Genomic DNA, 54,934 nt, shown 5'->3' with positions numbered 1-54,934 from the left:
GCAAGCGCCTGAAACCCGAGGCTCTGGCGGTCAAGGTCGGGGGCGAGGACATCGCCGACATCTCCAATCTGTCCATCTCCAAGGCCTTCCTGTGGTTCTCAACCCTGGAAGACGGCCTGACCGAGAAGCAGATCGAGATCGCCCGACGCATCCTGAAGGAGATCACCGACCGGCTACGTTTCCTGAACAACGTCGGGCTGGACTATCTGAACCTGTCGCGTTCGTCCGGCACCCTGTCGGGCGGCGAAAGCCAGCGCATCCGGCTGGCTTCGCAGATCGGCTCGGGCCTGACCGGCGTCCTCTATGTGCTGGACGAGCCGTCCATCGGCCTGCACCAGCGCGACAACACCCGTCTGCTGGACAGCCTGAAGGGGCTGCGTGACCTCGGCAACTCCGTCCTGGTGGTCGAGCATGACGAGGAGGCCATCCTGACGGCCGACTATGTCATCGACATGGGCCCCGCCGCCGGGGTCCATGGCGGCACGGTCTGCGCCGAGGGCACCCCCGCCGAGGTCATGGCCAACCCCAACTCCCTGACCGGCCAGTACCTGACCGGCGCGCGAGAGATCGAGCTGCCACCCGAAGGCCGCCGCCCCATCGACCGCAAGCGGATGCTGAAAGTCTCGGGCGCCACGGGCAACAACCTGAAGAACGTCACGGGCGAGATCCCGGTCGGCGTCTTCACCTGCATCACCGGCGTCTCTGGCGGCGGGAAGTCGACCTTCACCATCGAGACGCTCTACAAGGCCGCTGCACGGCGTCTGAACAATGCGTCTGACGCCCCCGCCCCTTTCGACCGGATCGAGGGGCTGGAGCATTTCGACAAGGTCATCGACATCGACCAGTCGCCCATCGGCCGCACCCCGCGCTCGAACCCCGCCACCTACACCGGCGCCTTCGGCCCGATCCGCGACTGGTATGCGGGCCTGCCCGAGGCCAAGGCGCGCGGCTACGGCCCCGGCCGCTTCAGCTTCAACGTCAAGGGCGGCCGCTGCGAGGCCTGCCAGGGCGACGGCGTCATCAAGATCGAGATGCACTTCCTGCCCGACGTCTACGTCACCTGCGACGTCTGCAAGGGCAAGCGCTACAACCGCGAAACGCTGGAAATCGTCTTCAAAGGCAAGAGCATATCCGACGTTCTGGACATGACGGTTGAAGAGGCGGCGCGCTTCTTCACCGCTGTGCCCTCGATCCGCGACAAGATGCTGACGCTGGAGCGCGTGGGTCTGGGCTACGTCAAGGTCGGCCAGCCGGCCACCACCCTGTCCGGCGGCGAGGCCCAGCGAGTCAAGCTGTCGAAGGAGCTGTCGAAGCGGGCGACCGGCAAGACGCTCTACATCCTGGACGAACCTACGACCGGCCTGCACTTCGAGGACACGCGCAAGCTGCTGGAGGTGCTGCAGGAACTGGTCGAGAACGGCAACACTATCGTCGTGATCGAGCACAACCTCGACGTCATCAAGGTGGCCGACCACCTGCTGGACTTCGGCCCCGAGGGCGGCGACGGCGGGGGCGAGATCGTCGCCGTCGGTACGCCGGAACAGGTAGCCGACAACCCCGCCAGCTGGACCGGCCGCTACCTCAAGGAAGTGCTGGACCGGCACGAGGAACGCCGCAAGGGCCGCATCGCCGCCCTGACCGCCGAACCCGCGCCCGCCAAGCGCGCCAAAGCCCGCAAGAGCGCCTGACCCAAAAAGAACGCCGCGCCCCTATCGGAGCGCGGCGTTTTCATTTCCGCCGACGCCGTCGGATCAGACACGCGGCACGCCCTTGATGCCCAGATAGGCGGCCGAGAACGGCGCATAGATGATGGCCGCCTGGGCCGCCGACAGCAGGGCGTTGACCACGCCCCACACCAGCAGGGCCGGCCAGAACTTCACGAGCAGCGTGGCGATATTGGTCGTCTCCGCCCCCGCCAGGCTCTCCAGACCGCCGAAGATCAGGTTTAACGGCGCAATGACGATGGAGCCCAAAAGCCCCACCAGCATGGACATGACACCCGCCAGCACCGCCATGCCGAGCAGCGGCCAGAAGCGGCCCTTGGTCATAGCCCAGCTTTCCTTAATGGCGATCTTCTGCTCCGCAAAGGTCATCGGCGCGACCAGGCTGAGGCGCACGGCCAGCCAGACGGCGACCGCCGCGCCCCCGAGCCCCGCCAGCACCGCCGGCAGGATCAGGAAGGGCGCGCCCATGCTGGCCGCCAGCCCCACGAAAATGCTGACCAACGCCGTTCCTCCCATCACGACACCGAACATCAACAGCGCCACAAGCAGCGTAGCCCCCAGGATACGCAACTCATCGCGGCCCAGGCGCAGATAGCCGAACCGCTTTTCCTCAGGCCGGATGACGGAACGCGCCACCGCCGCCGTCAGCACGGCGCTGAACAGAAGCGACAGCGGCAGAGCCAGCCCCATCATGGCGCCATAGGCCTGCCCCAGGCTGGTCAGGTCGCTCATCGACGGTTCGGCGCTCCGCTCAATCTGCTCGGCCAGGTTGATGATGTTGATCAGGCTGCCGCCCGCCACCGCGAAGAAGACCGCGAAGAAGACAATATAGGCCGCGGCCCAGGCCAGAAGGGCCATCGGCGCCCGACGGGCCAGACGGAAGCCCTCAAAGGCGGATTCGGTGGCGTTGAAACTCATGCTGGCTCCTCGATTCTCGCTCAGCTTAACGCAGCTGCGCCGGTTTCGTCCTGTTTCTGCGTCGCCAGAATCTGCCGGCAGGCCGACACGCCGGGCGCGATCCAGATGGCGACGATGATTCCGTAGTAGATCGCGATCATCACAAAGGCCGCAACGCCCACAGCCACGGCCACGCCGAGGTTGAAGTCAGGAACCCCGCCCTGTGCGCTCTCGACCCATGCCGCCAACTGGGGCCAGAAGGGAATGCTGACGCCCAGCGCGATCAATCCGGCTACGACCAGAAACAGCACATGGATTACGAGGGTGATGGCGATGGTCGCCGCGAACAGGCCCAGCAGAACGCCGACTCGTCCCTTCGTCATCTTCCACCCCGACACGAAGGCGAAGTCCTGCGAAGCGATGCTCAGCGGCATGATCATGGATGTCCGAAGAGCCGCCCAGACAATGCCCACGATCCCCGCCAGTCCCACCGCCACGCCCATGATCACGGCCGCCGTTTCAGACACCATCCAGAAGGCCGCCCCAAAGGCGAAAGCCAGCAGAACAACGACCAGCATCACGCCATAGCAGCCCGCCATGACGGCCAGGCCGGCCACGGCCACCCTCGCCTCATCCATGCCGACGCGAAGATCGAAGAAGCGACCCGGCGCGCGCTCGGGCCACAGCACGGCGCGGCCAATGGCGGCGATGATCAGCACATAGCCGATCAGTTGCACCACATTGATCAGCATGGACCAGGCCTGCATCCGCATCATGGCTGCGAGCGCCTGCGGGCTGGGGTCCGCATCCTCGGCGATCGCTTCGGGACCGATCGTCATGAACAGGTCGATCATGACAATGACGGACAACATGACGGGCAAGGCCAGGATGACGCCCCAGGCCAGTACATCGCCAGGGCGACGCCGGATCAGGCGAAAACCGTCCGACAGCGCCTCATCAATCTGGAATCCATGGGTCATGAACAGCCTCCGTCGCTGCTTATAAGGACCAACGCCGCCCTCCGACAGCCTTGACCGCACGCCGCTGCATGACAGGCGACGTCCACGAGGCTATTAGGCCGCCATGTCGAACGCGTCTTCCACTCCCCGCCCCATCCACGTCATCGGCGGAGGCCTCGCCGGATCCGAAGCGACCTGGCAGATCGCCCAGGCGGGCGTGCCCGTCATCCTGCACGAAATGCGCCGGGACGAGCCGGAGCAGGTGCGGACCGACGCCCACCACACCACGGGCCTGGCCGAGCTGGTCTGCTCCAACTCCTTCCGGTCGGACGACTGGGAGTTCAACGCCGTCGGCCTGTTGCATGCCGAGATGCGGGCGCTGGACAGCCTGATCATGGCGTCCGGCGACGCCAATCAGGTGCCTGCGGGCGGCGCCCTGGCGGTTGACCGCATCGGCTTTTCGGATGCTGTCACGGCCAAGCTGGAAGCCCATCCCCTCGTGACCATCGTGCGAGAAGAGATCGCGGGCATTCCGCCGGAAGACTGGGACAACGTCATCGTCGCCACCGGCCCGCTGACCTCGCCCGCCCTGGCCGACGCCATCCTGAAGGCCACGGGCGAAGAATCGCTCAGCTTCTTCGACGCCATCGCGCCGATCCTGCATGCCGACAGCATCGACTTCGACGTCGCCTGGCGCCAGTCGCGCTATGACAAGGAAGGCCCCGGCGGCGACAAGGCGGCCTACGTCAACTGCCCGATGGACAAGGCCCAGTACGAAGCCTTCATCGACGCCCTGCTGGACGGCCCCAAGGCCGACTTCAAGGAATGGGAAAACGTCCCCTATTTTGATGGCTGCCTGCCGATCGAGGTCATGGCCGAGCGCGGCCGCGAGACCCTGCGCCACGGCCCGATGAAGCCGGTCGGCCTGACCAATCAGCACAATCCGACGGTCAAGCCCTACGCCATCGTCCAGCTGCGACAGGACAATGCGCTGGGCACCCTGTTCAACATGGTCGGCTTCCAGACCAAGCTGAAGTACGGCGCCCAGACCGACGTCTTCCGCATGATCCCCGGTCTGGAGAACGCCCAGTTCGCGCGCCTGGGGGGGCTGCACCGCAACACCTTCCTGAACAGTCCCAAGCTGCTGGACAAGCAGATGCGGCTGAAGGCCATTCCGCGCCTGCGCTTCGCCGGCCAGGTGACCGGGGTCGAGGGCTATGTCGAGAGCGCGGCCATGGGCCTGCTGACCGGCCGTCTGGCCGCCGCCCAGGCGCTGGGCCGCGATCTGACGCCGCCGCCGCCGGAAACCGCCATGGGCGCCCTGGTCGAACATATCACCGGCGGGCATCTGGAAGGCTCCAAGTTCCAGCCGATGAACATCAACTACGGCCTGCTGCCGCCGCTGGAGGCGCCCAAGGTCGATGAGGACGGCAAGCGCATTCACCCCAAGGAGCGCGGCCGCGCCAAGAAGCGGCTGCAGAGCATCCGCGCGCTGGACGCTCTGAAAGCCTGGCGGGATGCGGCGGCTTAACGCAGCTTCGCGCCGCCGGGCCTGAAGGCCAAGGTCATCAGGGCCATGACGACGAGCCCCAGCCCCATCAGCATCCAGGCCTGGCTTAGGTCCGACAGGCGGTCGCGCAGCAGCCCGGCCGCCAGCGGCGACAGGCTGGCGATGATGTACCCTCCGCCCTGGACGAAGGCGAGAAGATCGCCCGATCGCACCGGGTCGTCGATCTGATCCATGGCCAGGATCAGGGTCAGCGGAAACACCGCCCCGATACCCAGCCCCAGCAGCAGCATGACCGGAACCGCCAGGCTGACCGGCGTCAGCACCAGTCCGGCCAGCCCAACCAGCGCCAGAGCCACCGCCATCAGCATCGGCCCGCGCCGGTCAGGAAAACGGGCGATGAACAGAGACACCAGCACGCCGGCCAACACCTCAGCGCCCGTCATGCCGCTGAGCAGAAAGCCCGCCGTCGCGCGCGTCTGCCCCATGTCGACGTAGTAGGGCGGCAACCAGGCCAGTACGAGCGTATAAGCCGAGGTGCCCAGCCCCAGGATCGGGACCAACGCCCAGGCCCTGGGCTGCTTCCAGAACGGAACCTCGGGGTGGGTTCCTTCGGCTATGGCCGCGCGGTTCGGCTCTTCAGCCGCCGGGACGCGCGAGGCGACGATCCAGACAACGGCCGCCAGAAAGGCCGGGACCGCCCACAACGCCAGGGCTCCAGCCCAGCCGACCGCCTCGGCCAGTCCCGCCGCCGTCGCCGCCGCCACGGCGGCGCCGCCCATGATGCCGGTCGTATAGACGCCCATGACCGTGCCGAAACGCGTCGGAAAAGCCCGTTTGACGACCACGGGCGCCAGGGCCTGAATCAGGGCCACCCCGATGCCGACCACCACGGCGCTGGCGATCAGACCAGCTGTCCCGTCAAAGACCGCACGCGCCAGGCAGGCCAAGCCGATCAGGACGGCGCCCAACAGGACGCCCTTGCGCTCGCCCAGCCGTCGCCGCAGCGGACGGATCGACAAGGCGCCGACGCCGATCATCGCCACCGGCAAGGTGGTCAGCAGGCTGGCCGTGGTCGAACCCATGCCGGTCGCCGCTTCGATCAGATCCAGCAGAGGCCCGACCGCCGCCATCGCCGGGCGCAGGTTCAGCGCCAGGGCGAAGATGGCCGCGATCAACACCAGACCCGCGCCGCGCGAAGGTTGCGGGGCGTTCGACTGATCCATCCGAGGTGACTCCGGCTGCGGAAGACGATAATGTCTCGCCATCAAGTATCTTGATGTCAAGACAATGACCGATCGCGCTTCCCGCGCCGCCGCCCAATGGGCGGTCGCGCGTCCCGACCTCGACCTGCTGGCCATGGAGACGCTTGGGCGTCTGCACGAGGCCTCCATTCTGGTGACGCGTGAGCGGCAGGCGCCGCTCTACGCTCGCCACGGGCTTCAGCATGGCGAATTCGATGTTCTGGCCACCCTGCGGCGCGCGCCCTCGCCGGATGGCCTGACGCCGACGGCGCTTTATGAGGCGACGATGATGTCGTCGGGCGGCATGACGGCGCGGCTGGACCGGCTGCAGAAGTCAGGCCTGATCGAGCGCATGCCCCACCCCAGCGACCGCCGCGCCTCCCTGGTCAGGCTGACAGCCAAGGGGTTCGACCTGATCGACACGCTGATGCCGCTGCACATGGCCGAAAGCCAGGCCATGCTGGCCGACCTGTCGCGAGATGAGCAAGCCGCGTTGAGCGCCCTGCTCGCCCGATTGATCGGCGCGCTGGAGCCTTAGGCTCGCTTCATCCGGCGGTTCCAGGGCATCACCGCCAGCAAGCGCGCCATGCCGCAGAAGCCGGTCGCGCCCGCCACGAACAGGCCCGCGCCGACGAAGGCGCTGATCCCCCAGAAACCAGGGTGGACCATAACGCCCAGCGCCCCGCCCAACAGGATCAGGCCGCCCGCCGCCATCTGCACCTGACGCATCAGCTCCAGCGGCTGCTTGCGGTCGGCGACGACCGGCAGGCCCGCCTTCTTCCATCCATCCAGACCGCCCGCCAGAACGTGCGCCGGGCCGTCGATGCGGGCAGCCAGCCGGTCGCAGTTCCCCGCCGTGCGGTTGCCGCTGCGGCACATGAAGATCACGTCGCCGCCGGGCTTGAGGCCCAGATCGGCGCTCTCAAAAGCCGACAGCGGCGCGGCGACGGCGCCGGCAATATGTTCGCGTGCGTGCTCGTCCGGCTCACGAACATCGATCAGAACGGCCTGACCGGCCTTCAGACGGGCGGCGACATCGGCGGGCGTCAGAGAGATCAGCGTATTCATCGTTTTTCCTTAGGAGAGAGGCGGCGCTCAACGCGCCTCGGGCGGGCAGAAAATCTCGGCCAACACCCCGATCACCTTCAGGGCGGCGGGATCGGCTATGCGGTAAAAGACGGCGGTGCCGCTCTTGCGCGTGCTGACCAGACCATCTTCGCGCAGACGCGCCAGATGCTGCGACAGCGCCGATTGCGACAGACCGACCTGTAGATCGGACACTTGCCGTTCGCCCTCGCCGATCTGGCACAGGATCATCAGGCGATGTTCGTTTGACAGGGCCTTCAGCAGGCGGGACGCATCGCCCGCGCTGGCTTGAAAGCGCTCCAGTCCCATACGTTCGAGATCAACCATGGCGCCAATATATGCCATGCTTCTAAATTAGCAATAACTAATATATTGAGATCTAGCGCAATGCGTCAGACACGCCCGCGCAAGACGGCCCAGAACAGGCGCAACCGCTTGAAGGCTTCGGGTTCATCCGCGCGCATCAACGTCGCGGCGGCCACGGCAGGGAAAGCCGCGACGGGCAACGCCCTGAGCATTTGGTTGGCCTCAGCACGCGCGGCTTGGGCCTCATCTGTTCGTCCGGTCTGGGCCAGGCCCCGTAGTCGTCCGGCGACGGTTGCCGACGCCTCATGCCCCTCGCCTGCCAGAATACGCACCGCCGCCTGCATGGGGCCGACATAGAAGGCGTCCAGATCATGTGGCTCGCCATGCACGCGGCCGATATGCGCCTCGATCAGAGCGTCGAACGGCGCCCGCTCCAGGCCATGACGCGTCACCGTCGCCGTCAGGGCCTCCAGCACCGGATGGCCTACGCGGGGCGTGTCGGTGAAGACGCCCTCCATCTGCTCGCCCCACCAGGCGTAGCGCATCTCGGCCAGCAGCGGCTGGGTCACGCGCGTCGGAATGGCCAACAGCTCCGCCTCGAAGGCGTAGAGGGCGATCAGATCGGCCCGCGCCTGTTCGTCTGCGACGAAGCGGCTGGCCAGCCAGCGGTCGAGGTCGGCGGCGCGCACCTGGGCATCAAGATCAACAGTCATGGCGACAGGCCCTTCGACCATTGACGCGCCCGCATCAAGCCCCAGAACGCACACGGCCCGCCTCCCTTGCGGAAGACGGGCCGTGGTTCAGTTTCCGGCGACGCCCTTACGGACGGCTGGCCATGCCCAGCTTGACCGGAGTCGTATCGGCCTTGCCGCCGCCGCTGCGATCCACGCCCCACAGCAGGATGATCGGCGCGCCCACATAGATGGACGAGAAGGTGCCGATCACGACGCCGAAGGCCAGGGTGATCGAGAAGCCGCGCAGGGCCTCGCCGCCGAAGACGGCCAGGACGATCAGCACGATCACGGTCGTCAGGCCGGTGATGATGGTTCGCGACAGGGTCTCGTTGATCGACAGGTCGATCACCTCACGCAGAGGCATGACCTTGTACTTGCGCAGGTTCTCCCGCAGGCGGTCGAACACGACGACGGTGTCGTTCATCGAATAGCCGATGACCGTCAGCAGGGCCGCGACCAGGTTCAGGCTGAACTCCATCCGCAAGGCGACGATCAGGCCGAAGGTCAACGCCACGTCGTGCAGCAGGCCTGCCACGGCGCCGATGCCGAACTGCCAGGGGAAGCGGAAGGCGATGTAGAGGAACATCAGCACCACGGCCACCAGCAGGGCCATCACCCCATTGCCCAGCAGTTCGCCCGAAACCTTGGAGCCCACGACGCTGACGCCCGAATAGGCGACGTCGCCGACCGCTTCGCTGATCGCGCCCTCGACCTTCTGAACGACGGCCGTCTGGTCTTCGTTATCGGGCACCTGGAAGCGGACGATGGCGGTCGAACCGTCGTCCAGGTTGTTGTCGCGTCGCGCAATGCCCTGCACCTGGACATCGCCCAGATCCAGACCACTGACGGCGCCGCGAAGCTTGTCCAGCTCCAGCGTCTGACCTGCGGGCTTGGCGACTTCCATCGAGGCGCCGCCCCGGAAGTCGATGCCCAGGTTCAGGCCAGGATAGAAGCAGCCGATGATCGCCGCCACCGTCAGGATCGCCGACAGAACGGCGAAGCCCTTGGCGTATTTTACGAACTGGAAGTTCGTCTTGTGCGGCAGCAGTTTGATAAGAGGCCAACCCTTCATCGACATCACTCCGCGATCGGCAGTTTCTTCGGCTTGGCGATCTTGAGCCAATAGCCGAGCAGGACTTGGGCCGTCAGCACCGAAGAGAAGACGGAGGTGAAGACGCCGATGGTCAGGGTCCAGGCGAAGCCGCGCACGGGACCGGCACCGAACATGAACATGATCAACGCGGCCACCAGGGTGGTCAGGTTGGCGTCGATGATGGTGCCCATGGCGCGGTTGAAGCCCGCGTCCATCGACGCCACCACGGAACGTCCCTGACGCGCCTCGTCGCGCATCCGCTCATAGATCAGCACGTTGGCGTCAACGGCCACGGCGAAGGTCAGGATCAGACCGGCGATCCCCGGCAGCGTCAGCGTGGCCTGGGTCAGCGACATGGCCGCGACGATCAGGATGCCGTTCAGGATCAGGCCGATCACGGAAATGCCGCCGAACAGGAAGCCGTAGGCCAGGATCATGAAGATCACGATGACCGCGAAGCCCAGGGCGGTCGACAACGCGCCCGCAGCCACGGCGTCGGCGCCCAGCTCGGCGGTGACGACACGACGTTCCTCGACCTTCAGCGGCGCCGGAAGGGCGCCCCCGTTCAGCAGATTCACCAGCTCAGACGCCGAAGCGATGGTGAAGTTGCCAGTGATCTGACCTCGCCCGCCGGTGATCGGCGACTGGATGGTCGGGGCCGAAATGACCTTGCCGTCCAGGATGATGGCGAAGGGCTTGCCGAGGTTCTGGGCCGTCGCCTCGCCGAAACGACGCGAGCCCTGGCTGTCGAACTGGAAGTCGATGGCCGGGCGGTTGTTCTGATCGGCGCCGACGCCGGCGCGGGTCAGGTTCTCGCCCGAGACCAGGATGCGGCGCTTGACCAGATAGGGAGTGCCAAGATCGTCGACCAACAATTCTGCGTCGGGCGGCACGCGGCCGGCCAGGGCGTCGTTCAGCCCCGTCGGCGAGGTGTCGACCATCTGGAAGGTCAGTTGAGCCGTACGACCCACCAGACGCTCCAGCTCCGCCGGATCGCTCTGGCCCGGCGCCTGGATGACGATGCGGTCCGCACCCTGGCGGGTGATGGCAATTTCCTTGGTCCCCGAGCTGTCCAGACGACGGCGCACGACTTCAATCGATTGATCGACGGCGGTCGCGCCCATGCTGGCCAGAGCCGCGTCGGTGAAGGCGTAGCGGATACGGCCGCCGCCCAGCTTGGTCGCCACGCGGTCCGGCTGACCGGTCGGGCCGACGCCCTGCTGGGCCATGGTGCGCAGGGTGTTGAAGGCCGTGTCATAGGCCGCGCCCTCGGCGACGGTCACGACGACGCCGCCTGCTTCGCGCTGCATGCCCATGATGTTGACCTGGTCTTCCCGCAGGGAAACCCGAACGTCTTCCATCAGGTTGGAGATGCGCTTGGTGCGCATCTCGGGCACATCGACCTCGAGCAGGAGGTAGGAGCCCCCCTGAAGGTCCAGGCCCAAGTTCAAGCCATTGCTGGGCAGCCAGCTCGGCAGAGCTTCGCGCTGCGCCGGCGACAGCACGCTCGGATAGGCCAGGAACAACCCGAGGACGAGCGACAGCGCGACCAGGGTGATTTTCCAGCGTGAAAGCTGAATCATGTCTCGGTTCTCTTCAGGGCCGGCGCGCGCCGCGCCGAGGCGAGGCTATCAGCCCTTGTCGTTGGCGGCGATGGCGGTGCGGTTGCGCACCTCGGCGATCATCGCCTTGACCACGCGGACGTTCACGCCCTGCGAGATCTCGACCATGGCCTCGGCGTCCTCGACGCGGGTGACCTTGCCGACCATGCCGTTCGACAAGACGACTTCGTCGCCGCGCTTGACGCTGGCGATCAGAGCCTGATGCGCCTTCATCCGCTTTTGCTGCGGGCGGATCATCAGGAAGTAGAACAGGATGAAGATCGCGACGATCGGCGCGATCTGGATGACAAGGGCCATCAGGCCGCCGTCTTGGGTTGCAGTCATTGGAAACTCCCCGACGCGGGCCGCGCCTTCATCGGGGGCCCTTCGAAAAACAAGGCGCGGAACCTAGGGCGCGCCGGGCCGATTTGCAACGCGACGCAATGACAAGAGCATCCGGGCGTCGCCGCCCGGACACGTCTTTTCACACAATCAGCGCGGAAGAACCGTCAGCGGATCCAGAGCGACCGGATCATCGCCGCGCATCTGACGCACTTCATAATGGATCGACGGACGCCCCATCGCCCGCCGTCAGACCCACCGTGCCGATGGCTTGACCGGCCCGAACCTGAGCCCCGTCGCGCACCGTGGCCGAGCCCAGATGCCCGTAAACCGTGCGCCATCCGTCGCGGTGGACGATCAGGACCGTCAGCCCCTGCCCCACGATATCGTCGCCGACGTAGGCCACCGTGCCGTCGGCCGAGGCCTTGACCTCGGTTCCGGCCGAAGCGCCGATGTTGATGCCGTTGTTACGCTCGCCCATGCCCACCGGGCCGAAACGGCGTAGAATATCCCCCCGCACCGGCCATTGCAGGGCCAGCGGTTGACCGACCGCCGTCGACGGCGGGCGCGACGGCGCAGCCGCGGCAGGCGGCGTGGCGGGCGTGCGCGACGGCGGCGGCAGGGGCGCATTGCCGCTGGGCGGCGGCGGCGGCGGCGGCGCGACGCCGTTGTTCGGCGTCCTCACCCCGACGGGCGACGGCCCCGTGGCGTAAGGATCGGCGCCCGCGTCCACCGCGCTGTCCGGCAGGATGATCCGTTGTCCCGCAGAGATCGCGCCGCGCGGCCCCAGGCCGTTCAGGTCGATCAAGATCTGCACAGGCGTACGGAAACGACGCCCCACGCCCGAGATGGTGTCGCCCGTTTGAATCACATAGGTCGCGCCCGGCATAGCCGGATTACCCGCAGCGGGCGGCGGCGTCACCGTGATCGGCGTTCCGGTCGAGGGATAGGCAGGACCGCCCGCAGGGGGCAGGCCGCCGCCTTCGATATTGCCGGCCGGCGCGCGCGGTCCTTCCTGGATCGGCGGTTGAGCTGGCTGCTGCGGCTGCGTCGCCGGCCCTTGGTAATAGGGATTGTTCGGATAGGCGCCGGGCTGCTGGCCCTGGGGTTGCCCCGACTGTTGCGGATAACCCCCCGCCCCCATCGGCCGGGTCGAGTAGCGCGGCTCGTTCGGATAGGTCGAACACGCCGTCACCGCCAGCGCCCCGCCGACGACCGCCGCCGCCCTGATCCAGCCTGTGAAGCCGCTCATGCGTCTCTCCGTATTAACCTTGTTCAGCATTCAGAAGCCGGTTTGCCCCGACCCGTGGCCGAATCCAACCCGGCAACCCGCGCGAAAGTGGGGCGGAAAAGGTTAATGGAGCGGTGAGATTTCGCCCCTCACCCTTCTTTCGCCGTCCCTTCGACCAGGGGAACGAAGCGGACCTCGCACAGGCTTTCCCGCTGGAAACTGCCGTCGGGCTGGCCGGTGTAGCGGTTCAGCATCTGCACCGAGGTGCGTCCCACCGGCGCGACCAGGACGCCGCCCGGCTTCAGTTGCTTCAGCAGTTCCGTCGGCTCATGCGGCGAGGCCGCCGTGACCATGATCCGGTCGAACGGCGCCTGCTCCGGCCAACCCTGTCCGCCGTCGCCGTGGCGAGTGAAGACATTATCGATCCCAAGGATTTTCCAATCGGTTCTCAGCCTCATTTAAGAGGCTCTTGTAACGCTCGACCGAATAGACGAAGCGCGCCATGCGGCTGAGAACCGCGCACTGATAGCCGCTGCCGGTGCCGATCTCTAGCACGCGATGGCGCGGCTGAACGTCCAGCGCCTGGGTCATCAGGCCGACGATGAAGGGCTGGCTGATCGTCTGGGCGCAGTCGATCGGCAGGGCCTGATCCTCCCACGCCTGATCGAGGAATTTCTCATGGACGAAGACGGCGCGGTCGATGGACTCCATCGCCTTCAGAACCCGCGCGTCCGTCACCCCCTGACGCCGCAGCGACAGGATCAATCGGCCCGCGCGGTCGTCCTTGAGACTCATTTTTCCTGCGGCCCCTTGGGCGGGGCGCCGCCCAGCACCTTCTTCAGATCGTTGACCGACGGCATGTGCGTCAGATCGATGTGCAGCGGCGTGACCGAGATGCGGCCCTCGTCCATCGCGCGCAGGTCGGTGCCGTCGGCGTGCTCCTGCGGCGCGCCGCGGAAGGCCATCCAGTAGTAGTCGCGGCCGCGCAGGTCCGTGCGGCGGATGGCGTGCATCTCGCCGATGTCGCGGAAGCCCTGTCGCGTCACCTCGACCGTCTTGACCAGTTCCGGCGGCAGGCGCGGGAAGTTGACGTTCATGACCACGCCCTCCCCCCATTTCTGCTCCAGCAGGCGTGCGACGATGCCGGGACCGAAGGCCTCGGCCGTTTCCCAATGAGCGATCGCTTCGTCGTGGAACCGCTCCAGCGACTGCGACAAGGCGATGGAGCGGATGCCGAAGGCCATGCCCTGAAGAGCGCCCCGCCACCGTGCCGGAATAGCTGACGTCCTCGCCCACGTTGTGGCCGCGATTGACGCCCGACAGCACCAGATCAGGCTTCTCGGGCATGATGTCGTTGACGGCCAGGATGACGCAGTCGGTCGGGGTGCCGGTCACAGCGAACCGCTTGTCGCCCAGTTGATTGACGCGCAGCGGCTCGGTCAGGGTGATGCCCCGCCCCTTGGCCGACTGCTCGGTCTGCGGCGCGACGACCCAGACGTCGTCCGACAGGGCGCGGGCGATCTTTTCCAGACAGGCCAGGCCCTCGGCCTCGATGCCGTCGTCGTTGGTGAGGAGGATACGCATCAGGCTTCCTTCCCCCCTTGCGGGAGAAGGTGGCTGGCGAAGCCAGACGGATGAGGGGTCGAACCCCGGCCGGTAATCATGTCGTCTGAACTCGCCACTAGCATCTTCTGTCTGAGCAACCCCTCATCCGAGCCGCTGCGCGGCCCACCTTCTCCCACAAGGGGAGAAGGATCAGCCCACCTGTTTCAATCCGCCCATATAGGGCTGCAGGGCGGCCGGAACCGCGATGGTCCCGTCCTCCTGCTGATAGTTTTCCATCACCGCGACCAGGGTGCGGCCGACCGCCAGACCCGAACCGTTCAGAGTGTGCAGGAACTCGGTCTTCTTCTCGCCCGCGCGCTTGAACCGGGCGTCCATGCGCCGGGCCTGGAAGTCGCCGCAGTTCGAGCAGGAGCTGATCTCGCGATAGGTGTTCTGCGACGGCAGCCAGACCTCGAGGTCATAGGTCTTCTGCGCCGCAAAGCCCATGTCGCCCTTGCACAGCAACACCTTGCGATAGGGCAGCTCCAGCGCTTGAAGAACCGCCTCGGCGCAGCCGGTCATGCGTTCATGCTCGGCCTCGGAATCCTCCGGGCGGCAGATGGAGACCATCTCGACCTTGGAGAACTGATGCTGGCGGATCAGGCCGCGCGTATCGCGCCCCGCCGAACCGGCCTCGGCTCGGAAACAGGGCGTCAGGGCGGTCAAGCGCATGGGCTCCGCCACCTCGTCCTCGGACAGGATCTGCTCGCGCACGAGGTTGGTCAGGGAGACTTCGGCGGTGGGGATGAGCAGATGCTCGCCCGCGCGGAATAGGTCTTCCTCAAACTTCGGCAACTGGCCGGTGCCGAACATGGCGTCGTCCTTGACCATGTAGGGCGGCGCGACTTCCTGATACCCGTGCTTGTCCGTCTGCAGGTCCAGCATGAACTGACCGATGGCGCGTTCCAGACGCGCCAGATGGCCCTTCAGCACGGCGAAGCGCGAACCGGACATCTTGGCGGCAGCCTCGAAGTCCAGCAGGCCCAGCGCCTCGCCCAGATCGGCGTGGCCCTTGGCCGGCCCCGTCGTGCGCGGCACGCCCCACTTCACGACTTCGACGTTGTCGTTTTCATCCTCGCCGTCCGGCACATTGGCAGCGGCTAGGTTCTTCAATCCGGCCAGCAGGTCGCGCAGTTCAGCGCCTTTAGCGGTCTCGGCGTCGCCCGCATCGGCGATTTCGCCCTTGAGGGCCTCGACCTCGGCCTTCAGGCGGTCGGCCTCGGCCATGTCCTTCTTGCCCATGGCGGCGCCGATAGCCTTGGAGGCGGCGTTGCGCTTGGCCAGGGCGTCCTGACCGCGCGTCTGGGCGGCGCGCAGGTCGACATCCAGCGCCAGAATGCGCGCGACCACATCGGCGGCGTCATCCACGCCGCGCGACGACCAGCCTGCGACGAAGGCTTCGGGATTGTCGCGAATGGCTCGGATATCGTGCATGGCGTCGCTCTTTCGGCGCTCAAGGAAGGGAGAGCCGAAGGCTGTAGCGCCCCGCGCGGAGTCGGGCAAACCCCGCGCCCGATTTCTTAACCCTGACGCGTCGCCTTGACCTTGATCTCGACGCCGATGGCCTTGGACACCCAGTCGCCGCCCGCGTCGGACATCATGCCCATGTTCAGCGCCGTGCGGTCCAGCTCCAGCTTGCCCTCGACCGTCGCCCGTCCCGTTCGCCTCGTCGAAGGTGAAGGGCAGGACGACCGGGACCGTCGTCGCCTTGATCCGCAGGGTTCCCGTCGCCTCATAACGGTTCCCGCCCAGCGCCTTGAACGCCGTCGCCTCGAAGCGGGCGGTCGGATAGGTCGCCGTGTCGAACCATTCGGCGCCCGGCAGGCTGCCTTCCTGGGTGGCGTCGCCGGTCTTGGCCGTGCCGGTCTGGACCGTCACCACGGCTTTCGATCCCGCCAGATCAGCCGGGTCGAACCAGACTTGCGCGTCCCACTGCTCGAACCGGCCGGTGAAGGCCTTGCCGTGTGGGTTCCGGTGAACTGGATGGTCGAGGCGGCCTTGTCCACTGTCCAGGCGGCGGCCGCGCCCGGCGTCACGGCCGCGTCAGCCGCAGGGGCGGCGGCAGGAGCCGAGGCGACCGCCTGCCCTTCCGTCTTGGGCGCAGGCTTGGCGGCAAGGCCGAAGGCGGCGCCGATCACGACCACGAAGGCCACGCCCGCCAGCCGCTCGGCCCAGCGCACGGCCGGCGTCGGTTCGGGCGCTACGCCATGGGCGTCATCGCCATGCGACAGGACCGGGATCATGTGCGACAGCACGCCGTCGCGATCCAGGAACTGGTGTTTCAGCGCCGCGGCGACGTGCAGGACGACCAGGACGATCACGCCCCAGGCCAGCTTGCTGTGCGCGCCCATGGCCATCCACGCCGTCGTGCGGCGAACGGCTTCGGAAGCGTGTTCGATGAAGGGCAGATGCGGAATGGTGAACAGGCCGAACCAGCTGGTCGCCACGGCCAGCGGCGTGTCCGTGACCACGGCCCATCCGGTCGAGACATAGGCCCACCCTGTCAGCGGCAGGGCCAGCATCAGGGCGTAGAAGGCGGCATGCGTCACCCGCGCGGCGAACTGCTCCCACCCCTTCATGGCGCCGGGCAGAGCCGGAACCGGGTGCGTCAGCCGCCACACGATCCGCAGCACCGTCAGCGCCAGGATCAGGAAGCCGATCGACTTGTGAAGCTGGAAGACGCGATAGGCCAGCGCCTGGCTGTCCGGCTCGACAATGGCGTCGCTCATCCACCAGCCCATCGGGATCATCGACAGAATGGCGATGGCGATCAGCCAGTGCAGGGCGATGGCGACGGCGCTGTAGCGGCTGGGGCGGCGGCGGGTCATGAGAGCTCTCGCGTCAGTCTGAACATAAAGAGGGCGGGACCGAACGGCCCCGCCCCTTCGTCGTGTCGCAGCCTATCAGACGGCGGGAGCCGCCGGGGCGACTTCTTTGATGAACTCGGCGTCGAAGCGGATCGTCACTTCATCCCCGACCGGGCCCAGCGCCATGCCGAAGTCGGTGCGCTTGAACTTGCCCTCAGCCGAGAAGCCGATGGCCGGCGCCGGCACGAACGGGTGCTTCTCCAGGTCGCCGTTGAACGTGGCGTCCAGGGTCACCGGCTTGGTCACGCCCAGGAAGGTCAGATCGCCCGTCACCTTGGCCGTGCGCGCGCCGGTCAGCTCGACCTTGGTCGACTTGAAGGTGATCTGCGGGAAGGCGGTCGCGTTCAGGAAGTTCTTGTTCTTGGCGATGTCCTCGCTCCAGCTCTTGAAGCCGGTGGCGGCGTGGGTGCCGACGTAGTCGCCCTGATAGTTGGCGTCGACCGAAGCCGGATCGATGGTCGCCTCGACCGTGCTGTTGGCCAGGTTGGCGGTGTCCAGCGTGATCTTGGCGTCGAACTTGTTGAAGCGCGCCGTGTAGTTCGAGATCGAGTTGTGCGGCAGCGACCACTGCAGCGAGGCGTGGGTCGGATCCATCACATAGACGCCCGAGGTGGCCTTGAGCGCGACCGGAGCGGTCGAGGCGGCGTCGGTCGTCGGGGCGCCGGCGGTGTCAGCGGGCTGGCTGCAGGCGGCCAACAGGGCGGCGGTCGAAACGGCGATCAGGGCGGCTTTGATCTTCATGGGAGAGGAAACCTCAATCAGGCGGTTGAAACGAAAACTGGACAGACAGTCCGGAAACAGGTCGAGTGTCCGTCCGGCCGCGCCGTCGGACTGCAACAGTATAAGTTGCCATTCACACGCTTCAAGCCCCCCGATCACGAAAAACCGCCTTCGACCTCACGAAAAAAGGATTGAGGTGCGTCTGCGGGCGACGGCGCCTATCCTCGCGACTCACATGACCATCCGTCGCCTTCCCCCCGAAACCGTCAACCGCATCGCCGCCGGCGAGGTGGTCGAACGCCCGGCCAGCGCCATCAAGGAACTGGTCGAGAACGCCATCGACGCCGACGCCCGCAGCATCGAGATTCAGGCGGACGGCGGCGGTCTGACCCGCATCCTGATCGCCGACGACGGCAAGGGCATCCCGCGCGACGAATTGCCCGTCGCCATCGAGCGCCACGCCACGTCGAAGCTGGAGCCGGACGATGCGGGCGACGTGGACCTGCTGCGCATCTTCACCCTGGGCTTCCGAGGCGAGGCCCTGCCTTCCATCGGCTCGGTCGCTCGCCTGAACATCACGACCCGTGCGCGCGCCGAAACCGGCCAGCCTCAGAACGACGCCTGGGCCATCTCCGTCGAGGGCGGCGCCCAGCGGCCCCTGTCGCCCGCCGCCTTCCCCGGCCCGCACGGGGCGCGGGTCGAGGTGCGCGACCTGTTCTACGCCACCCCTGCTCGGCTGAAGTTCATGAAGTCCGAGCGGGCCGAGGCCATGGCCATCTCCGAGGAGATCAAGCGACAAGCCATGGCGCACGAGGCGGTGGCCTTCACCCTCAGCCTGGATGGCAAGACGACCCTGCGCCTGCCCGCCGAACATCTTGGCGACGAGGGGCGGCTGAAACGTCTCGGCGCCCTGCTAGGCCGCGACTTCGAGGCCAACGCCCTGCTGATCGATCAGGAGCGGGACGGCGTGCGCCTGTCCGGCTATGCGGGGCCTGCCGACCTATTCGCGCGGCAATGCGGCGCACCAGTTCCTATTCGTCAACGGCCGTCCGGTGCGCGACCGCCTGTTGCAGGGCGCCCTGCGCGGGGCCTACGCCGACTTCCTGGCGCGCGACCGGCACCCGGCGGCGGCCCTCTTCATCGACATCGACCCGCTCTATGTCGACGTGAACGTCCACCCGGCCAAGGCGGAGGTCCGTTTCCGCGATCCGGCGCTGGTGCGCGGCCTGATCGTCGGCGCCCTGCGCCACGCCCTGCACGCGGCGGGACACCGCGCCTCGACCACGGTCGCAGCCGACGCACTGTCCGGATTCCGGCCGCATACGGGCGAGGCGCTCTACAACCCGGTCGCGCCGCAGACGTTCAGCAACGCCGCGCCGGGCTGGAGCGGCTGGCAGGGCTGGTCGCAACCGGCCGCCGCCGCCCAGAACCTGCCGGGTCTCAACGAACGCTCCGCCCGCGTCGAACACACATGGAGCGGGGAAGCAGCCGCCCCAAGTTTCCGCACCCTGAGCGAGATCCAGGCCGAACACGCGGGCCAGATCGCGCCCGGCGCTTCGGCTCCAGTCGATCTGATCGACTACCCGCTGGGCGCCGCGCGGGCGCAGTTGCACGCTAACTACATCGTGGCCCAGACCCCGCGACGGCTTGGTGATCGTCGATCAGCACGCCGCCCACGAACGGCTGGTCTATGAGCGGATGAAGGCCCAGATGGCCGACGGCGCCGTCACCCGTCAGGCCCTGCTGACGCCCGAAGTCGTCGAACTGGATCCCGCCGAGGCCGAGCGAGTCGCCGCCAAGGCCGAGGAACTGGCCGAGATGGGTCTGATCGTCGAAGCGTTCGGCGCGGGCGCCGTGCTGGTGCGCGAGACCCCAGCCCTGCTGGGCGACACCGACGTTCAGGGCCTGATCCGCGACATCGCCGACGACCTGTCCGAACACGGCGCCGCCCTGTCGCTGAAGGAGCGCCTGGCCGAGGTCTGCGGCACCATGGCCTGCCACGGCTCGGTGCGCTCGGGCCGCGTCCTGTCGGCGCCAGAGATGAACGCCCTGCTGCGCCAGATGGAGGCCACGCCCCACTCCGGCCAGTGCAATCACGGCCGCCCGACCTATGTGGAGCTGAAGCTGCACGACCTGGAAAAGCTGTTCGGACGGCGATGATCTTTTCGTCACCCTACCGCTTCGCGACTTGAGGGGATGGCTCCTTCCGTCCTCTTCGTCTGCCTGGGCAACATCTGTCGCTCGCCGCTGGCCGAAGCGGCCTTTCGCGAAGAAGCGCGTCGCATACATCTGGACGCCATCACTGATTCCGCAGGCACGGGCGGCTGGCACGTCGACTCTCCGCCCGACCCGCGCGCCCAGGCGGTCGCGTTGAAAAACGGCGTCGACATCTCGGCCCTGCGCGGCCGTCAGGTGCAGCCCGCCGACTACCGCCGCTTCACCCATCTGGTGGCGATGGATCACGACAATCTGGCCAACCTGCGCCGCCTCGCCCCGCCTGACGCCACGGCCGAACTGTCCCTGCTGCTGGATCACGTCGAGGGCCGCGCCGGTCAGGCCGTGGCCGATCCCTATTTCGGCGAAGACGACGGTTTCGACGTCACCTGGGCCGACGTCACGGCTGGCGCCCGCGCCCTGGCCGCCGAGCTTCAGCGCCGCAGAGGTTGAAGCGCCTAGCCGCCGACCACGCCTCGCGCTATAAGCCGCGCCTTCCCCCAATGGGATGGAACCATGTTTGAGATTGTAGCCACGGCATAGGCCCGGACGCTGATCGTCCCGAGGCCTCCTGAGCCCGCCCCGCGCCCCGTTGCGCCGGGCGCGTGTCTTCTCATGCCTTGGAAATCTCAATCCCATGAATCTGTCACGTGCGGAGCAACGCACGCTCCACGCCCTCGCCCAGGGCGGTCGCATCCTGCTGGAACGCGACGAACAGGGCCGTATCCTGGCCGCCCGCTGCTTCACCCGCGAAGGCTGGGTGCTGGACGGCTGCAACCTGGATCAATGGCGCAGCCTGAAGCGCAAGGGCGTCATCAAGTCCCGAAACGGCGGCCCCTACGTCGTCAACCGCGACGGCCTCAGCCGCCTGCGCAGCCGGGCCGACAACCGGACCTCAGGCCGAAGTTTCTGACGCCCTGAGGAACAGGACGCGCGCGGCGCCGTAGTCGCGCGCGTCCAACCGCTCATAGCCGGGGGTGTCGATCTCGGGCTCGTCCGAGCCGCGCTCGAAGACCACGATAGCGCCGGCGCCAGCCAACCGCCCTCCAGCAGCCGCGCCAGCGTCTGCTCTCCTAAGCCTTTGGCGTAGGGCGGATCCAGAAACGCCAGGGTGAAGGCCTCGCCCGCCGAACCGGGGCGCGGCCCCAGATCGGTCGCGCTGCGCCGATGCACCCGACAACGGCCGAACAGGCCATAGGCGTCCATGTTCTCGCGGATGGCGCCGCGCGCGCCGTCGTCCGTGTCCACGAACAGGCAGAAAGCCGCTCCGCGCGACAGCGCCTCAAACCCCAGCGCGCCCGAACCGGCGTAGAGGTCGATCACCCGCGCCTCATGCAGACCTTCAGCCCACGGCGCATGCTCCAGCACGTTGAAGATCGCCTGACGCGCCCGATCCGACGTCGGCCGCGTGTTCTGTCCCTCGGGCGTGACGATGGCCCGACCGCGATATTGTCCAGCGACGATTCTCATGGCCCCGCCTCTGGACCGGCCACGCGCGCAATGCAACGTTCAGCCCATGTCTCGCGTTGAATTCCCGGCTTTATTCAGTTTGAATTTCGCGTCGCCATCGAACAGGCGCGCAACAGTCCCCTGATCGCCGAGGTTCAACCCGCTGCGCCCTGGAAGCGCCTGATCGCCTTCATCGCACTGTCCGCACTTCTCATGGCCACGGCCATGGTGGCCGCCATCCTGCTGACTCTTCCTTTTGAGTCAGCGGGCCTGCTTCCCTCCGATCTTTTCGCCGTCGCACCTGAAGGCCCGAACCGTCTGTGGGACGAAAACGTCTCGGTTCTAGCGCTAGGCTTGATGCTGGGCTTCATGGGCGGAGCCATCCTGCTCGCCGCGAAGATTGTTTATCGAGCACCGGTCGCCGCCTTCCTCTGGCCCGGCCGCCGTCTCTCCTGGCGACAACTGGGAATTGGTTTCGCCGTCATGAGCGTCGTCGGCGGCGTCAGCGTCCTAGTCTACAACCTGATCGATCCGATCGGCCCTCCGCCGATCTTCAATCCCGCCTATTCGATCGAAAGCCGCCTGACCTACATCCTTGCGGCGAGCGTCGGCCTGTTGATCGCGGCGGCGGCTGAAGAAGTCGCCTTTCGAGGCGTTCTTCTCAGGGTCACTGGAGGGCTTACCCGCAGCCTGATCCTGTTGTGCCTGATCAATGCGTTGATCTTCTCCGCCGTCCACCTGGATCCCGATCCAGTGGCGTTCATCGCCCGCGCTCTGTCGGGCCTGGTCTGGACCTGGGCCGCGCTGAGACTAGGCGGCATTGAATTCGCCATCGGCACCCACTGGGCCAACAACCTCGCCATAGCCTTGTTGGGCGAACCGCTGTCGGGCGCCGGACTGTCCGCCGAAGCGATCCCTGTGTCCGCCTTGGCGCTGGAGTTCGTCAGCCTCGTCATCGTCCTTGCGGCCGCAGAACGCCTAGCCCGCAACCGCCAGGCTCAGTCCCCGGCGTAGAGAGCCTCGACCTCGGCGCCGGTCATACGGGTGTGGTCGCCGGCGAAGGCGTAGTTGGCGGGCTTGGCGTCGATATAGATCTCGCTGTCGAAGGCGAAGGCCGACGGGTCGTCGAACGCCTGGACCGAGACCATGGCCATGCCGCCCGCCTTCAATCGCCAGAACAGGTTGGAGCCGCAAGCGGAACAGAACTGCCGCTCCGCCCAATCGGACGAATCATAGGTCGTCAGCGGTCCCTCGACTTCAACGGTGTCGCCGCAGTCGACGCTGAGCGACACCCCGCCCGAGGTCCGGCGGCACCATTCGCAATGACAGGCGTGCATTCCGCCCTTGGGCGTGGCGCTGAAGCGCACCGCCCCGCACAGACAGCGGCCGTTCAACTGGGTTTCAACGTCCGCCATGCCTTTCGTCTCTGCTCAATAATCAGCCGCGTCCGCGCGGGCCGCCACGACCGCCTGCACCGCCCGAAGGCTTGCCGCCGAAAGGTTTGCCTCCGAACGGTTTGCCGCCGCCGCGAGGACCGCCTGGTCGGTCGCCCGAACGAGAGTCCGAACGCGCATCAGGACGCCCACCGGCTCCACCGGGACGGCCGAACGGCTTGCCGCCGGGGCTTTCCGCCGGGACGGCCGCCCTTGGGCGGACCGCGACGGTCGTCGATGAACTGGTCGGCGCGCGGTTCGCGCGGCGTGAACGGACGGCGCGGACGATCGCCGCCTTCCGTCCCTTCGTCATCGCCTGGACGGGCGCGCGGCTTGAAGGTCTTCTTGTGTTCGAACTTCGGCTTGGCCTTGGCCAGCCTTCCTTGCGAGCGGGCTTGCCAAACTCGGCGCCGTCTTCAGCCGCCGTCTCGGCGGCGCGAACGCGGCTGGGCTTGCGCGACGGATCCGACATGGCCGAGCCGGATTTGCCGCGCACGATCGGCGTACCGGTGCGACGCCCCGGAATCGGCGCCGGAGTCGCAACCGTATTGCCGGTCGGCAGGTTCTCGGGACGGATATGCTCGGCCAGCATTTCGCGGATCACGCGCGGGCCGACTTCCTCGACCGATCCGACCGGCAGGGTGCCGAGTTGGAACGGACCATAGGCCAGGCGGATCAGGCGATTGACCGTCAGGCCGATGCTCTCCAGCACCTTGCGGACTTCGCGGTTCTTGCCCTCGGTGATCGAGACGCTGAGCCACAGGTTGGCCGACGACTTTTCACCCTCAGCCTTTTCCTTGGCCTTGTCGATGGTGGCTTCCACGGGGCCGTAGCGCACGCCGTCGACGACCACGCCGTCCTTCAGCTTGTCCAACTGCTCCTGGGTGATGCGGCCGCGCGCACGGGCGCGATACTGGCGCACCAGGGCCGTTTCCGGCAGTTCCAGCGCCCGGCTGAGTTCGCCGTCGTTGGTCAACAGCAGCAGGCCTTCAGTCGCCAGATCGAGGCGGCCGACCGAAATCACGCGCGGAAGGCCGCTGGGCAGGGCGTCGAACACGGTGGGGCGGCCCGCCGGGTCGTTGTGGCTGGTGATCAGGCCTGCAGGCTTGTGATAACGCCAGACACGCGTCGCCTGGGCCGCGCCGATCGGCTTGCCGTCGACGGTGATCTTGTCGTCGCGCGTCACCAGTACGGCGGGCGTGGCCAGGATGCGGCCGTTCACCGCCACCTTGCCCAGACCGATCAGCCGTTCGACCTCACGACGCGAGGCGATGCCCGCGCGGGCCATGGCCTTGGCGATTCGTTCGGTGCGCTCCGGGCCCTTGGCCTCGGACGCAGACTTGTCGCCCGGCTTGCCCCCGACGCGGTCGCGAGGCTTGCCGCCCGGCTTTCCGTCCTTGTCGAAGGGCTTTCGCGGGCCTTTATCGGCGAAATTGCGGGGACCGCGCGCGCCGTCGTCTTGACGGGAGCGGGGCTTCTTGTCGTTGTCTTTGGGATGGCGATCCATGATGAGCGGTTCATGAGCATGGCGCTCGATCTGGCGCAAGCGGCGGCTGAAGCTGGCGAGGTGCCGGTCGGGGCCGTGATCGTGGACGAAAACACCGGCGAAGTGCTTGGGCGCGGGCAAAACGGGCCCATCACGGCCCATGATCCGACTGCTCATGCCGAGATCGTCGCCCTGCGCGATGCTGCGGCCAAGTTGCAGAATTATCGCCTTACCGACCTGACCCTCTATGTCACGCTAGAGCCGTGCGCCATGTGCGCGGGCGCCATCAGCCACGCCCGCATCGGCCGCGTGGTCTGGGGGGCGGATGACCCCAAGGGGGGCGCCGTGCTGCACGGCGGGCGTTTCTTCGACCAGCCGACCTGTCACTGGCGGCCCCAAACCGAGAGCGGCGTCATGGCTGATCCGGCCGCTGAAATGCTGCGCAGCTTCTTCCGTTCACGCCGGAAATCACGATCAGGAACGCCGGGCGACGCCGAGCGTTGAGCCTCCAAGCTTGACCTTGAGAGGACTTCATTTTGCCGACCCGTATCCTCTGGCCGACCGTCGCCGTCTCCGTCGTGGTTCTTCTGTCCGCCTGTGGTCAGGAACCGCGCAAGGCTCCGACCGACGGCGACGAGGTGCGTGAACGCGCCGTCGAGGCCCAAACCGCCCGTCGCCGCACCGGCGCCGAGCTTCAGGACCGCGCCCTGAACCGTGTCGTCCACGCTGTCTATCTGTGCAACAACTCCGAGCGCCTGTCGGTCGACTTCGACAACCCGCGCCAGATGGCGACCGTGCGCAACTCTAGCGGCGAGGCGGTGGATCTGTTTCAGGAACGCGCCGCCGACGGCATCTGGTATCGCGCCTCGGGCTATGAGCTGCGCGGCAAGGGCGTCATGGCGACATGGACCGCCGCCGACCGCGAACCCACCGAATGCCGGGCCGTCGACTAGGCGAAGGCCGCCAACCGTTCGTCCAGCCGTCGCCGCACCTCGGGCCAGTCCTCGTCCAGGATGGCGAACTGCGCCGTATCCCGCGCCCGGCCGGTCCAGGTCGTCTTGTGCTTGCGCAAGACGCCCTCATGGGTCGCGCCCAGCTTACGGATGGCGGCCTGGCTGGCGGCGTTCAGGGCGTCGGTGATGATCTCGACCCGGATCGCCCCGTTCGAAAAGGCGTAGTCCAGCAACAGGCGCTTGCACGCCGGGTTGATCGGCCCGCCCCGCGCCTCGGGCCGATAAAAGGTCGAACCGATCTCGCAGCGCCGATGCTCGGGCTTGATCTCATAGAGGCTGGTCGTGCCGACGACCGTGTTGTCGTTGCGACGCCGCACGGCATAGGCGATGCGAGGCCCCGCCGCCATCGCCTTCAGCGCCGCATCCCACCAGCCGTCGAAATGCGCGCCATAGGCGGCGGCGACCATGCCGTTCCAGGCGTCCGGGTCGCAGTCCAGCGCCGCCCGAACCTCATCCTTCAGCGCCTCGGTGAACGGCTCCAGCCGGACGAAGGCGTCTTCAAGGACGACGGGCGACAGTTTCACGCCGCGCCTTCCTCGATCAGGAAGGCGCGCACCGCCTCGGCGTCCACGTCCTTGTCGGTGAAGGCGTCGCCGACGGCCCGCGCGAGGATCAGGGTCAGGCGTCCGCCCTCGGCCTTCTTGTCCCCCGCCATGCGCGCGATCAGGGCGTCGGCCGCAAAGGCGTGGGCCACATCCGAAAGTCGCGTCGGCAGGCCCGCCGCGCGGATGCCCGCCTCGGCCCGCTCGGCCTCGACCGCCGGGCAAAGCCCCTGCCGCGCCGAATAACGGAAGGCCATGGCGCAGCCCAACGCCACCGCCTCGCCGTGGGTCAGGGTCTCGTCGAACGCCAGCTCTGCCTCCAGGGCGTGACCGAAGGTGTGGCCCAGGTTCAGCAGGGCGCGACGGCCCGCCTCCTTCTCATCCTCGCCGACGATCTGGGCCTTGATCTCGACCGAGCGGATCACCGCCCGTTCCAGCGCATCGGGATCGCCCTGCGCCCCAGCAGCCCCCTCGCCGCCCAGCCAGTCGAAGAAGGCCGCGTCGCAGATCAACCCGTGCTTCAACACCTCGGCCCAGCCCGAGCGCACCTGCCGCGCCGGCAGGGTGGCCAGGGCTTCGATGTCCGCCAGCACCCGACGCGGCTGATGGAAGGCGCCGATCAGGTTCTTGCCGCGCGGGGTGTCAATGGCCGTCTTGCCGCCGACCGAGGAATCCACCTGAGCCAGCAACGTCGTTGGAATCTGCACAAAGTCGATCCCGCGCATGAACAGGGCCGCCGCCAGGCCGGCCAGGTCGCCGACCACGCCGCCGCCCAGGGCGACGACCAGGCTCTTGCGATCCAGTCCTTCGGCCAGCAATCGATCCAGCACCGCCTCAAGCTGTTCAAACGACTTGGACGCCTCGCCTGCGGGCACCGTGACGATTCCGGTCGCCAGGCCCGCGCCTTCCAGCGAGGCGCGCACCGTCTCGCCGTGGATAGCCGCCACCGTCTCGTCGCTGACGATGAAGGCTCGCGTGGGCTTCAACGCGGCGACCTCGGCTCCCGCCATCTTCAGCAGACCGCGCCCGACGACGACCTCATAGGGGGCGAAGGCGCCGCCTGCGACCGGGATCGTCGTGGTCATGACTGGGTCTCCTGCCGTCCGAAGCGGCGCAATTGTTTCAAGATGGCCTCAACGGCCTGGGCGTGCGATCCGCCGCCCACATCGACCGTCAGATCGGCCTCGCCGTAGATCGGATAGCGCGCCTTGGCCAAATCGTTCAGGGCTGTCAGAGGATCGCGATTGCGCAACAGCGGCCGGGTGTCGCGTCGCCCTACCCGCTCGGCGATGACCTTCAGGTCCGCACGCATCCAGACGCTGACGGCATGCTGCTTCATCAGGGCGCGGGTGTCGGGATTGAGCACCGCCCCGCCTCCGGTCGCCAGCACGATCGGCGGCCCTTCCAGCAGGCGCTTCATGACCCGCGCTTCGCCCGCCCGGAACTCGACCTCGCCGCGCGTGGCGAAGATTTCGCTGACGGTCATGCCCGCCGCTTCCTCGATCACATGATCGCCGTCGGCGAACGGCAGGCCCAGCCGCGCCGCCAGGCGCCGCCCCACGGTCGATTTCCCGACGCCCATCAGCCCCACCAGGGCTATGGTGCGGACCGAAGACAGCGGGAAGGAATCAGGCGAGGCGTCAGAAGGCATGGTCCGTACACCCTCTACACCAGACGCCGCCCCGCTCCACACCCAGAAGCGATGACCAGACGCGCCGCATGACCCCGCAGATCGAAGCCTTTCTGGAGATGATGGCGGTGGAGCGCGACGCCTCGCCCCACACCCTGGCCGCCTATGGCCGCGATCTGGCGGACGCAGAGACCTGGCTGAACGACGCCGGGGGCCTGGTGAACGCGCCGCAGGAGACGCTGGAGGCCTGGTTCGCCGACCTGTCGCGGCGCGGCCTGTCCGCCGCCACAGCCGCCCGCCGCCGCGCCTCCGTGCGCCAGTTCTATCGCTTCGCCCTGGGCGAGGGCTGGCGAGCCGATGATCCTTCGCGCCGGCTGGACGCGCCCAAGCAGGGCCGGAGCCTGCCCAAGACCCTCAGCCGCGACGAAATTGAGGCCCTGCTGATCGCCGCCGGCGCCGTCGACAGTACGGCGGGCCTGCGCCTGATCGCCCTGGTCGAAATGGCCTACGCCTCGGGCCTGCGTGTATCCGAGCTGCTGGCGCTCAAAGTCGAGGCCGTGCGCCGCGACCCCGCTTATCTGATCGTGCGCGGCAAGGGCGGCAAGGAGCGGCTGGCCCCGCTGAACATGCCCGCGCGCGAGGCGATCAAGGCCTGGCTGAACGCCCGCGACGCCGCCCGAAAGCCGAACACGCCCGACAGCGCCTGGCTGTTCCCCTCGCATGGCAAGAGCGGCCATCTGACGCCGCGCCGCTTCGCCCAGCTTCTGGATCAGGCGGCGATCACGGCCGGTATCGACCCGGCCCGCGTCAGCCCCCACGTCCTGCGCCACGCCTTCGCCACCCACCTGCTGGAAGGCGGCGCTGACCTGCGCGTGGTGCAGACCCTGCTGGGCCATGCCGACATCTCGACCACCCAGATCTACACCCACGTCGCTGTCGACCGCCTTTCCCAGGTGGTCCACGCCAACCACCCCTTGGCGAAGGACGACTGAACCCGCGCTTGCTCCGAGGCGTTCCGCGCTCTAGGTTCCGCCGCCTTCCGTAGCGCCAAGCGCGCTTCTTCCTCACGGACGCCTTATGGCCACGCACTATCTCGAATTCGAAAAGCCGATCGCCGAACTGGACGCCAAGATCGCCGAGCTGTCGCTTCTGGCGCCGACCAGCGGGTCGTTCGAGACCGAGATCGCCGCCCTGCGCAAGAAGGCCGACGCCATGCGCACCAAGGCCTACGCCAACCTCGATCCGTGGATGCGAACCCAGGTCGCGCGCCACCCCCAGCGTCCGCACTTCGTCGATTACGTCGACGGCCTGTTCACCGACTTCGTTGAGCTGCACGGCGACCGTCAGTTCGGCGACGACCAGGCCATCCTGGGCGGTCTGGCCCGATTCCGCGGCCAGCCGGTCGTGATCATGGGTCACGAAAAGGGTCACGACACCCAGACCCGCATCACCCACAACTTCGGCATGGCCCGCCCCGAGGGCTATCGCAAGGCCGTCCGCCTGATGGACATGGCCGAGCAGTTCGGCCTGCCGGTCCTGACCTTCGTCGACACCGCCGGCGCCTATCCGGGTCTGGGCGCTGAAGAGCGCGGACAGGCCGAGGCCATCGCCCGCTCGACCGAGCGCGGCCTGACCCTGGGCGTGCCCTCCATCGCCACGGTGACAGGCGAAGGCGGCTCGGGCGGCGCCATCGCCATCGCCGCCGCCAGCCGCGTGCTGATGCTGGAGCACTCGATCTATTCGGTCATCTCGCCGGAAGGCGCGGCGGGCATCCTGTGGCGCGACGGCGCGCGGGCCAAGGACGCGGCCAACGCCATGAAGATCACCGCGCCCGACCTGATAGAGCTGAAGATCGTCGATCGCGTGATCCCCGAGCCCCTGGGCGGCGCCCACGCCGACCGTGAAAAAGCGATCCGCAATGTCGGCCAGGTTCTGGAAGAAGAGCTGAAGGCCATGTCCGGCCTGTCCGCTGAGCAGCTCAAGAAACAGCGCGCCGACCGCTTCTACGCCATCGGCCGTCTGGGTTGATCAAGGGCTGATCGCGATTGCGCGGCGTCGCAACGCCGCCGAAGCTGACATCATGCGATTCGTTCTGTTTCCCCCCGCTCGCATCGGCAGGCTCCCATGCGCGGCATGAACGGGGTCGGCGAATCCCTGCGCGAAAGCGCGGTATTCAACTTCGACGGCGCGGTGACGATGGTCATCGACGATTCTCCCTTTTCACTGGAGCTGACCGCCCAGGCCCTGCTCGGTTTCGGCATGAAGGTGCGTCACGCCTGCGAGAGCGCGGCCGAGGCCATCTCCATCCTACAGACTCATCCAGTCGATCTGATCCTGGTCGACTGCGAAATGCCGGGCATGAGCGGATACGAATTCGTGCGCTGGCTGCGCCGTTCCGGTCTGGAGCCGAACGCCTATACGCCCGTCATCATGACCGCCGCCCACGTGCGCCGCTCCAAGGTGTCGGATGCGCGCGATTGCGGCGCCAACTTCCTGATCACCAAGCCGTTCAGCGCGGGCGTCCTGCTGGAGCGCATCGTCTGGGTGTCGCGGGATAACCGCCCCTTCCTGGAGGTCGGCGACTATTTCGGCCCCGACCGCCGCTTCCGCAGCGAGCCCTGGCCCGGCCCTGAGCGTCGCGCCGAAGAGCGCCGCAAGACAGCCTTTGAAAAAGAACGCAGGGCGGCGGTGGAGCTATGACAGTCATCACGCACAATCGCCGCCGCAGTCGCCTATCGACCCTGGTCGACCAGCCCGGCGGCGTCAGCGTCGGCGTCGCCCTGAACCAGGCCCGCGCCAATCTGGCCGGGCTGGAAGCCCGCAGCCGAGAGATCATTCAGGAACAGGTCACGGCCCTGGCGGCCCTGCCCGCTCCCGTCGGCATCGACGAAACCGCCCTGGATCAAGCCTACAGCCACGCCAGCGCCGTGATCGACGCGGCCGGGCCGTTTGAACTCAACGACCTGTGCGCAGCCGCGGCCAATCTGTGCGACCTGATCGACGCCGCGCCCGAGGGCCGAGCCTTTGACTGGCGCGTCGTCACGGTCCACGCTCAAGCCCTGCGCCTGCTGCTGACGCTGCCTTCCGAAGCCTCCGACGCCCGCGCCAAGGTGCTGGACAGCCTCAAGGACGTGCTCAAGGCCAAGGTTCCCGGCGCCGGAGAGCCTGAAGCCTAACCGGCCTGGGCCTTCGCGCCGCGCGTCTGCTTGCGCCACAGGGCCGCATACTCTCCCCCCTGACGCGCCACCAACTCGTGATGGGCGCCGCGTTCGACGATGCGGCCCGCCTTCAGCACCAGAATCTGATCGGCGTCGGCCACGGTCGACAGGCGATGCGCCACGACCAGGGTCGTGCGGCCGGTCCGCGCCTTGCGCAGCGTCTTCTGGATCGCCGCCTCGGTCCGACTGTCCAGCGCGCTGGTCGCCTCGTCCAAGATCAGGATGCAGGGATCGGCCAGCAGGGCGCGGGCGATGCCGACCCGCTGACGCTCGCCGCCCGACAGCTTCAGACCCCGCTCGCCGACGCGCGTGTCCATGCCTTCGGGCAGGTTGCGGATGAAGTCGGCCAGTTCCGCCGCTTCCGCCGCCGCCCAGATCGCCGCCTCGTCCGCATCGGGCCGGGCGAAGGCGATGTTGGCGGCGATAGTGTCGTTGAACAGGGCCACGTCCTGCGGCACCAGCGCCACGGCGGCCCGCAGCGACGCCTGTGTCACGCTGCGCGCGTCCCAGCCGTCGATCAGCACCGCGCCTTCCTGCGGGTCGAGCAGCCGCAAGGCCAGCTTGACGATGGTGGACTTGCCCGCCCCCGACGGCCCGACCAGGGCGGTCGTGGTGCCCGCGGGCGTGACGAAGCTGACGTCGTCCAGCCCCGCCGCCCGCGCGTCATGCCGGAAACCGACATGGTCAAACACGATTTCGGCGCCTCGCCCGCTTTCAGGACGCGGCAGATCAATGGCGTCGGGCGCGTCCGCCACCTGCGGCGCCTGACGCGTCACCTTAAGCATCTCCTCCATGTCGATGAAGGATTGGCGGATTTCTCGATACGCAAAGCCCAGAATGTTCAGCGGCGCATAGAGGGAGATCATGATCAGCACCGCCGCCGTCACATCGCCCGGCCCCATGCGCCCGGCCGCGGCCTCGAACCCGGCCATGACCGCCATGACGCCAAGGCCGACGTTCATGATCAGACCCTGGATCAGGTTCAGAGTCGCCAGCGAAGTGTTCGCCTTCAGCGACGCCTTCGCATAGGTCGCAAGGGACGCATCATAGGCCTGCGCCGCACGGCCCTCGGCGCCGAACGACTTGACGGTTTCGTAGTTCAGCAGGGCGTCGACCGACAGGCCCGCCGCCTCGCTGTCGGCGGCGTTCATGGCGCGCCGGTGCTCCAGCCGCCAGTTGGCCATGGAGAAGGTCGCGACCGCATAGATCAGCACCACGGCCACCGCCACGGCGCCGAAGCGCCAGTCGTATTTGCCGCCCAGAACCGCCGCCGCCAGCACCAGCTCCAGCACCGTCGGGCCCAGGTTGAACATCAGGATCCGCAGCAGGAAATCGACCGCGCGCGAGCCCCGGTCCATCACCCGCGACAGAGCGCCGGACCGCTTGGTCTGGTGGAAGTCCAGCGACAGGCTGAGGGCGTGGGCGAAGGTTTCGGCCGCCGTCTTGCGCTGCGCCGCCGCACGCACCGGCGCGAACACCACGTCTGACAACTGCGGCGTCGCCGCCGACAAAAAGCGCACCAGGGCCCAGCCCACGGCGAAGGCGGCGAAGCCCAGCCCCACTGACGCCGCCGGCCCCTGATCCGCTGCAAGATGATTGACCGCCGCGCCCAGGACCAACGGCGCCAGCACGCCCAGCCCCTTGCCCGCCAGGGTCAGCAGGATAGCCCCCGTCACGCGCCACGGCAGTTGCGGCGCGCCCGAACGGGCCACCACGCCGATCAAATTCTTCAGCGCCTCCAGCGTAGGCGGCGCCTCCTGTTGCGCAGGATCCGTCCCGGCGTTCACGGCCTTGCTTGCGAGGTCGCCGCGCCGTCCTGAGCGTTCACCGCGCATCGTCACGTCCCGCCGCCATCATGCCTCCGAGGCGGAACGCGCCCGCCACGTCAATCCAGGCTCGCCACGACGGCGATCAACTCATCCACCGACGCTTCATCCGTCGCCCAGGAGCAGACGAACCGCACAGAACCATCGTCGAATTGATAGCAGGCCCAACCCGCAGCGTTCAGCGCCTGATGCGCCTCGTCCGGCATCCGCACGAAGACAGTGTTCGATTCCACCGGGTGGGCCAGTACGAAGGGCGTCCGCCCCTCGATGCCGTCGGCCAGGCGCTGCGCCATCAGATTGGCGTGGGCGGCGCCCGTCAGCCAGTCGCCGGATTCCAGAAGTCCCAGCATCGGCGCAGCCAGCAACCGCCCCTTGGACGCCGTCTGCCCCGCCTGCTTCAGCCGGTTGTCGATCCGGCGCGTCAACCTCTTGTCGAAGATCACCAGGGCCTCGACGCAGTGCGCGCCCGCCTTGGCCCCGCCGAACGACAGCACATCGACGCCCAGGCGCGGAATGTCCTTGGGATCGAAGCCCGCCGCCACAGCGTTAGCCAGCCGCGCGCCATCCATGTGCACGCCCAGGCCCGCCCGCTTTGACGGTTCGATCAAGTGGCGAAGTTCTTCTTCGGAATAAACGGCGCCATATTCGGTCGTTTGCGTCACACTGAGCGCAGCCGGCGGTTGACGATGCCCGACCACCGGCTCTTCCAGCGCGGCGTAGAGCGCGGCGAGGTCGATCTTGCCCGAATAGCCCGGCAGGCCGATCAAGCCGACGCCCTGGCCGAAGAATCCAGGCGCCCCCGTCTCGTCTGTACAGACGTGGGCCGCATGATGCGCCAGCACCGCCTCGTAGGGTCGCGCCAACATCGACAGGCCGATGGCGTTGGCCGCAGTGCCGCTGAAGACGAAACGCACCTCGGCGTCGGCGTCCAGCGTCTGGCGGATCAAATCGGCGGCGCGCGCCGAGGTTTCGTCCGCGCCATAAGCCCGCGCAAACCCGGCGTTGGCGGCGACCAAGGCCTGAAGCGCCGAGGGCGCCATGCCCGTCGTATTGTCGGAACCGAAATCAAAACGCACGGCTCATTCTCTCCCTTGGTCCGAGGCCTCGCCCTGGACCGCACTGTCCTGGATCGGGGCCATGACGACCCGCGCGAACTTGGCGTCCTTCGCCGGCACCTCGACTTGGTGCGGGAAGGGAATCTCGATGCCGGCTTCGTCTAGGGCTTCCTTGCCCGACTGCATCAGATCGGCCTGGGTCTGCCACCAGTCGCTAGTGTTCACCCAGGCGTGCAGAGTGATCTCGACCGCGCTGTCCAGCAGGGCCGTCACCCCGGTCCAGGGCGCAGGATCCTTCAGCACCTTGTCGTGAAGCCGCGCCACCGCCGCCAGCACGTCGCGCGCCTCCTTCAGATTCTCGCCGTAGCCGACGGTGAACTTGATCTCGATCCGGCGCGTCCGCTGGCCCGTCAGGTTGATGATGACGTCGCTCAGCACCTTGGAGTTCGGAATGACGATCTTGTGGTTGTTGGCGTTCGTCAGTTGGGTGGTGAACAGGTCCAGCTTCTGCACCGTTCCCGAGGCGCCGCCCACATCGATGACCTCGCCGACGCGATAGGGGCGCAGGACCAGCAGCATCACCCCCGCCGCCACGTTCGACAGCGTGCCCTGCAACGCCAGGCCGACCGCCAGGGAGGCGGCGCCCAGAACGGCGATGATGGAGGTCGTCTGCACGCCCAGCCGCTGCAGCACGGCGATCATGCCGATGATGATGACCACCACCCGCACGATCTGAACCATGAAGGCCAGCACCGTCGGATCGCGCCTAACGGCCTTGGTGCGGCCCAGCAGCTTGCGCGCAGCCCCCGACGCCCAGCGCGCCGCCACCAAGGTCAGGGCGAAGATGATCGCCGCCACCGTCAGGTTGATGGCGAAATCGCCCAGCATATCCATGGCCTTGGCCAGGATGGTCGCGTCGACGGTCAACCTCTGCTCGCCAGCGGCCACCACCTGAGCCAGGGGCTCGGCGAGGACGGCAGGGGTATGCAGGAAATTCATGAGCATGAGCCGGGTCTAACGCCTATGCAGCCGATTGGAAGCCCCGCCGGTCAAGCTTTTTCACCGGCGTTGACCCGCCCGCCGCCGCGTTCGATGGCGTCCAGCAGGTCCAGAACGGAGTCCAGGGCGTCGGCCTCCCGCGCTGGCTTGTCCCAGCGGATGCGGCTGACGCGCGGAAAGCGCATGGCCACCCCCGACTTGTGCCGCGTGGAGCGCTGCAATCCCTCGAAGGCGATCTCCAGCACCAGGCCGAAATCACGCTCGGCGCGGACGGCGCGAACAGGGCCGAAGCGATCCGTCGTGTGATCGCGGACGAACTTGTCGATCTGCTTCAACTCTTCGTCGGTGAAGCCGAAATAGGCCTTGCCGACGGGCGTCAGCGTCCCCTCCTCCGTCCAGACCCCGAAGGTGTAGTCGGAATAATAGCCGGACCGTTTCCCGTGGCCGCGCTGGGCGTACATCAGTACGGCGTCAATGACGTGCGGATCGCGCTTCCACTTGAACCACGGCCCCTTGGGGCGGCCCGCCACATACAGGCTGTCACGACGCTTCAGCATCAGCCCTTCGGCCGCAGCGCCCACAGGCGGATCGGCGCGCAGAGCCGCCAGATCGTCCCAATCTGTGAATTTCAGCAGAGGCGACAGGCCCAACCGCTCTCCATCATGCTCAGCCGCCAGTCGCTCCAACCGCCCCCGCCGCTCGGCCAGGGGCAGGCTGCGCAGATCCTCCGCCCCTTCGGCCAACAAATCATAAGCCAGGATGCCCGCCGGATAGTCCTGAATCAGTCGGGCGCTCGCCGTCTTGCGGTTCAGCCGCTGTTGCAGGTCGCCGAAGGGCGCCACCACTCCGTCGCGGATCACCAGCAGCTCGCCGTCCACCGCTCCCTCAAAGCGCAACCCCGCCGCCACATCGGGAAAGGCGGCTGAAATCTCGTCGCCCGTGCGGGAATAGAGGCGCGTCTGACCGCCCTCGCGCACCGCCTGGACGCGAATGCCGTCCCACTTCCATTCAGCGAAGAAATCAGCGGGGTCCAGGCGCGGCAGGTCCAGCCCTTCGTCCAGAGCCGTCGCCAGCATGACCGGGCGAAACCGGCCGGGCGCATCCGCGCTGGGCTGCTCCGCCAGCCCCTCCACCCAGGCGAACAGATCCTCATAGGGCGGCCTCAGAGCGTGCCAGATTTCCTCAATATCGCCGACGGTGATGGGCGGCAGGCTTTCCGTCGCCTCACGGCCATCCGGGCTGGGCGGGTCGATCACGGTCGCCGGACGCATCATGGCCACGGCCGTACGCGCCAGCCGCGCCGACAGACCGACCCGCAGCCCGCCCGTCACCAATTTCAGCAAGGCCCAACGCCCCTTGGGCTCAAGCGCGTCCAGCCAACCTTCAATCAGAGACGGCGCTTCCGCGCGATCAGCCCGCATAAGGGCGTCCACGACCTCGCCCAATTCCGGCTCGCGATTGGCGCGGTGCATCGGATCGCGCGGCCAGATCAGCGCCGTCGTCTCCGCCAAGTCGCCGACATAGTCATAGGACCAGCCGAACAAGACCGGGTCCACCCGCGCCTCGACCGCCTTGCGGATCATGGCGGGCTTGGCCGTGGCGAAGCTCAGATCGCCGGTCAACGCCGCCAAGGCCCAGCCACGATCGGGATCGGACGTCGCCTTCAGATAATCGCGTAGCAAAATCAGCTTCGCATTGCGCGAAGTCGTCAGCGACAGGCGATCCAACAGTTCAGCGAAGGGACGCAATCGGGCTCCAGCTCTTCAGGCGCCCCCGCACAACGGCCTAGAAGCCATAGGTTTCCCTAGACTTCCGCTTGCCGGATCAAGCGGCCGCCGCCTCGTTGCCCTGCTCCGCAAGGCGACGCAACGCGGCTCGCCCGCCTTGAGCGTGAACCATCAGGGCCGAAAGACTTCGGAAATCGATCGGCTTGTTCAGATAGGCGTCAGCACCCGCCGCCAGACCCGCCTCATGGTCTTCGTTCCGCGCAGAGGCCGACAGGAAGATGATGGGCGTCTCAGCGTTGACGCCCCCGTCTTCGCGGATCAGGCGCGTCGCAGCCAGTCCATCCATAACCGGCATGTTGACGTCCATGATGATCAGATCGAACCGCTGGTCGCGGGCGGCGTCCACCGCTTCCCGCCCATTCTCGGCCATGCTGGTGCGCCGTCCCGTGGACGCCATCCAAGCCTCAAGGATCATACGGTTGACGGGGTGATCCTCGACCACCAGCACTTCCATGCCGTCGCCGGCAACGACGTCGCCTTCTGCGACGGCCGCGGCCTCGGCGGCGCGCCAGGCCACCACTTCGCCTTCGACGACAAAGGTGAAGGTCGACCCTTCGCCCAGACTCGAGGTCACGGAAATCTCTCCGCCCATGATGTTGGCCAGGCGACGCGAAATCGTCAGCCCCAAACCCGTTCCGCCGAACCGTCGCGTCGAGGACGCGTCCACCTGAGTAAAGGGCTGGAACAGTTGATCCATATCGTCGTCGGAAATACCCGAGCCGCTGTCGATCACGACGAACTCAAAGGCCACCCGACGTTCCGAGACACGACGCCCGCGTGTCACGAACCGCACCGCCCCCTGATCCGTGAACTTGACGGCGTTGGACAGAAGGTTCTGCACGACCTGACAGACGCGCAAAGGATCCCCCCGCACCACGGCCGGCACATCGCCTTCAAATTCCGCGATGAAATTCAGGCCCTTCGCTTCAGCCTGGGCTTCGAACGGGCCGACGATGCGGCGATGCAAATCCTCCAGATTCACGTCCACCGCTTCGAAATTCATGCGCCCCGCCTCGATCTTCGTCATGTCGAGGATGTCGTTCAGCAGGCTCAGCAGATTGTCGCCGGAGTTACGGATAATGGCCAGATACTCACGCTGCGCCCCTTCCAGCCGAGTGGCGCTAAGCAATTGCGCCGCGCCCAGCACCCCGTTCATCGGCGTGCGCAACTCGTGGGAGATGACGCCCAGGAAGTTGGATTTCGCCTCATTGGCCGCGTCGGCCTTGTCGCGGGCGGCTTCCAGTTCCTCGATCAGATGAGCCTGATGTTCCTGAAAGGCGCGGATGCGCTCCTCGCGCAGCATGGTCATCGTCACCAGAACGAACAGGCTGGCCGCCGTGAACGGCGCCAAGGCCACAAAGGGCCAGAAGACCGGATCGCCCAGCAGATTGACGGCGATGATCGCCGCCGCCGCGCCATAAGGGGAGGAGATCAAAATAGCCTGTCGCGGCGAATTGCGCAGTTGGGCGAAGACCAGCACATAGCCCGACATCAAAAAGGCGATAGCCAGTTCACGCCCGAACATCGACGACGAGAACCAGGCCAGCAGCGGAGCCACGGCCCAGACCGCCGTGGTGGCCGTGGCCACAGCCGGGAACACCAGGCCCCAGCCGCTGCCCGCTCTCTGGCTGACTCGCTTTTCGACTTCCCCGCGCAGGGCGCCCGCCGCCAGGGTGGCCACGAACCAGACCAGACCGTGCGCCAGGCCGACCGTCGCGATCAAGCCCAGCGCCCAGCTGACGATGATGAGATAGCGCAGATAGTGAGTCTGCAGGATGGCGGTCAGGGCCTGGGCCGCTTCGCCCGGTGCTTGCGCCCCTTCCATCCCCTTTGTGAACCCGTCAGATCCAACCATCGCGACGCCCCCGCCCGCTGCAAAATGCTTCGGGTGCGGACGCTAAGGGGAAAGGTTCTAAGACGATATGAATGCGGATAACTACGTAATCCGAATTTCTTGCACGTCTGTGGGTATCAAGATTGAGCTTCCTGCGGCGTCTGCGCCCGGATCGAAAGCGCGTGAACAGGCCCGGCCAGCTCCGCCTTCAACACCGCGTTGACCGCCCGTTGGCGCTGCACGCGATTTTGCCCCGAGAAGGCCTCTGAAACGATAGTCAGCTGAAAATGGCTCTCGCCGTTGTCACGGCCGTCGATTCCGCCCTCGTGGTGATGACCGGCGTGTTTCCAGCTGTCGTCTTCCAGATCCAGGCGCACCGGGGCGAAGGCCGCCGTCAGTTTTTCGCGCATAACCGTCGCGATCGGGCCGTCAGACATGGGAACTCCTTGAAGCTGTCCAATTCGGCCTTACACTTCGGGCGATGTCTGCGTCTTTTCAATACAAGCCTCGCTTCACCGATATTCGGGTGAAGCCGCCGCGTCCCGACGAGGAACAGGAAGCGGCGGAGGATGTCCTGCGTCTCAAGCCGGGCGAGAAACCCTGCGACTGGGCCGACTGCACGCGTCCGGCCACGGCGCGCGCGCCGAAGTCGCGTGAGCAACTGAACGAGTTCTACAACTTCTGCCAGGCGCACGCGGGCCAGTACAACAAGAGCTGGAACTTCTACGCGGGCATGAACGAGGGCCAGATTCGCGCCGCTCAGGAAAACGAGGCCATGACCGGCGGCCGCCCCACCTGGCAGATGAAGGCGGGCCCGCAGACGCGCGAGGCCGCCGCCTTCGCTGCGAAGTTCGGCACGGCCAATAACTCAGGCGCCGGTTCGTGGCGCGACAGTTTCGGCCTGTTCGGTCGCAGGGTGAACGGCGACGCCCCCGTCCAGAACGACCCCCATCATGGAATGGGACGCCTTGAACGCACCGCCCTGGCCGACCTTGGCCTTGAGCCCGGCGCCGACAAGGCGGCCATCAAGGCTCGCTATCACGAGATGCTCAAGCGCTTTCACCCCGACACCAACGGCGGCGACCGTGGCGCGGAAGCCAAGCTTCAGAGCGTCATCAAGGCCTGGAAAACCTTGAAAAAGGCCGGGCACGCCTGAGCGATCGTAACAGACCGCCTTCACCCGGCAAGGCGTCAACGCGGATCATGGCCTGACCGACGGCCGAGGAATCCCAGATTTCCGCAAAGACCTCGGCCCCGGATTCGTCCAGCATCATGCGCTGTGTTTCCTGGATCGCCTCGGTGAAGCTGTCGGCCTCCAAGGGGAACATCTGAGGCGTCCTTCCGGGCGCATCATAGACATAGCAAAAATATTGCGTGTGCGTTTCCATGTCCCTCTCCCCCGACGGGAGCGATGCCTAATTATTAACACCCTCTTGCCGATTTCCCGAATCACAGAACCGTTGTTTCTGACGGGCGTTGCCTCCGTGTCATCCCCCATTTGATCCCCAGGCTGGGGATAAGGAGTCCACAGATGGAAGTCTTGTACCGCGCCCACGCCACAGCCTCTGGCGGAGGTCGCGACGAAGGCCGATCGGCCACTGACGACGGCAAGATCGACGTGCGCCTGTCCGTTCCCACCGAAATGGGCGGCAAGGGCGGCGATGGAACCAACCCAGAGCAGCTTTTCGCCACGGGTTACGCCGCTTGCTACCTCGGCGCCCTGCGGCTGGTCTCAGGCAAGGCGGGCACGCCGGTCGGCCCCGACACCAAGGTCGCGGCCGGGATCGGTTTCGGCAAGAACACGCGCGGCGAAGGCTTCAATCTCGACGTAACCCTGCGGGTGTCGGACCATGGCCTGGATAGCGCGGTGATCAACGATCTGATCCAGAAGGCGCATCAGGTCTGCCCCTATTCCAACGCCACGCGCGGCAACGTCGACGTGGACCTGTCGGCGGAATAGAGCGACCGGCCCAGGGCGAATAATCCATCCGGCCCCTCGCGCGTGTTGAGCCGCGCGCGCGAGGGCGCTAGGTGGATGGCCATGACCTCTCCGCTCGACGCCTCCCCCGATCCGCTCGTCATCCTTGAACCGCACCGCAAGATCACGCTGAAGGAAGCGTTCGGCATCGACTCCGACATGGTCGTGCCCGCCTTCGAAACGCGCGACAGCCACGTGCCCGAGATCGACGAATCCTATCGCTTCGATCCCCAGACGACTCTCGCCATCTGCGCGGGCTTCGCCTACGACCGCCGCGTGATGGTTCAGGGCTATCACGGCACCGGCAAGTCGACCCACATCGAGCAGGTCGCCGCCCGCCTGAACTGGCCCATGGTTCGCGTCAACCTGGACGCCCACGTCAGCCGCATCGACCTGATCGGCAAGGACGCCATCGTCCTGAAGGAAGGCAAGCAGATCACCGAATTCCGCGAGGGCATCCTGCCGTGGTCGCTGCAGCGCCCGGTCGCCCTGGTGTTCGACGAATATGACGCGGGCCGTCCAGACGTCATGTTCGTGATCCAGCGTGTACTGGAGGCTCAAGGCCGCCTGACCCTGCTGGACCAGAACCGCGTCATTCGTCCGAACAAGTGGTTCCGCCTGTTCGCCACCTCGAACACGGTCGGCCTAGGCGACACCACGGGCCTGTACCACGGCGCCCAGCAGATCAACCAGGCGCAGCTGGACCGCTGGAACATCGTCACGACGCTCAACTATCTCGACCACGACGTCGAGGCCGAGATCGTCGCCGCCAAGGTGCCGGAGTGGAACGACGCCGAGGGCAAGCGCCGCATCGCCGCCATGGTCCGCGTCGCCGACATGACCCGCAACGCTTTCATGAACGGCGACATCTCGACCGTCATGTCGCCCCGCACGGTCATCACCTGGGCCCAGAACGCCATCATCTTTGGCGGCGACGTGGCCCTGAGCTTCCGCCTGACCTTCCTGAACAAGTGCGACGAACTGGAACGGCCGACCATCGCTGAGTTCTATCAGCGCGCCTTCGGCGAAGACCTGCCGGAATCCGCCACTCGGGTGAAGATCGGCTAAAGGGTTCCCTCTCGCGCAATTGAGAAGGCCGCCTTCCCGATCCGGAAGGCGGCCTTTTTCTTAGCGAAGCCCCGAGGCGAACATCCTCGGACGTGAACGCCGCACCAGCCACAGATTCACCGTGGCCGTCGCCAGCACCAGCGCCGCCACAGCCTGGTGCAGCACGCCGAGCGTCACCGGCACGGCATGGATAAGCGTCAGGACGCCCAGTCCCGCCTGCAGCCACAGCGCGCCCGCCAGAACCAGGGCCGAAGCGCCCAGCCCCTCGCCCAGGCGCCCGCGCAGCGCCTGGACCGCATAGAAGGTGCCCGCGAACAGCAGCACATAGGCGCCGATCCGGTGGTTCAGTTGCACCAGCCCCTGATCGTGCAAGAAGGCCAGCGCCCCCTGCCCCCACTCGACCGGCGGGAACAGGGCGCCGTTCATCATCGGCCAGTCGGTGTAGATCATGCCCGCCTTGGCCCCGGCCACCAGACCGCCGAGCAGGCACTGGAAGAAGACGCCGCCCAGCAGCAGGCCCGCGCCCCAGCTCCAGCCGCGCGGCGCGCGCGTGAAGTCCGAACCCGACCAGGCCTCTAGCCCCGTCCAGATCAGGCCGGCGAAGATCAGAAAGGCCAGGCCCAGGTGGGTCGTCAGCCGCTCCGGGGCCACATCGATGCGCTCAGCCAGGCCGCTGGACACCATCCACCAGCCGATCAGCCCCTGCAGGCCGCCCAGGGCCAACAGGATCGCACAGCGTCCGATCAGACGACGCGGCATGGCGCGGAAGGCCAGGAACAGGACGAAGGGCACGGCGAAGACCACGCCGATCAGCCGGCCCAGCAAACGGTGCGCCCATTCCCACCAGAAGATGTACTGGAACTCCGCCATGCTCATGCCGGCGTTGACCTCGACGTACTGAGGAATGGCCTTGTACTTGTCGAAGGCTTCGACCCAGTCGGCGTGGTTCATCGGCGGCAGGGCGCCCATGATAGGCTTCCATTCCGTGATCGACAGACCCGAGCCGGTCAGGCGCGTCGCGCCCCCGACCACCACCATGGCGAACACCAAGGTCGCGCAGAAAAACAGCCACAGCGCCACCGCGCGGCTGTGGTCCAATTCACCAAAACGCTTCATTCGACGCCTGCCGTTCGCCCCGATATGCTTGCCGCCTCTTTCACAGGCGGCGGAACCGAGGGATATGCCCCTCCCGCGAGGCAAGATCGAGTCGGTTTCTACGCCAAAGCGTCGCACAACATTCAAGGGGAGCGCCAAGCGGTGCAATATGTCGAGATCGCCATCGCCTTGGCCGGGGCCCTGGGCCTGGCCTGGATCGCCGACCTGCTGACCGGGCGGCGCGGCCTGGGCGGGACCATTCTGGTCGCCCTGGTCAGCGGCGCATGCGGCGCCTTCCTGGCCGTGCGGGTGTTCGCCGTGGCCACTCTATCCGACTGGGAATGGCTGCCCTGGGCCTTTGCCGCCGTGGTCCTGGGCCTGGTCGCCTTCTTCCTGTTCCGGAGCAAGCGCTGATGCCTCCTCGCGCCCGCCGCTTCGTCGCCACCCTGGCCGTCGTCTTCTTCCTGGCTTTCTGGGTGTGGGGCGCCGTGACCCTGCATGACCACCTGCCGGACGCCTGGTGGATCGATCTGATCTTCTTCGCTGTGGCAGGGATCGGCTGGGGCGTGCCGCTCATTCCCCTGCTGCGCTGGGCCGAGCGCGAGCCTAAATAGGCTTTGGCTTCAGCCGTCATCGGGAGAAGAGAGCATGCTTCACAGGGAAACGCACCGGGTCGAGCGTATAGGCTGGCTCAGGGCGGCGGTGCTCGGCGCCAATGACGGCTTGGTCTCGACCGCGAGCCTGATCGTAGGGGTCGCGGCCGCGGCGTCCAGCCAAGGCGCAGTTCTGATCGCGGGGGTCGCGGGTCTGGCCGCCGGCGCCATGTCCATGGCCGCAGGCGAATACGTCTCAGTCAGTTCCCAGTCCGACACTGAAAAGGCCGATCTCGCACGCGAAACTTCCGAACTGGCCAGGGATCACGAGGCCGAGGTGCGGGAATTGGCCGGGATCTACGCCGCTCGCGGCGTCACGCCCGATCTAGCGACAGAGGTCGCGAAACAGATGATGGCGCACGACGCTCTCGGCGCCCACGCCCGCGATGAGCTGGGCATATCCGAAATCACCACCGCCCGTCCTATCCAGGCGGCGATCACTTCGGCCGTGACCTTCTCGGCCGGAGCCGCCCTGCCCCTGGTCGTGGCCGCCTTGGCGCCCTTGGCCGGTCTGGCTCTATGGGTCGCAGGATCGGCGTTGCTAGGCCTGGCTCTGCTAGGAGCCTTGGGCGCAAAGGCCGGAGGCGCGCCCATCGGCCGCTCAGTTGCGCGCGTGGTCTTCTGGGGCGCGCTCGCCATGGGCATAACGGCAGGCGTCGGTCGCCTGTTCGGCGTCGTCGCCTAAAGCCAGCCTTCCTCACGCAAGGCGCCGACGCGGGCGCGCGACACCGGCGCCTCAAGCCCGCCGCCCAGGCGCAGGCGCATGTTGCGCCCGTCCTCAACAACGCCGGTCACGCCCGCACGCGCCACCCACCATGAGCGATGGGTCTGCGCTCCATCCACGTCCTTCAATCCCGCCATGGCCTGCGACAAGGACATCAACACCAAGGCCGACCCTTCCGGCGTATGCACCCGGACATAGTGATCCTCCATCTGCAGACACAGGACGGTCCGTCCCAGCCTGGCCGGCAGGCGGTCGCGCGGGTCGGCGGATTCGGCCTGGGGTTTGTCCGTCGTCGCCTCACGTGGCCGGGTCGCCCACATCATGCCCGCCGTAGCCAGGGCGCTGATCACCAGGCCCTGGCCGTACCATTCCAGCCAACCCACTTCTCCCACCACCGGCCACAACCGCACCGCCAGCGTCCGGCTGAGCACGACAGGTAAAAGGGTCAGAACCGCCACCGCCGGCGGCGTCCAGATCCAGGCTGAAATCCGTCGCCTCGACGCCCAGCGCGCCAGGATCGGCAGGCTGACGCCGAAAGCCAGCCACCCGGCCCACAGGCAGACCACCCAATAGACCGTCCGCACCGGCAGGGTTCCGCTCAGATAGCTGCCGAACGGTCCGATGACCCCCAGCGCCAGCCCCACGGCGGTCGAGACAGCGAAGCCCATGGCCGCCGCCCGCCATCGTCTGCCCTTCAGTGACCTCGATTCCATGGCTGCAGATTAGCAAGCGCCACCGCCGATGATAGCGATTCGCCGGGCTGCGAACCCGTTCGCCCGTTCGCCCATATCGGCTGGCGCAGCGACGCTTCACGGCCTCACACAGCCTCATCACCTTTCGCCATGAGGCCCAAACCCACATGAACACCGCCGCCCTGATCGCCGCCGCCTCCATCTTGTTGAGCGCCTGCGCCGCGACCGCCGCGCCTGCGCCCGTCGCCCCGCCGCAAGCCTTCGATCCCATGATCCGCGACGGCGTACTCTCCGCGCGCCTGTCCATTCCCGACAGCGGCCAGCCAGTCATCGAGGCGGGCGTGTGGCTTCCAACCGAAGCGGCGGCGGAACCGCGTCCCCTGATCGTCATCTCACACGGCAACGGCGGCGACTTCCGCAGCCATCACGACACCGCTGCGGCCCTGGCGAAAGCGGGATTCGTCGTCGCCGCCCTGACCCACACGGGCGACAATTGGCGCGATCAGAGCCGCGCCACGGACATCGTCGGCCGCACGCGTCAGCTATCAGTACTGATCGACTACATGACCAAGGATTGGAGCGCTCGCGCCGGAATCGACGCGGGCCGCATCGGAGCCTTCGGCTTTTCCGCAGGGGGATTCACGGTTCTGGCGGCGGCGGGCGGCGATCCCGACCTGGGGCGACTGACCGATCACTGCCGCGCCAACCCCGGCTTCTATGACTGCCGCCTGATCGGCCAGCCCGCTGGAACGATGAAGGAGGCCGCCGCCGCCCCGCGTCTGCCGCATGACGCCCGCCTCAAGGCCTTGGTCGTCGCCGCGCCAGCCCTGGGCTTCACCTTCACAAAAGACGGCCTGCGCAACGTCACCCAGCCGATCCAGTTGTGGCAGGCCGGCGCCGACCAGATCCTGCCCGCTCCCTTCTATGTCGAACCGGTGCGCGACGCCTTGCCCACGCCTCCTGAATACCATCGCGTCGAGGGTGCGACGCACTTCGACTTCCTGCCGCCCTGCTCGCCGAAACTGGCCGCTGCCGCTCCTTTGATCTGCACGCCGACGCCAGGGTTTGACCGCGCAGTCTTCCACGACGCCCTGAACGACGAAGTGATCCGTTTTTTCAAAGCTCAACTTTAAGTCCTGGAGCCATGTCATCAGCTATCCGCACTATCTGGCCATGGTCGACAAAGGGCGCCCGCCCAACGTTCGAGCTCCTGAAACCGCCAAACGCTACTGCGGCCGGCGCTGATCATTCGAGCGAACGACGCCCCTTGCCGCGCTCGCCGCACGTCACTCTCGAACTGAGCTGAAAAGGAACCGCCTGAACGAAGGCGGGGCGATGCGAACCTGCCAAATATCAAGTCCGGCCGCATACGTGTCTTTGTCTGAACGCAAACTCCCGCGCGTCTGAATCAGTCAGCCTGACTGCCTCTCGAAGGAGGACCGCATGGCGTTCGACAACCCTCTCGCCGCTGAAATCTGGCGCAGCAAATATCGCTTCAATGCATCAGACGGCGGCGGAGACGAAACCGTCGAGCAGACCTGGTCGCGGGTCGCCGCAGCCGTCGCGGACGCTGAAGCTCCGAAAGCGCGCCGCATCTGGCGTGACAGGTTCGCGGACGCCCTGTCGGATTTCCAGTTCCTGCCCGCCGGACGCATCCTGGCGGGGGCCGGGACAGCGCGATCGGTGACGCTGTTCAACTGCTTCGTCATGGGCGAGGTGCCCGACGATCTTCCCGGCATATTCGCCGCTGTCCGCGAGGCTGCGGTGACCATGCAGCAGGGCGGCGGCGTGGGCATGGACTTCTCGACCATTCGGCCGTCGGGCGCAGCCGTTAAAGGCGTGGGCGCAGACGCCTCCGGTCCGTTGAGTTTCATGGATGTCTGGGACGCCATGTGCCGCACCATCCTGTCGGCCGGCCAGAGGCGCGGGGCTATGATGGGCTGCCTCAGGATCGACCACCCGGACATCGAGGCCTTCATCGACGCTAAGCGCGATCCTGGACGGCTGAGAAATTTCAATGTTTCCGTCCTGGTGCCGGACAGCTTCATGCAAGTGCTCGAAAGCGATGGGGAATGGCCCCTGACGTTCGCGGGCGAGACCTATCGCACGGTTCAGGCGCGCGAACTTTGGCGGCGGCTGATGCAAGCCACGTATGACGTCGCCGAGCCCGGCGTCATCTTCATCGACCAGGTCAACGACCGAAACAATCTGGCCTGGTGCGAAACCATTTCCGCCAGCAATCCCTGCGGCGAGCAGATGCTGCCGCCATACGGCGCCTGTCTTCTGGGATCGATCAACCTGGCGCGACTTGTCTCCACGCCGTTCGACAAGGGCGCCGTGCTGGATGAAGAACGGCTGGGCCAACTGACCCGGACGGCCGTCCGTTTTCTCGACAATGTCATCGACGTCTCCCGCTACCCTCTGGAAGCTCAGGCGGCGGAAGCGCGAGCCAAGCGTCGGATCGGCCTCGGGGTCACGGGACTGGCCGACGCCCTGGTCTTCTGCGGCGCCCGCTACGGCGAAGCGAATGCCGAGGCCCTGACCCAGCAGTGGCTCGGCGTGATCAAGCGCGAAGCCTATCGCGCCTCGGCCGAACTGGCCGCCGAGAAAGGCGCCTTTCCGCTTTATGATGCCGCCATTCTGGACACGCCGAACCTCAAGGCTTTGGACGAGGAGACGCGAGACCTGATCGCCCGCCACGGCCTGCGCAACGGCTGCCTGACCTCTGTGGCCCCCACGGGCACGACCTCGCTGCTGGCCGGAAACGTTTCGTCCGGCGTCGAGCCCGTCTTCGCCTTCTCCTATACGCGAAAGGTGCTGCAACCCGACGGGACACGGCGCGAAGAGGCGGTCGAGGACTACGCCCTCACGGTCTGGAAGCGGCTGCATGGAGAGACTCCGCCCCCGCAGGACGTATTCGTCACCGCTCAGACCCTTACGCCGCTTCACCATCTTCGGATGCAGTCGGCGGCTCAGGCCTTCATCGACAGCTCGATCTCGAAGACCGTCAACTGCCCCGAAGACATCTCTTTCGAAGACTTCTCGGAGGTCTATGTCCAGGGGTGGCGCATGGGGTGCAAGGGTCTGACGACCTACCGCCCCAATGCGGTGACCGGCTCGGTCCTGACGGTAGACCCTCCCTCAGCTCCCGACGACAGGCCGCGCCCCCCCCCGGAGTTGGTCCTGCTTCCCCGATCCGAGTCGCTTGATGGAAAGACCTACAAGGTCAAATGGCCAGACAGCCCCCACGCCGTCTACGTCACCATCAACGACATCGAAGGTCCGGACGGCCCCTTGCCGTTCGAGATCTTCATCAACTCCAAGAACATGGAGCACTACGCTTGGACCCTCGGCCTCACCCGCATGATCTCGGCCGTGTTCCGACGCGGCGGGGACGTCGGCTTCGTCGCCGAAGAACTCAAGGCTGTCTTCGATCCTCGCGGCGGAGGTTGGCTGCACGGACGTTACGTCCCTTCCCTCCTGGCCGCGATCGGCGGGGTGATCGAGCGGCACCTAGCGCGCTCCGAAACGCCCGGGAATGACCACATCTCGGCCGTCTCCGCGCACCAGGAAGGCCCTCGCCACGGCCCCTCCTGCCCACGCTGCGGCGGCGGCTCCCTCATACGCAAAGAGGGCTGCGACAGCTGCGAGGACTGCGGTTACTCGAAATGCGGCTAGGCCGCGCGCCCCACGCCGACATCCAGGCGCCGCCCGTCCCCGACAAGCAGCGTCGCATCCTCCAGAATTCGCGAGCATCAATCATGGCGCCCGTTTCCCTCGCCAACAGTCTTGTCGCCAGCCATTTTCCGGGGGCCCGCGGCGAGAACGCCGTCCGGATTCAGACAGCCCTGGCCGGCGTGCTCGATCACTGGTTCGAGTGGCGACGGGCCCTTTTCCCACAGGACGCTTCCGCCAACGCCTGCTCGCGGGATGAGGACCATGAGATCCTGACGGATCAACTCCACCGGCTTTGTCAGGCCTTGAGCGCCGAAACTCCGACCTGCACCCCGCGCTACATCGCGCACATGAAGTCGGACATATCGACGCCCGCCCTGCTCGGCTGGATCGCCGCCATGCTGCACAATCCGAACAACACCTCGCGGGACGCCAGCCGCGTCGGAAGCGTGCTGGAAACGGAAGCCATCGAGATGCTGGCGACCATGCTGGGCTATGACCCTCAGACGGCCCAGGGGCATTTCACCTCCGGCGGCACCGTCGCCAACATGGAAGCCGTCTGGCGCGCGCGCTGCCGGATGGATCACTGGCTCAGCCTGGCCCTGTGGCTCGCCGAGCAGACAGGGCGTCCGCTTGACGTCTTCGCCGACGCCCATATGGGATGGAACCGCTACCGAAGCCTGCGAGAAACGCACGAGCCGACCGAAGAGGCGCTACGCCTTTGCAGCGCCGCGGCGGGCGACCCGGTCGATATCTGGCGCCGACTGGATCGCGCCTCGGGCGGCAGTTGGCGTGGTCCGGTGCTGCTGGCTCCAGCCACAGCGCACTATTCCTGGCGCAAGGCGGCCAGCGTATTCGGTCTGGGCGAGAACGCCCTGTGGAGCGTCGCCCTCGACGCCGATGGCCGAATGGACATGAAAGCTTTCGACGGCCTGGTCGCTCGCGCTCGCGACGAAGGCCGCCCGATCCTGCTGACAGTGGGCGTCGCCGGCGCTACGGAAACCGGACAGATCGACTCCCTGCACGTCTGGCGACAGCGTCTGGACGGTCTCCGCCAAGAAGGCGGATTTCATGTCTGGAGTCATGTGGACGCCGCCTACGGCGGTTTCTTCCGCATAGCGAAGAAGGTGTTCGACACCAGAGCCGCCGCGGCTCTGGACGCCCTGGGCGCAGCCGATTCCGTCACCATCGACCCCCATAAACTCGGCTACACGCCCTACGCCTGCGGCGCCTTTCTCGTCCGCGACAAGGAAAGCTACGCCGTATCCACCTTCGACGCCCCCTATCTGGCGCGGCCGGAACTGGGCGACGCTAAATGGGCCTCAACCCTCGAAGGATCGCGTTCGGGCGCCGGCGCCGCTGCCGTGTGGCTGACCGGACGCACACTCGGTTTCGATCCGACAGGCCTCGGCGAGGTGCTCGCCGAGACGATCCGCGCCCGACGTCAGTTCCAGGCGAAGATGGTGGATCTGGTCCCGGAAGCGCGTTTTCTCGAGCCGTCCGACACCAACATCGCCTGTTGCTCCATCGCCGCAGCCGGCGAACGGCTCTCATCGGCCAATCGCCGGACCCACGCCCTGTTTGAGGTCATCAGCCAGGCTCCCGGCTTCTCGGTATCGAAGACGGAGCTCGGCCCAGCCAGCGCCGCGGTCATCGATAGCCACGTGAAGCGCTGGCGAGGCGTGGTGGACGCCCCGACCATGACCGTGATCCGATGCGTTTTCACCAATCCCTACTGGAGCGACGCCCAAACCCGGACCGCGCTCTTTGAAGAGTTCGCGGTACTGGTGAAGGACAGCATTCAGGTCGCTGCTTGAAGTTTTCCGTCGCTGGTCATCAACAAGGCGCCTAACCCTCTCCTGCCTGTAGGCGGCGCTCCTGCCGACCCGCGCTGACCTCCATAAGCAGGCCCCAGATTCTTTCTACCGCTTCAGGGCACAGACCGAGGACGTCTGCCTGGCTCCGCATGTGAGACAGGACAGCGGCGATACGCTGATCATCTCGAACCGCATCGGCCGTCTTGAAGGCCGCCATAGCATCGGTCAGCCGCTGCCGGGCGGCCAGGAGCCAGATGATCCGCTCATCGATCACATCGATCCGGTTTCGCAGCAAGGCGCGCTCCATCTCCATCACGCGAAACGCGCAGGCGCGACTCCGGCCTGTCCGTGCAGATAGCCGCCGACGAACGGCGTCGATGAAACGACCGCTCGCACGTTCTCCGCCAGTTCGCGAGCGGTCAGACTATTGTCGGCGTAGGCGCGAAAGGCCCGCGCGACGGCTGCCATATCCCCGGTGTGAGGCGATAGGCGAAGGGCGCTCACCCCGGCTGTCCGCATTTCGGCCACGGAGAAATCCGGCATCTGGATTCCATAGGACTGGGTCTGGACGCCGTTCACCGCAAGAAACGGCTCGCCCTCAAGGGTCCGCAACGTCATGCCGTCGGGGTCTTGATCGCAGACGAACTGACAGGCGTCCTTGTGAAGACCATGGCTGCGCGCGTGATAGCAGCGGCCCGACAGGGCGAGCGGCAGACGGCCGAAGGCGAATAACTCGATCTCCATGCCCGGCCGGCGCGCCGCGATCTCGCCGATCGCCTCGAGAGACAACTCGACGTTCGGACAGAGCCGCACGCAGCCCAGACGAGCCAACTCCTCGACCGCCCCTTCATTATAAGCGTTCAACAGCGGCCCGGCGACAAACGGCCCCTCGCGCACCAGCAAGGCCGACACGTCGTTGACCTCGATCAGATCCGGAACCTGGCTCAGGGCCGCTATCGCCTTGCGGTCCCGGACGGTCGCAGGAAGCGCCAGACCTGACCAGACCACGGTCTTTCCAGCCTCGATGAGCCGCTCGGCCGCCGCCGCCAGCGCATGTTCTGTCAGCGGCGAACGCTTTCCGCACACCACCTCTCCCAGATAGACGCGGTCGATCGTCGGCTCTGCGGCGATCGTCTCATAGAAGGCGGCGAGCCGTTCCGATGACCAGTGGTAAAACACGGGGCCGAGGGCGATCTCCATGGACGTCTCTTTCATCGCCAGGTCTTTCTGTAGGCGCCGGCCGTCTCGCGTCCCCCCTCGGCAAGGTCGCTGAGCAGGCCTTCGAACGGCTGCGGATCACGGCCGGCGTCCAGGGCGTCTATGGCCTGACGAAAGGCGCCGGCGACGCGCGCCACATAGGCCTTGCCGCGCTGGCGTCCCTCGACCTTCACCGCTGTGACGCCCGCAGCCCGCAATCCGGACAGAAGGCCCATGGCGTTCAGACTGACAGGATCCTCAAAAAGATAAGACAGCCGGCCCCGTGTTTCGAAGCGCCCTTTGCAGAGGGTCGGATAGCCTGCTTTCTCGCCCAGCGGATAGCGATCAAGCGCAAACCCGGCGAGGCGCGAGACAAGCGCTTCATCCTCCTCCGTGTAGGTCACGGCTTCAGGGGGCGAGCATACGCCGCAGAGATTGGGAGATCGCTTCGCAGCGTAGGAAGATAGGGCGCATCGCCCTTCGGCCATGACGCAGAGTCCGCCGAAAACAAAGGCTTCAGTCTCGACCTCCACCTCCCGCATGAGCGACGCGATCTCCTGCACGCTGAGCACGCGCGGCAGGACGACGCGCCGGACATTATAGGCGCTGGCGTAAAAGCGTATGGCGTCCGGCGAGCCGGCCGCCGCCTGGACGGAAAGGTGCAGCCTCAGTTCGGGCCATCGCTCCCGGGCATAGGCCAGCAGGCCGAAATCGGCCACAATCACCGCATCCGCCCCGGAAACGGCGGCGGCGTCGATCGAGGCCTGCCACCGCGCAGTTTCGCCCGGCCGGGCGAAGGTGTTGACCGCGACCAGCACCCGCCGACCTCGCACGTGCGCCCACGCGCACGCCTGGGCCAGTTCGTCTGGAGAAAAGTTCAGCCCAGGGAAGTTCCGGGCGTTCGTTTCATCTCTGAGGCCGCAGTAGACGCTGTCCGCGCCAGCCTCGACGGCGGCCCGAAGCATGGCCGGCGACCCGGCTGGACAAACCAGTTCGATCGATCCCCTCATGCGCCCGCGCCTCGCCTGTTGAGCCAGTCCAGTCCGCGCCGCGCCAAGGCGTTAACCGCGCCGCGCAAGGCGGGGGGCGCGCCGACGAGATCGGCGGGAGCGAGCTCGGCGGCTTCGAGCGTATTGTGCAGACCGACGACAGTCTGGGTGTCTCCGGTCACGACCAGACGGCGAGAAAAGAAGGCGGCGTCGGCGTCAGACCGACCGTCGAGCACCTCCAACAGGAGCGGCAAGGGTCCGGCGATGCTGGCTGCGCACGGCCCCTTGGCATCGCGGCCGACCACCGCGACCGGACGGCAAGTGTCGGTCAGCCGCAATCGAAACCTGATCGGCAGGTTGGATGGGACGATGTCGATGGAGGTATCCGCGACAGGGCCCAGACGTTCAAACACTTCCGGGCGGCGACGACGTAAATCTCGAACTCCCCTGGCCAGCAGTCGCTCCGGCACGGTGCGAAGCGCGATCAGCGTCTTTTCAATGGCTACGTCGCGGAGGCGTTCGCGCCGCCGACTTCGCCGACGCGTCGAAGACGAATTCGGTGACGCGGGCGCCTCCTCAAGGCCCCCCGCAGCAGGCTTCAGGACGGGATCGGGATAAGAACGGAGCGTCGGCATGACCGTCACCCTAGCGCCCGGCTCGGCGCTCGCCTTGCCGACCGGCAAAAGGCCGCCGGACGACACGATTGACCGGCATCAAGAGGGCGCCTCCTATTCAAGCCTCTCGAGCACCGCCCGCATGACGTCGTCGACGGTCTGCTGAAGCTGCGCGTCCGGTTGCTCATAGACGGCGCTATTGGCTCCGTGCTCGAAGCACTCGACCGCACGCAGGCGGCATCGCCCCTGTGTTGCGTCATGGACCATGGGCTGAACCATCGCGAACACATGTTGGGCCAGCCGTTCGCAGCTTGTTCCCGGCACCATGCGGATGTCGGCCAATCCGCATCGCGCCAGCTCCTCAAACTTCTCGCGCGCCGGGTCGTCCGCAGCGACCAGAAGGGTGTGATCGAAGGTCGCGTGGAGCCAGCGTCGGACGGCGCCGAAGCCGCCCTCGCCGAAATCGAGCACCCAGCCGCGACGATCCAGGGTTTCAGCCGCGAAGGTGAAGCGAAATCCGAGAGAATAGCCGTGCATGAGCTGACAGTCTGTGCGGGCATCCCACTGACGAAACACGCACGACAGGCCCCGCTCGGCGCCATAGGTCTTGATCGAATGAAAGGGCATACCCGCTTCTCCTTGAGCACGCTCCCGGCCTAATCCGCGCGAAGGGGCGCGGCCCGACCCCGCCGTCAAATGCACACGCCAAAACCGTCAAGCACGGGCTTGACGGTTTTCAAGCCGCCGATTCAGATCGCCCGGGCGTGGCGTCCCTCAGCCTCCGGCAAGCGGGCGTCGAAGGCCGCCGCCGTCACCCGCGCCAGCCGACGAGCGGCTTCGGGAATGCGTACGCGACGCCCCATCACCTCGCACAGGCCAGCTTCTTCAAGCGGACGGAGCGTCTCGAGACAGGCGTCCAGCCGCCCCGCCCCGACGCCGTGACGTAGGCATACCTCTTCCAGATCTACGTCCAGATAGGTCATCAGGCTTTCGATCACCTCACTGCGCAACCGATCCTCGTCCGTCACGACGAGAAAGCGAGCGACCGGCAGGCGCCCGGCGCCCACAGCCTCGCGCCATGTTCGCGCATCGACAGCGTTCTGGACCATTGCCGAAGGCTGCTGGCCGATCGCCGAGGGGCCGAAGGGGATGAGGATTGAGGCAGGGTCGTCGGTATAGCCTTGAAAGTTCCGCCGCAGACGCCGGTCGTCCAAAGCTCGAGACAAGGGATCACAGGGACGAGCGTAGTGATCGAGACCGATCCTGCGATACCCTCCCTCCGTCAGGACGGCGTCTGCCGCGCCCGCCTGCTCCCATCGACCCGCGACGTCCGCCAAGGTGCCCTCCTCGATCAACTTCTGGTGTTTCTTCATCCACGGTACATGGGCGTAGCCGAAGACCGCCAGGCGATCCGGCTCCAACGAGGCCGCCAAGCGAGCCGTAGCGGCCACATTGTCGGGCGTCTGGGCCGGCAGACCGTACATCAGGTCGAAGTTGACGCCCCTGATCCCGGCCTGCCGAAGCCGCCTCACCGCCTCCGCCACCTGTGCGAAGGGCTGCGGCCTGTTGATCAGAGCCTGCACGTCGGCGTCGAATGTCTGGACTCCCAGGCTGGCGCGCGTAACGCCGGCCTGTCCCAAACCGTCCACAAAGGCGGGATTGAGCAAGGCTGGGTCCAGTTCGACGGCGATCTCGGCGTCGGGCGCAAAGATAAAGATATCCTGCAGCGCCCGCACCACCGCCCCAAAATCCTCCGGCCGCAAGGCGTTCGGGCTGCCGCCTCCGAAGTGAAGATGACGGACTTGCCCCTTCCAGGACTCGGCCCGCGTCCGCCAGAGATTGATCTCCTTCAGGAGCACCTCATGGAAAGCGGCGATGCGTTCGTAGGAGGAGACGATGGTGGTGTTGCATCCGCAATACCAGCACAGCCGCTCGCAGAAGGGCACATGGACATAGAGCGAAAGAGCGTTGTCTGATCCGTCTTCCGACCAAGGGACATCGCCCGTTCTCACCGGCCGAAAAGCGATCGC

Annotated in this window: 54 protein-coding genes and 5 pseudogenes (2 of these 59 cut by a window edge); 22 read left to right on the top strand and 37 right to left on the bottom strand. The window is 66.7% G+C overall.

Translation table 11 applies throughout. The features are described from left to right. A protein-coding gene (uvrA, locus tag FGL25_RS06860; protein WP_138141325.1) for an excinuclease ABC subunit UvrA crosses the window boundary here: on the top strand, nt 1-1,688 show its 3' portion. Its footprint begins 1,252 nt before the window's first position; 1,688 of the gene's 2,940 nt are visible here — the last part of the coding sequence; the start codon falls outside the window, past its left edge; its stop codon occupies nt 1,686-1,688. A 63-nt stretch (nt 1,689-1,751) separates the two neighbouring features. Here the strand turns inward: uvrA and FGL25_RS06855 are convergent, their stop codons facing one another. Next, nucleotides 1,752-2,642, bottom strand: a complete 891-nt coding sequence (locus FGL25_RS06855) for a hypothetical protein (RefSeq protein ID WP_138141324.1) — start codon at nt 2,640-2,642, stop codon at nt 1,752-1,754. 20 nt (nt 2,643-2,662) lie between these two features. After that, nucleotides 2,663-3,601, bottom strand: coding sequence for a hypothetical protein (locus tag FGL25_RS06850; protein WP_138141323.1), 939 nt, complete (start codon nt 3,599-3,601; stop codon nt 2,663-2,665). Nucleotides 3,602-3,704: 103 nt separating this feature from the next. On the opposite strand from FGL25_RS06850, the gene trmFO reads away from it, so the two are divergent. Next, nucleotides 3,705-5,111 carry a methylenetetrahydrofolate--tRNA-(uracil(54)-C(5))-methyltransferase (FADH(2)-oxidizing) TrmFO gene (gene trmFO / locus FGL25_RS06845; protein ID WP_138141322.1) on the top strand — a complete coding sequence of 469 codons (1,407 nt, stop codon included), beginning with the start codon at nt 3,705-3,707 and terminating at the stop codon, nt 5,109-5,111. Here the strand turns inward: trmFO and FGL25_RS06840 are convergent. After that, nucleotides 5,108-6,313 carry an MFS transporter gene (locus tag FGL25_RS06840; RefSeq protein ID WP_138141321.1) on the bottom strand — a complete coding sequence of 402 codons (1,206 nt, stop codon included), beginning with the start codon at nt 6,311-6,313 and terminating at the stop codon, nt 5,108-5,110. The two genes, trmFO and FGL25_RS06840, sit on opposite strands and share 4 nt — an antisense overlap. Before the next feature lie 64 nt (nt 6,314-6,377). On the opposite strand from FGL25_RS06840, the gene FGL25_RS06835 reads away from it, so the two are divergent. Further along, a complete protein-coding gene (locus tag FGL25_RS06835) occupies nt 6,378-6,869 on the top strand; it encodes a MarR family winged helix-turn-helix transcriptional regulator (RefSeq protein WP_138141320.1) in 492 nt (163 codons plus the stop codon). Here the strand turns inward: FGL25_RS06835 and FGL25_RS06830 are convergent. From FGL25_RS06830 to FGL25_RS06775, 13 genes and pseudogenes are all read right to left on the bottom strand, one after another. After that, nucleotides 6,866-7,399, bottom strand: coding sequence for a rhodanese family protein (locus tag FGL25_RS06830; protein ID WP_003165254.1), 534 nt, complete (start codon nt 7,397-7,399; stop codon nt 6,866-6,868). The genes FGL25_RS06835 and FGL25_RS06830 overlap by 4 nt on opposite strands. A 27-nt stretch (nt 7,400-7,426) precedes the next feature. Beyond that, entirely contained in the window at nt 7,427-7,744 is a 318-nt protein-coding gene (locus tag FGL25_RS06825) for an ArsR/SmtB family transcription factor (protein ID WP_003165255.1), read from the bottom strand. 65 nt (nt 7,745-7,809) lie between these two features. After that, nucleotides 7,810-8,436, bottom strand: coding sequence for a squalene/phytoene synthase family protein (locus FGL25_RS06820; protein WP_138141319.1), 627 nt, complete (start codon nt 8,434-8,436; stop codon nt 7,810-7,812). Nucleotides 8,437-8,542: 106 nt separating this feature from the next. After that, on the bottom strand, nt 8,543-9,535 hold the full coding sequence (gene secF / locus FGL25_RS06815; RefSeq protein ID WP_088409785.1) for a protein translocase subunit SecF: 993 nt from the start codon (nt 9,533-9,535) through the stop codon (nt 8,543-8,545). Beyond that, the gene (gene secD, locus FGL25_RS06810) at nt 9,535-11,133 is read right to left on the bottom strand and encodes a protein translocase subunit SecD (RefSeq protein ID WP_128720168.1); all 1,599 of its coding nucleotides are present in this window, start codon (nt 11,131-11,133) and stop codon (nt 9,535-9,537) included. Before secD ends, secF begins: the two co-directional genes overlap by 1 nt. A gap of 48 nt (nt 11,134-11,181) precedes the next feature. Beyond that, nucleotides 11,182-11,496 (bottom strand): preprotein translocase subunit YajC, encoded by a 315-nt coding sequence (gene yajC / locus FGL25_RS06805; RefSeq protein ID WP_046654095.1) that lies wholly within the window; start codon nt 11,494-11,496, stop codon nt 11,182-11,184. A 211-nt stretch (nt 11,497-11,707) separates the two neighbouring features. Continuing rightward, nucleotides 11,708-12,745, bottom strand: a complete 1,038-nt coding sequence (locus FGL25_RS06800; protein WP_252970067.1) for a M23 family metallopeptidase — start codon at nt 12,743-12,745, stop codon at nt 11,708-11,710. Between the two features lie 128 nt (nt 12,746-12,873). Further along, nucleotides 12,874-13,519: pseudogene (locus FGL25_RS06795) on the bottom strand (protein-L-isoaspartate(D-aspartate) O-methyltransferase). Next, nucleotides 13,516-14,308 (bottom strand): annotated as a pseudogene (gene surE / locus FGL25_RS06790) (5'/3'-nucleotidase SurE). Before surE ends, FGL25_RS06795 begins: the two co-directional pseudogenes overlap by 4 nt. Nucleotides 14,309-14,479: 171 nt before the next feature. After that, nucleotides 14,480-15,763, bottom strand: a complete 1,284-nt coding sequence (gene serS, locus FGL25_RS06785) for a serine--tRNA ligase (protein WP_138141318.1) — start codon at nt 15,761-15,763, stop codon at nt 14,480-14,482. Between the two features lie 282 nt (nt 15,764-16,045). Next, nucleotides 16,046-16,228 (bottom strand): annotated as a pseudogene (locus tag FGL25_RS17400) (YceI family protein); the annotation flags it as partial. Continuing rightward, the gene (locus FGL25_RS06780) at nt 16,204-17,157 is read right to left on the bottom strand and encodes a cytochrome b (RefSeq protein ID WP_290125515.1); all 954 of its coding nucleotides are present in this window, start codon (nt 17,155-17,157) and stop codon (nt 16,204-16,206) included. The gene FGL25_RS06780 and the pseudogene FGL25_RS17400, both read right to left, overlap by 25 nt. Before the next feature lie 75 nt (nt 17,158-17,232). Next, entirely contained in the window at nt 17,233-17,937 is a 705-nt protein-coding gene (locus FGL25_RS06775; protein WP_138141317.1) for a YceI family protein, read from the bottom strand. Between the two features lie 214 nt (nt 17,938-18,151). Between FGL25_RS06775 and mutL the strand changes: the two are divergent. From mutL to FGL25_RS06760, 3 genes and pseudogenes are all read left to right on the top strand, one after another. Further along, nucleotides 18,152-20,076: pseudogene (mutL, locus tag FGL25_RS06770) on the top strand (DNA mismatch repair endonuclease MutL). Nucleotides 20,077-20,112: 36 nt separating this feature from the next. Then, nucleotides 20,113-20,583, top strand: coding sequence for a low molecular weight protein-tyrosine-phosphatase (locus FGL25_RS06765; RefSeq protein ID WP_138141316.1), 471 nt, complete (start codon nt 20,113-20,115; stop codon nt 20,581-20,583). A gap of 184 nt (nt 20,584-20,767) precedes the next feature. Further along, nucleotides 20,768-21,043 (top strand): YjhX family toxin, encoded by a 276-nt coding sequence (locus tag FGL25_RS06760; protein WP_003165268.1) that lies wholly within the window; start codon nt 20,768-20,770, stop codon nt 21,041-21,043. Here FGL25_RS06760 and rsmD read toward each other — a convergent pair. Further along, nucleotides 21,026-21,600: pseudogene (gene rsmD, locus FGL25_RS06755) on the bottom strand (16S rRNA (guanine(966)-N(2))-methyltransferase RsmD). The gene FGL25_RS06760 and the pseudogene rsmD sit on opposite strands and share 18 nt — an antisense overlap. Before the next feature lie 192 nt (nt 21,601-21,792). Between rsmD and FGL25_RS06750 the strand changes: the two are divergent. After that, nucleotides 21,793-22,593: a CPBP family intramembrane glutamic endopeptidase gene (locus FGL25_RS06750; protein ID WP_138141315.1), complete on the top strand. Its 801-nt coding sequence runs from the start codon at nt 21,793-21,795 to the stop codon at nt 22,591-22,593. On the opposite strand, the gene FGL25_RS06745 is transcribed toward FGL25_RS06750, so the two are convergent. Next, complete coding sequence (locus FGL25_RS06745; protein ID WP_167493313.1) at nt 22,578-22,994, bottom strand: GFA family protein; 417 nt, start codon at nt 22,992-22,994, stop codon at nt 22,578-22,580. The two genes, FGL25_RS06750 and FGL25_RS06745, sit on opposite strands and share 16 nt — an antisense overlap. A 22-nt stretch (nt 22,995-23,016) precedes the next feature. Next, entirely contained in the window at nt 23,017-24,519 is a 1,503-nt protein-coding gene (locus FGL25_RS06740; RefSeq protein WP_167493312.1) for a pseudouridine synthase, read from the bottom strand. Nucleotides 24,520-24,531: 12 nt separating this feature from the next. Here FGL25_RS06740 and tadA point away from each other — a divergent pair, with 12 nt between their 5' ends. Both tadA and FGL25_RS06730 read left to right on the top strand, forming a co-directional pair. Then, nucleotides 24,532-25,002 (top strand): tRNA adenosine(34) deaminase TadA, encoded by a 471-nt coding sequence (gene tadA, locus FGL25_RS06735; RefSeq protein ID WP_138141314.1) that lies wholly within the window; start codon nt 24,532-24,534, stop codon nt 25,000-25,002. Between the two features lie 32 nt (nt 25,003-25,034). Further along, a complete protein-coding gene (locus FGL25_RS06730) occupies nt 25,035-25,451 on the top strand; it encodes an MliC family protein (protein WP_138141313.1) in 417 nt (138 codons plus the stop codon). Here FGL25_RS06730 and FGL25_RS06725 read toward each other — a convergent pair. The 3 genes from FGL25_RS06725 to FGL25_RS06715 are packed head-to-tail and all read right to left on the bottom strand — an operon-like array spanning nt 25,448 to nt 27,704. Then, a complete protein-coding gene (locus tag FGL25_RS06725; protein ID WP_088409795.1) occupies nt 25,448-26,035 on the bottom strand; it encodes a GNAT family N-acetyltransferase in 588 nt (195 codons plus the stop codon). The genes FGL25_RS06730 and FGL25_RS06725 overlap by 4 nt on opposite strands. Further along, complete coding sequence (aroB, locus tag FGL25_RS06720) at nt 26,032-27,138, bottom strand: 3-dehydroquinate synthase (RefSeq protein ID WP_138141312.1); 1,107 nt, start codon at nt 27,136-27,138, stop codon at nt 26,032-26,034. The genes FGL25_RS06725 and aroB overlap by 4 nt, the downstream gene beginning before the upstream one ends. After that, nucleotides 27,135-27,704 (bottom strand): shikimate kinase, encoded by a 570-nt coding sequence (locus tag FGL25_RS06715; protein ID WP_003165277.1) that lies wholly within the window; start codon nt 27,702-27,704, stop codon nt 27,135-27,137. The genes aroB and FGL25_RS06715 overlap by 4 nt, the downstream gene beginning before the upstream one ends. A 68-nt stretch (nt 27,705-27,772) precedes the next feature. Here FGL25_RS06715 and FGL25_RS06710 point away from each other — a divergent pair, with 68 nt between their 5' ends. The 4 genes from FGL25_RS06710 (at nt 27,773) to FGL25_RS06695 (ending at nt 30,859) form a co-directional block, all read left to right on the top strand. Then, nucleotides 27,773-28,675: a site-specific tyrosine recombinase XerD gene (locus FGL25_RS06710; protein WP_138141311.1), complete on the top strand. Its 903-nt coding sequence runs from the start codon at nt 27,773-27,775 to the stop codon at nt 28,673-28,675. 85 nt (nt 28,676-28,760) lie between these two features. After that, nucleotides 28,761-29,711, top strand: a complete 951-nt coding sequence (locus FGL25_RS06705) for an acetyl-CoA carboxylase carboxyltransferase subunit alpha (RefSeq protein WP_003165279.1) — start codon at nt 28,761-28,763, stop codon at nt 29,709-29,711. Nucleotides 29,712-29,807: 96 nt separating this feature from the next. Beyond that, complete coding sequence (locus FGL25_RS06700; protein ID WP_046654117.1) at nt 29,808-30,383, top strand: response regulator; 576 nt, start codon at nt 29,808-29,810, stop codon at nt 30,381-30,383. After that, the gene (locus FGL25_RS06695; RefSeq protein ID WP_003165281.1) at nt 30,380-30,859 is read left to right on the top strand and encodes a general secretion pathway protein GspK; all 480 of its coding nucleotides are present in this window, start codon (nt 30,380-30,382) and stop codon (nt 30,857-30,859) included. The genes FGL25_RS06700 and FGL25_RS06695 overlap by 4 nt, the downstream gene beginning before the upstream one ends. On the opposite strand, the gene FGL25_RS06690 is transcribed toward FGL25_RS06695, so the two are convergent. From FGL25_RS06690 to FGL25_RS06665, 6 genes are all read right to left on the bottom strand, one after another. Further along, nucleotides 30,856-32,736, bottom strand: coding sequence for an ABCB family ABC transporter ATP-binding protein/permease (locus FGL25_RS06690; protein WP_138141310.1), 1,881 nt, complete (start codon nt 32,734-32,736; stop codon nt 30,856-30,858). The genes FGL25_RS06695 and FGL25_RS06690 overlap by 4 nt on opposite strands. Before the next feature lie 50 nt (nt 32,737-32,786). Beyond that, the gene (locus FGL25_RS06685; protein WP_138141309.1) at nt 32,787-33,803 is read right to left on the bottom strand and encodes a threonine aldolase family protein; all 1,017 of its coding nucleotides are present in this window, start codon (nt 33,801-33,803) and stop codon (nt 32,787-32,789) included. Nucleotides 33,804-33,806: 3 nt separating this feature from the next. Next, nucleotides 33,807-34,781, bottom strand: a complete 975-nt coding sequence (locus FGL25_RS06680; RefSeq protein ID WP_003165284.1) for a mechanosensitive ion channel family protein — start codon at nt 34,779-34,781, stop codon at nt 33,807-33,809. 50 nt (nt 34,782-34,831) lie between these two features. Continuing rightward, entirely contained in the window at nt 34,832-36,529 is a 1,698-nt protein-coding gene (locus FGL25_RS06675; RefSeq protein ID WP_138141308.1) for a cisplatin damage response ATP-dependent DNA ligase, read from the bottom strand. A 76-nt stretch (nt 36,530-36,605) separates the two neighbouring features. Continuing rightward, nucleotides 36,606-38,423, bottom strand: a complete 1,818-nt coding sequence (locus FGL25_RS06670; RefSeq protein WP_138141307.1) for a response regulator — start codon at nt 38,421-38,423, stop codon at nt 36,606-36,608. 116 nt (nt 38,424-38,539) lie between these two features. Continuing rightward, the gene (locus tag FGL25_RS06665; RefSeq protein ID WP_046654126.1) at nt 38,540-38,839 is read right to left on the bottom strand and encodes a BolA family protein; all 300 of its coding nucleotides are present in this window, start codon (nt 38,837-38,839) and stop codon (nt 38,540-38,542) included. Nucleotides 38,840-38,883: 44 nt separating this feature from the next. On the opposite strand from FGL25_RS06665, the gene FGL25_RS06660 reads away from it, so the two are divergent. Further along, nucleotides 38,884-39,558 carry a J domain-containing protein gene (locus FGL25_RS06660; RefSeq protein ID WP_138141306.1) on the top strand — a complete coding sequence of 225 codons (675 nt, stop codon included), beginning with the start codon at nt 38,884-38,886 and terminating at the stop codon, nt 39,556-39,558. On the opposite strand, the gene FGL25_RS06655 is transcribed toward FGL25_RS06660, so the two are convergent. Continuing rightward, a complete protein-coding gene (locus FGL25_RS06655; protein ID WP_003165290.1) occupies nt 39,518-39,790 on the bottom strand; it encodes a hypothetical protein in 273 nt (90 codons plus the stop codon). The two genes, FGL25_RS06660 and FGL25_RS06655, sit on opposite strands and share 41 nt — an antisense overlap. 143 nt (nt 39,791-39,933) lie before the next feature. Between FGL25_RS06655 and FGL25_RS06650 the strand changes: the two genes are divergently transcribed. Both FGL25_RS06650 and cobS read left to right on the top strand, forming a co-directional pair. Further along, nucleotides 39,934-40,362, top strand: a complete 429-nt coding sequence (locus FGL25_RS06650) for an organic hydroperoxide resistance protein (protein ID WP_003165291.1) — start codon at nt 39,934-39,936, stop codon at nt 40,360-40,362. Between the two features lie 75 nt (nt 40,363-40,437). After that, nucleotides 40,438-41,448: a cobaltochelatase subunit CobS gene (gene cobS, locus FGL25_RS06645; RefSeq protein ID WP_197733810.1), complete on the top strand. Its 1,011-nt coding sequence runs from the start codon at nt 40,438-40,440 to the stop codon at nt 41,446-41,448. Between the two features lie 60 nt (nt 41,449-41,508). Here the strand turns inward: cobS and FGL25_RS06640 are convergent, their stop codons facing one another. Beyond that, nucleotides 41,509-42,564: a COX15/CtaA family protein gene (locus tag FGL25_RS06640; RefSeq protein ID WP_138141304.1), complete on the bottom strand. Its 1,056-nt coding sequence runs from the start codon at nt 42,562-42,564 to the stop codon at nt 41,509-41,511. A gap of 141 nt (nt 42,565-42,705) precedes the next feature. Between FGL25_RS06640 and FGL25_RS06635 the strand changes: the two genes are divergently transcribed. From FGL25_RS06635 to FGL25_RS06625, 3 genes are read left to right on the top strand one after another with little or no spacing between them, the layout of a single operon-like run. Next, the gene (locus tag FGL25_RS06635) at nt 42,706-42,957 is read left to right on the top strand and encodes a hypothetical protein (protein ID WP_003165294.1); all 252 of its coding nucleotides are present in this window, start codon (nt 42,706-42,708) and stop codon (nt 42,955-42,957) included. Then, nucleotides 42,957-43,157 carry a DUF2842 domain-containing protein gene (locus FGL25_RS06630; RefSeq protein WP_138141303.1) on the top strand — a complete coding sequence of 67 codons (201 nt, stop codon included), beginning with the start codon at nt 42,957-42,959 and terminating at the stop codon, nt 43,155-43,157. The genes FGL25_RS06635 and FGL25_RS06630 overlap by 1 nt, the downstream gene beginning before the upstream one ends. Nucleotides 43,158-43,191: 34 nt before the next feature. After that, the gene (locus tag FGL25_RS06625; RefSeq protein WP_138141302.1) at nt 43,192-43,881 is read left to right on the top strand and encodes a VIT1/CCC1 transporter family protein; all 690 of its coding nucleotides are present in this window, start codon (nt 43,192-43,194) and stop codon (nt 43,879-43,881) included. Here FGL25_RS06625 and FGL25_RS06620 read toward each other — a convergent pair. After that, nucleotides 43,878-44,588, bottom strand: coding sequence for a LytTR family DNA-binding domain-containing protein (locus FGL25_RS06620; protein ID WP_167493311.1), 711 nt, complete (start codon nt 44,586-44,588; stop codon nt 43,878-43,880). The two genes, FGL25_RS06625 and FGL25_RS06620, sit on opposite strands and share 4 nt — an antisense overlap. Before the next feature lie 191 nt (nt 44,589-44,779). On the opposite strand from FGL25_RS06620, the gene FGL25_RS06615 reads away from it, so the two are divergent. From FGL25_RS06615 to FGL25_RS06600, 3 genes are all read left to right on the top strand, one after another. Next, a complete protein-coding gene (locus FGL25_RS06615; RefSeq protein ID WP_138141300.1) occupies nt 44,780-45,745 on the top strand; it encodes an alpha/beta hydrolase family protein in 966 nt (321 codons plus the stop codon). A 310-nt stretch (nt 45,746-46,055) separates the two neighbouring features. Continuing rightward, nucleotides 46,056-48,290: an adenosylcobalamin-dependent ribonucleoside-diphosphate reductase gene (locus FGL25_RS06605; protein ID WP_138141299.1), complete on the top strand. Its 2,235-nt coding sequence runs from the start codon at nt 46,056-46,058 to the stop codon at nt 48,288-48,290. A gap of 83 nt (nt 48,291-48,373) precedes the next feature. Then, the gene (locus FGL25_RS06600) at nt 48,374-50,104 is read left to right on the top strand and encodes a pyridoxal phosphate-dependent decarboxylase family protein (RefSeq protein ID WP_167493310.1); all 1,731 of its coding nucleotides are present in this window, start codon (nt 48,374-48,376) and stop codon (nt 50,102-50,104) included. A 31-nt stretch (nt 50,105-50,135) separates the two neighbouring features. Here the strand turns inward: FGL25_RS06600 and FGL25_RS06595 are convergent, their stop codons facing one another. The 6 genes from FGL25_RS06595 to hemN all read right to left on the bottom strand — a co-directional run. Beyond that, on the bottom strand, nt 50,136-50,417 hold the full coding sequence (locus tag FGL25_RS06595; RefSeq protein WP_125902184.1) for a chorismate mutase: 282 nt from the start codon (nt 50,415-50,417) through the stop codon (nt 50,136-50,138). Further along, the gene (ubiV, locus tag FGL25_RS06590; protein ID WP_252970066.1) at nt 50,417-51,304 is read right to left on the bottom strand and encodes a ubiquinone anaerobic biosynthesis protein UbiV; all 888 of its coding nucleotides are present in this window, start codon (nt 51,302-51,304) and stop codon (nt 50,417-50,419) included. Before ubiV ends, FGL25_RS06595 begins: the two co-directional genes overlap by 1 nt. An 11-nt stretch (nt 51,305-51,315) precedes the next feature. After that, entirely contained in the window at nt 51,316-52,266 is a 951-nt protein-coding gene (ubiU, locus tag FGL25_RS06585) for a ubiquinone anaerobic biosynthesis protein UbiU (RefSeq protein ID WP_436835259.1), read from the bottom strand. A 41-nt stretch (nt 52,267-52,307) separates the two neighbouring features. Beyond that, nucleotides 52,308-52,925 carry a ubiquinone anaerobic biosynthesis accessory factor UbiT gene (gene ubiT, locus FGL25_RS06580; protein WP_138141294.1) on the bottom strand — a complete coding sequence of 206 codons (618 nt, stop codon included), beginning with the start codon at nt 52,923-52,925 and terminating at the stop codon, nt 52,308-52,310. Nucleotides 52,926-53,018: 93 nt separating this feature from the next. Beyond that, on the bottom strand, nt 53,019-53,531 hold the full coding sequence (locus tag FGL25_RS06575) for a 6-pyruvoyl trahydropterin synthase family protein (RefSeq protein ID WP_125902188.1): 513 nt from the start codon (nt 53,529-53,531) through the stop codon (nt 53,019-53,021). 122 nt (nt 53,532-53,653) lie between these two features. Next, nucleotides 53,654-54,934 carry the 3' portion of an oxygen-independent coproporphyrinogen III oxidase gene (gene hemN, locus FGL25_RS06570; RefSeq protein ID WP_138141293.1) on the bottom strand. The gene runs 75 nt beyond the window's last position, so the window shows 1,281 of its 1,356 coding nt (coding positions 76-1,356); its start codon lies off the right edge, out of view; its stop codon occupies nt 53,654-53,656.

Source organism: Brevundimonas vancanneytii (assembly GCF_901421975.1).
GTDB lineage: Bacteria > Pseudomonadota > Alphaproteobacteria > Caulobacterales > Caulobacteraceae > Brevundimonas > Brevundimonas diminuta.
This window is presented reverse-complemented; position numbering and strand designations above follow the sequence as displayed.

Excerpts from the sequence above, each read along its gene's own strand:
- FGL25_RS06855 (WP_138141324.1), bottom strand. The coding sequence starts at position 2,642 with ATGAGTTTCAACGCCACCGAATCCGCCTTTGAGGGCTTCCGTCTGGCC.
- FGL25_RS06850 (WP_138141323.1), bottom strand. The coding sequence starts at position 3,601 with ATGACCCATGGATTCCAGATTGATGAGGCGCTGTCGGACGGTTTTCGC.
- trmFO (WP_138141322.1), top strand. The coding sequence starts at position 3,705 with ATGTCGAACGCGTCTTCCACTCCCCGCCCCATCCACGTCATCGGCGGA.
- FGL25_RS06840 (WP_138141321.1), bottom strand. The coding sequence starts at position 6,313 with ATGGATCAGTCGAACGCCCCGCAACCTTCGCGCGGCGCGGGTCTGGTG.
- FGL25_RS06835 (WP_138141320.1), top strand. The coding sequence starts at position 6,378 with ATGACCGATCGCGCTTCCCGCGCCGCCGCCCAATGGGCGGTCGCGCGT.
- FGL25_RS06830 (WP_003165254.1), bottom strand. The coding sequence starts at position 7,399 with ATGAATACGCTGATCTCTCTGACGCCCGCCGATGTCGCCGCCCGTCTG.
- FGL25_RS06825 (WP_003165255.1), bottom strand. The coding sequence starts at position 7,744 with ATGGTTGATCTCGAACGTATGGGACTGGAGCGCTTTCAAGCCAGCGCG.
- FGL25_RS06820 (WP_138141319.1), bottom strand. The coding sequence starts at position 8,436 with ATGACTGTTGATCTTGATGCCCAGGTGCGCGCCGCCGACCTCGACCGC.
- secF (WP_088409785.1), bottom strand. The coding sequence starts at position 9,535 with ATGTCGATGAAGGGTTGGCCTCTTATCAAACTGCTGCCGCACAAGACG.
- secD (WP_128720168.1), bottom strand. The coding sequence starts at position 11,133 with ATGATTCAGCTTTCACGCTGGAAAATCACCCTGGTCGCGCTGTCGCTC.
- yajC (WP_046654095.1), bottom strand. The coding sequence starts at position 11,496 with ATGACTGCAACCCAAGACGGCGGCCTGATGGCCCTTGTCATCCAGATC.
- FGL25_RS06800 (WP_252970067.1), bottom strand. The coding sequence starts at position 12,745 with ATGAGCGGCTTCACAGGCTGGATCAGGGCGGCGGCGGTCGTCGGCGGG.
- serS (WP_138141318.1), bottom strand. The coding sequence starts at position 15,763 with ATGCACGATATCCGAGCCATTCGCGACAATCCCGAAGCCTTCGTCGCA.
- FGL25_RS06780 (WP_290125515.1), bottom strand. The coding sequence starts at position 17,157 with ATGACCCGCCGCCGCCCCAGCCGCTACAGCGCCGTCGCCATCGCCCTG.
- FGL25_RS06775 (WP_138141317.1), bottom strand. The coding sequence starts at position 17,937 with ATGAAGATCAAAGCCGCCCTGATCGCCGTTTCGACCGCCGCCCTGTTG.
- FGL25_RS06765 (WP_138141316.1), top strand. The coding sequence starts at position 20,113 with ATGGCTCCTTCCGTCCTCTTCGTCTGCCTGGGCAACATCTGTCGCTCG.
- FGL25_RS06760 (WP_003165268.1), top strand. The coding sequence starts at position 20,768 with ATGAATCTGTCACGTGCGGAGCAACGCACGCTCCACGCCCTCGCCCAG.
- FGL25_RS06750 (WP_138141315.1), top strand. The coding sequence starts at position 21,793 with ATGGCCACGGCCATGGTGGCCGCCATCCTGCTGACTCTTCCTTTTGAG.
- FGL25_RS06745 (WP_167493313.1), bottom strand. The coding sequence starts at position 22,994 with ATGGCGGACGTTGAAACCCAGTTGAACGGCCGCTGTCTGTGCGGGGCG.
- FGL25_RS06740 (WP_167493312.1), bottom strand. The coding sequence starts at position 24,519 with ATGGATCGCCATCCCAAAGACAACGACAAGAAGCCCCGCTCCCGTCAA.
- tadA (WP_138141314.1), top strand. The coding sequence starts at position 24,532 with ATGAGCATGGCGCTCGATCTGGCGCAAGCGGCGGCTGAAGCTGGCGAG.
- aroB (WP_138141312.1), bottom strand. The coding sequence starts at position 27,138 with ATGACCACGACGATCCCGGTCGCAGGCGGCGCCTTCGCCCCCTATGAG.
- FGL25_RS06715 (WP_003165277.1), bottom strand. The coding sequence starts at position 27,704 with ATGCCTTCTGACGCCTCGCCTGATTCCTTCCCGCTGTCTTCGGTCCGC.
- FGL25_RS06710 (WP_138141311.1), top strand. The coding sequence starts at position 27,773 with ATGACCCCGCAGATCGAAGCCTTTCTGGAGATGATGGCGGTGGAGCGC.
- FGL25_RS06705 (WP_003165279.1), top strand. The coding sequence starts at position 28,761 with ATGGCCACGCACTATCTCGAATTCGAAAAGCCGATCGCCGAACTGGAC.
- FGL25_RS06700 (WP_046654117.1), top strand. The coding sequence starts at position 29,808 with ATGCGCGGCATGAACGGGGTCGGCGAATCCCTGCGCGAAAGCGCGGTA.
- FGL25_RS06695 (WP_003165281.1), top strand. The coding sequence starts at position 30,380 with ATGACAGTCATCACGCACAATCGCCGCCGCAGTCGCCTATCGACCCTG.
- FGL25_RS06690 (WP_138141310.1), bottom strand. The coding sequence starts at position 32,736 with ATGCGCGGTGAACGCTCAGGACGGCGCGGCGACCTCGCAAGCAAGGCC.
- FGL25_RS06680 (WP_003165284.1), bottom strand. The coding sequence starts at position 34,781 with ATGAATTTCCTGCATACCCCTGCCGTCCTCGCCGAGCCCCTGGCTCAG.
- FGL25_RS06670 (WP_138141307.1), bottom strand. The coding sequence starts at position 38,423 with ATGGTTGGATCTGACGGGTTCACAAAGGGGATGGAAGGGGCGCAAGCA.
- FGL25_RS06665 (WP_046654126.1), bottom strand. The coding sequence starts at position 38,839 with ATGTCTGACGGCCCGATCGCGACGGTTATGCGCGAAAAACTGACGGCG.
- FGL25_RS06660 (WP_138141306.1), top strand. The coding sequence starts at position 38,884 with ATGTCTGCGTCTTTTCAATACAAGCCTCGCTTCACCGATATTCGGGTG.
- FGL25_RS06655 (WP_003165290.1), bottom strand. The coding sequence starts at position 39,790 with ATGGAAACGCACACGCAATATTTTTGCTATGTCTATGATGCGCCCGGA.
- FGL25_RS06650 (WP_003165291.1), top strand. The coding sequence starts at position 39,934 with ATGGAAGTCTTGTACCGCGCCCACGCCACAGCCTCTGGCGGAGGTCGC.
- cobS (WP_197733810.1), top strand. The coding sequence starts at position 40,438 with ATGGCCATGACCTCTCCGCTCGACGCCTCCCCCGATCCGCTCGTCATC.
- FGL25_RS06640 (WP_138141304.1), bottom strand. The coding sequence starts at position 42,564 with ATGAAGCGTTTTGGTGAATTGGACCACAGCCGCGCGGTGGCGCTGTGG.
- FGL25_RS06630 (WP_138141303.1), top strand. The coding sequence starts at position 42,957 with ATGCCTCCTCGCGCCCGCCGCTTCGTCGCCACCCTGGCCGTCGTCTTC.
- FGL25_RS06625 (WP_138141302.1), top strand. The coding sequence starts at position 43,192 with ATGCTTCACAGGGAAACGCACCGGGTCGAGCGTATAGGCTGGCTCAGG.
- FGL25_RS06620 (WP_167493311.1), bottom strand. The coding sequence starts at position 44,588 with ATGGGCTTCGCTGTCTCGACCGCCGTGGGGCTGGCGCTGGGGGTCATC.
- FGL25_RS06615 (WP_138141300.1), top strand. The coding sequence starts at position 44,780 with ATGAACACCGCCGCCCTGATCGCCGCCGCCTCCATCTTGTTGAGCGCC.
- FGL25_RS06605 (WP_138141299.1), top strand. The coding sequence starts at position 46,056 with ATGGCGTTCGACAACCCTCTCGCCGCTGAAATCTGGCGCAGCAAATAT.
- FGL25_RS06600 (WP_167493310.1), top strand. The coding sequence starts at position 48,374 with ATGGCGCCCGTTTCCCTCGCCAACAGTCTTGTCGCCAGCCATTTTCCG.
- FGL25_RS06595 (WP_125902184.1), bottom strand. The coding sequence starts at position 50,417 with ATGGAGATGGAGCGCGCCTTGCTGCGAAACCGGATCGATGTGATCGAT.
- ubiV (WP_252970066.1), bottom strand. The coding sequence starts at position 51,304 with ATGGAGATCGCCCTCGGCCCCGTGTTTTACCACTGGTCATCGGAACGG.
- ubiU (WP_436835259.1), bottom strand. The coding sequence starts at position 52,266 with ATGCTTCGGGCCGCCGTCGAGGCTGGCGCGGACAGCGTCTACTGCGGC.
- ubiT (WP_138141294.1), bottom strand. The coding sequence starts at position 52,925 with ATGCCGACGCTCCGTTCTTATCCCGATCCCGTCCTGAAGCCTGCTGCG.
- FGL25_RS06575 (WP_125902188.1), bottom strand. The coding sequence starts at position 53,531 with ATGCCCTTTCATTCGATCAAGACCTATGGCGCCGAGCGGGGCCTGTCG.